This is a genomic window from Haloarcula sp. CBA1122 (assembly GCF_009741785.1).
Taxonomy (GTDB): domain Archaea; phylum Halobacteriota; class Halobacteria; order Halobacteriales; family Haloarculaceae; genus Haloarcula; species Haloarcula hispanica.
In genome coordinates this window covers 1-56,874 of sequence record NZ_WPCB01000001.1, presented here as the reverse complement: position 1 = coordinate 56,874, position 56,874 = coordinate 1, and the positions used below count along the sequence as shown (strand labels likewise).

Annotated in this window: 53 protein-coding genes and 3 pseudogenes (1 of these 56 only partly in view); 37 read left to right on the top strand and 19 right to left on the bottom strand. The window is 61.7% G+C overall.

Features of this window, described 5'->3' with window-relative positions:
• A protein-coding gene (locus tag GJ630_RS00275; RefSeq protein ID WP_014031073.1) for an urea ABC transporter substrate-binding protein crosses the window boundary here: on the bottom strand, window positions 1–231 show its 5' end (the start). Its footprint begins 1,077 nt before the window's first position; only the first 231 of its 1,308 coding nucleotides appear in the window; the start codon lies at window positions 229–231; its stop codon lies beyond the left edge, outside the window.
• Between the two features lie 633 nt (window positions 232–864).
• Between GJ630_RS00275 and GJ630_RS00270 the strand changes: the two genes are divergently transcribed.
• From GJ630_RS00270 to GJ630_RS00240, 7 genes are read left to right on the top strand one after another with little or no spacing between them, the layout of a single operon-like run.
• Window positions 865–1,269, top strand: a complete 405-nt coding sequence (locus GJ630_RS00270; RefSeq protein ID WP_191449101.1) for an urease subunit beta — start codon at window positions 865–867, stop codon at window positions 1,267–1,269.
• Entirely contained in the window at window positions 1,266–2,972 is a 1,707-nt protein-coding gene (gene ureC, locus GJ630_RS00265; RefSeq protein WP_371726650.1) for an urease subunit alpha, read from the top strand. Before GJ630_RS00270 ends, ureC begins: the two co-directional genes overlap by 4 nt.
• The gene (locus GJ630_RS00260; RefSeq protein ID WP_050038355.1) at window positions 2,969–3,382 is read left to right on the top strand and encodes an urease subunit gamma; all 414 of its coding nucleotides are present in this window, start codon (window positions 2,969–2,971) and stop codon (window positions 3,380–3,382) included. Before ureC ends, GJ630_RS00260 begins: the two co-directional genes overlap by 4 nt.
• Window positions 3,379–4,002, top strand: coding sequence for an urease accessory protein UreG (gene ureG, locus GJ630_RS00255; protein WP_050038356.1), 624 nt, complete (start codon window positions 3,379–3,381; stop codon window positions 4,000–4,002). The genes GJ630_RS00260 and ureG overlap by 4 nt, the downstream gene beginning before the upstream one ends.
• Window positions 4,002–4,901: an urease accessory protein UreD gene (locus GJ630_RS00250; protein WP_191449100.1), complete on the top strand. Its 900-nt coding sequence runs from the start codon at window positions 4,002–4,004 to the stop codon at window positions 4,899–4,901. The genes ureG and GJ630_RS00250 overlap by 1 nt, the downstream gene beginning before the upstream one ends.
• Window positions 4,901–5,482 carry an urease accessory protein UreE gene (locus tag GJ630_RS00245; RefSeq protein ID WP_050007601.1) on the top strand — a complete coding sequence of 194 codons (582 nt, stop codon included), beginning with the start codon at window positions 4,901–4,903 and terminating at the stop codon, window positions 5,480–5,482. Before GJ630_RS00250 ends, GJ630_RS00245 begins: the two co-directional genes overlap by 1 nt.
• Complete coding sequence (locus GJ630_RS00240) at window positions 5,479–6,168, top strand: urease accessory protein UreF (protein WP_014031066.1); 690 nt, start codon at window positions 5,479–5,481, stop codon at window positions 6,166–6,168. Before GJ630_RS00245 ends, GJ630_RS00240 begins: the two co-directional genes overlap by 4 nt.
• Window positions 6,169–6,259: 91 nt before the next feature.
• On the opposite strand, the gene GJ630_RS00235 is transcribed toward GJ630_RS00240, so the two are convergent.
• Entirely contained in the window at window positions 6,260–6,820 is a 561-nt protein-coding gene (locus GJ630_RS00235) for a class I SAM-dependent methyltransferase (protein WP_050038358.1), read from the bottom strand.
• Between the two features lies 1 nt (window position 6,821).
• Entirely contained in the window at window positions 6,822–7,262 is a 441-nt protein-coding gene (locus tag GJ630_RS00230; RefSeq protein ID WP_014031064.1) for a DUF302 domain-containing protein, read from the bottom strand.
• A gap of 454 nt (window positions 7,263–7,716) precedes the next feature.
• On the opposite strand from GJ630_RS00230, the gene trxA (GJ630_RS00225) reads away from it, so the two are divergent.
• The 7 genes and pseudogenes from trxA (GJ630_RS00225) (at window position 7,717) to GJ630_RS00195 (ending at window position 12,709) form a co-directional block, all read left to right on the top strand.
• Window positions 7,717–8,130: a thioredoxin gene (trxA, locus tag GJ630_RS00225; RefSeq protein WP_014031063.1), complete on the top strand. Its 414-nt coding sequence runs from the start codon at window positions 7,717–7,719 to the stop codon at window positions 8,128–8,130.
• A 265-nt stretch (window positions 8,131–8,395) separates the two neighbouring features.
• Entirely contained in the window at window positions 8,396–9,646 is a 1,251-nt protein-coding gene (locus tag GJ630_RS00220) for a M20 family metallopeptidase (protein ID WP_191449099.1), read from the top strand.
• Window positions 9,647–9,740: 94 nt separating this feature from the next.
• On the top strand, window positions 9,741–9,959 hold the full coding sequence (locus GJ630_RS00215; protein ID WP_008311830.1) for a DUF2892 domain-containing protein: 219 nt from the start codon (window positions 9,741–9,743) through the stop codon (window positions 9,957–9,959).
• Window positions 9,960–9,961: 2 nt separating this feature from the next.
• Entirely contained in the window at window positions 9,962–10,555 is a 594-nt protein-coding gene (locus GJ630_RS00210; protein ID WP_008311829.1) for a class I SAM-dependent methyltransferase, read from the top strand.
• 147 nt (window positions 10,556–10,702) lie between these two features.
• Window positions 10,703–10,939 (top strand): sulfurtransferase TusA family protein, encoded by a 237-nt coding sequence (locus GJ630_RS00205; RefSeq protein WP_008311828.1) that lies wholly within the window; start codon window positions 10,703–10,705, stop codon window positions 10,937–10,939.
• Entirely contained in the window at window positions 10,936–12,081 is a 1,146-nt protein-coding gene (locus tag GJ630_RS00200; RefSeq protein WP_191449098.1) for an NAD(P)/FAD-dependent oxidoreductase, read from the top strand. Before GJ630_RS00205 ends, GJ630_RS00200 begins: the two co-directional genes overlap by 4 nt.
• A 2-nt stretch (window positions 12,082–12,083) precedes the next feature.
• Window positions 12,084–12,709: pseudogene (locus tag GJ630_RS00195) on the top strand (DUF1641 domain-containing protein).
• Between the two features lie 36 nt (window positions 12,710–12,745).
• On the opposite strand, the gene GJ630_RS00190 reads toward GJ630_RS00195, so the two are convergent.
• Complete coding sequence (locus tag GJ630_RS00190) at window positions 12,746–13,318, bottom strand: DsrE/DsrF/DrsH-like family protein (RefSeq protein ID WP_050038361.1); 573 nt, start codon at window positions 13,316–13,318, stop codon at window positions 12,746–12,748.
• A gap of 2 nt (window positions 13,319–13,320) precedes the next feature.
• Window positions 13,321–13,566, bottom strand: a complete 246-nt coding sequence (locus tag GJ630_RS00185) for a sulfurtransferase TusA family protein (protein WP_014031056.1) — start codon at window positions 13,564–13,566, stop codon at window positions 13,321–13,323.
• A gap of 248 nt (window positions 13,567–13,814) precedes the next feature.
• Between GJ630_RS00185 and GJ630_RS00180 the strand changes: the two are divergent.
• The 8 genes and pseudogenes from GJ630_RS00180 to GJ630_RS00145 all read left to right on the top strand — a co-directional run bounded on the left by GJ630_RS00180 (window position 13,815) and on the right by GJ630_RS00145 (window position 20,193).
• Window positions 13,815–15,055, top strand: a pseudogene (locus tag GJ630_RS00180) (MBL fold metallo-hydrolase).
• 8 nt (window positions 15,056–15,063) lie between these two features.
• Entirely contained in the window at window positions 15,064–15,555 is a 492-nt protein-coding gene (locus GJ630_RS00175; protein ID WP_014031054.1) for a YeeE/YedE family protein, read from the top strand.
• 67 nt (window positions 15,556–15,622) lie between these two features.
• Window positions 15,623–16,084, top strand: a complete 462-nt coding sequence (locus GJ630_RS00170; RefSeq protein ID WP_014031053.1) for a YeeE/YedE family protein — start codon at window positions 15,623–15,625, stop codon at window positions 16,082–16,084.
• Window positions 16,085–16,227: 143 nt separating this feature from the next.
• Entirely contained in the window at window positions 16,228–16,632 is a 405-nt protein-coding gene (locus tag GJ630_RS00165; RefSeq protein ID WP_014031052.1) for a helix-turn-helix domain-containing protein, read from the top strand.
• A gap of 162 nt (window positions 16,633–16,794) precedes the next feature.
• Complete coding sequence (trxA, locus tag GJ630_RS00160; RefSeq protein WP_050007597.1) at window positions 16,795–17,154, top strand: thioredoxin; 360 nt, start codon at window positions 16,795–16,797, stop codon at window positions 17,152–17,154.
• Window positions 17,155–17,295: 141 nt separating this feature from the next.
• Window positions 17,296–17,652 carry a DsrE family protein gene (locus GJ630_RS00155; protein ID WP_191449097.1) on the top strand — a complete coding sequence of 119 codons (357 nt, stop codon included), beginning with the start codon at window positions 17,296–17,298 and terminating at the stop codon, window positions 17,650–17,652.
• 150 nt (window positions 17,653–17,802) lie between these two features.
• Window positions 17,803–18,588 carry a sulfite exporter TauE/SafE family protein gene (locus tag GJ630_RS00150; protein WP_014031049.1) on the top strand — a complete coding sequence of 262 codons (786 nt, stop codon included), beginning with the start codon at window positions 17,803–17,805 and terminating at the stop codon, window positions 18,586–18,588.
• A 180-nt stretch (window positions 18,589–18,768) separates the two neighbouring features.
• On the top strand, window positions 18,769–20,193 hold the full coding sequence (locus tag GJ630_RS00145; RefSeq protein WP_014031048.1) for an FAD-dependent oxidoreductase: 1,425 nt from the start codon (window positions 18,769–18,771) through the stop codon (window positions 20,191–20,193).
• A gap of 162 nt (window positions 20,194–20,355) precedes the next feature.
• Here GJ630_RS00145 and GJ630_RS00140 read toward each other — a convergent pair whose 3' ends face one another.
• The 4 genes from GJ630_RS00140 to GJ630_RS00125 form a co-directional block, all read right to left on the bottom strand.
• Window positions 20,356–22,950 carry a calcium-translocating P-type ATPase, PMCA-type gene (locus tag GJ630_RS00140; protein ID WP_371726710.1) on the bottom strand — a complete coding sequence of 865 codons (2,595 nt, stop codon included), beginning with the start codon at window positions 22,948–22,950 and terminating at the stop codon, window positions 20,356–20,358.
• A 79-nt stretch (window positions 22,951–23,029) separates the two neighbouring features.
• On the bottom strand, window positions 23,030–23,464 hold the full coding sequence (locus GJ630_RS00135) for a pyridoxamine 5'-phosphate oxidase family protein (protein WP_014031046.1): 435 nt from the start codon (window positions 23,462–23,464) through the stop codon (window positions 23,030–23,032).
• A gap of 126 nt (window positions 23,465–23,590) precedes the next feature.
• On the bottom strand, window positions 23,591–24,493 hold the full coding sequence (locus GJ630_RS00130; protein WP_050038366.1) for a universal stress protein: 903 nt from the start codon (window positions 24,491–24,493) through the stop codon (window positions 23,591–23,593).
• Between the two features lie 220 nt (window positions 24,494–24,713).
• Window positions 24,714–25,196 (bottom strand): DUF2267 domain-containing protein, encoded by a 483-nt coding sequence (locus GJ630_RS00125; RefSeq protein ID WP_014031044.1) that lies wholly within the window; start codon window positions 25,194–25,196, stop codon window positions 24,714–24,716.
• A gap of 224 nt (window positions 25,197–25,420) precedes the next feature.
• Between GJ630_RS00125 and GJ630_RS00120 the strand changes: the two genes are divergently transcribed.
• From GJ630_RS00120 to GJ630_RS00100, 5 genes are all read left to right on the top strand, one after another.
• Entirely contained in the window at window positions 25,421–25,900 is a 480-nt protein-coding gene (locus GJ630_RS00120) for a pyridoxamine 5'-phosphate oxidase family protein (protein WP_014031043.1), read from the top strand.
• 170 nt (window positions 25,901–26,070) lie between these two features.
• The gene (locus GJ630_RS00115; protein WP_191449095.1) at window positions 26,071–26,493 is read left to right on the top strand and encodes a universal stress protein; all 423 of its coding nucleotides are present in this window, start codon (window positions 26,071–26,073) and stop codon (window positions 26,491–26,493) included.
• A 187-nt stretch (window positions 26,494–26,680) separates the two neighbouring features.
• Entirely contained in the window at window positions 26,681–26,956 is a 276-nt protein-coding gene (locus tag GJ630_RS00110; RefSeq protein WP_004595131.1) for a hypothetical protein, read from the top strand.
• Between the two features lie 58 nt (window positions 26,957–27,014).
• Entirely contained in the window at window positions 27,015–27,575 is a 561-nt protein-coding gene (locus GJ630_RS00105; RefSeq protein WP_050038368.1) for a nitrous oxide reductase accessory protein NosL, read from the top strand.
• A gap of 70 nt (window positions 27,576–27,645) precedes the next feature.
• A complete protein-coding gene (locus GJ630_RS00100; RefSeq protein ID WP_023842989.1) occupies window positions 27,646–28,173 on the top strand; it encodes a helix-turn-helix domain-containing protein in 528 nt (175 codons plus the stop codon).
• Window positions 28,174–28,175: 2 nt separating this feature from the next.
• Here the strand turns inward: GJ630_RS00100 and GJ630_RS00095 are convergent, their stop codons facing one another.
• Genes GJ630_RS00095 through GJ630_RS00085 form a run of 3 tightly spaced genes read right to left on the bottom strand, consistent with a single transcriptional unit; the run spans window position 28,176 to window position 31,620 of the window.
• A complete protein-coding gene (locus GJ630_RS00095) occupies window positions 28,176–28,988 on the bottom strand; it encodes an ABC transporter permease (RefSeq protein WP_050038370.1) in 813 nt (270 codons plus the stop codon).
• Window positions 28,985–29,710 (bottom strand): ABC transporter ATP-binding protein, encoded by a 726-nt coding sequence (locus GJ630_RS00090; RefSeq protein WP_191449094.1) that lies wholly within the window; start codon window positions 29,708–29,710, stop codon window positions 28,985–28,987. The genes GJ630_RS00095 and GJ630_RS00090 overlap by 4 nt, the downstream gene beginning before the upstream one ends.
• A complete protein-coding gene (locus GJ630_RS00085) occupies window positions 29,707–31,620 on the bottom strand; it encodes a NosD domain-containing protein (RefSeq protein ID WP_064289073.1) in 1,914 nt (637 codons plus the stop codon). The genes GJ630_RS00090 and GJ630_RS00085 overlap by 4 nt, the downstream gene beginning before the upstream one ends.
• Window positions 31,621–31,824: 204 nt before the next feature.
• Between GJ630_RS00085 and fdhF the strand changes: the two are divergent.
• Window positions 31,825–33,875, top strand: a pseudogene (gene fdhF / locus GJ630_RS00080) (formate dehydrogenase subunit alpha).
• A gap of 155 nt (window positions 33,876–34,030) precedes the next feature.
• The gene (locus tag GJ630_RS00075) at window positions 34,031–34,309 is read left to right on the top strand and encodes a hypothetical protein (RefSeq protein ID WP_191449093.1); all 279 of its coding nucleotides are present in this window, start codon (window positions 34,031–34,033) and stop codon (window positions 34,307–34,309) included.
• A gap of 159 nt (window positions 34,310–34,468) precedes the next feature.
• On the opposite strand, the gene GJ630_RS00070 is transcribed toward GJ630_RS00075, so the two are convergent.
• Window positions 34,469–35,854 (bottom strand): permease, encoded by a 1,386-nt coding sequence (locus GJ630_RS00070; RefSeq protein WP_050038375.1) that lies wholly within the window; start codon window positions 35,852–35,854, stop codon window positions 34,469–34,471.
• A gap of 178 nt (window positions 35,855–36,032) precedes the next feature.
• Between GJ630_RS00070 and GJ630_RS00065 the strand changes: the two genes are divergently transcribed.
• Complete coding sequence (locus GJ630_RS00065) at window positions 36,033–36,407, top strand: SHOCT domain-containing protein (protein WP_007188436.1); 375 nt, start codon at window positions 36,033–36,035, stop codon at window positions 36,405–36,407.
• 61 nt (window positions 36,408–36,468) lie between these two features.
• Here GJ630_RS00065 and GJ630_RS00060 read toward each other — a convergent pair whose 3' ends face one another.
• The gene (locus GJ630_RS00060) at window positions 36,469–37,578 is read right to left on the bottom strand and encodes a guanosine monophosphate reductase (protein WP_191449092.1); all 1,110 of its coding nucleotides are present in this window, start codon (window positions 37,576–37,578) and stop codon (window positions 36,469–36,471) included.
• A gap of 160 nt (window positions 37,579–37,738) precedes the next feature.
• Here GJ630_RS00060 and GJ630_RS00055 point away from each other — a divergent pair, with 160 nt between their 5' ends.
• Together GJ630_RS00055 and GJ630_RS00050 are read left to right on the top strand one after the other, a co-directional pair.
• Entirely contained in the window at window positions 37,739–38,983 is a 1,245-nt protein-coding gene (locus tag GJ630_RS00055; protein WP_014031033.1) for an ABC transporter substrate-binding protein, read from the top strand.
• A gap of 1,364 nt (window positions 38,984–40,347) precedes the next feature.
• On the top strand, window positions 40,348–41,064 hold the full coding sequence (locus GJ630_RS00050) for an alpha/beta fold hydrolase (RefSeq protein ID WP_191449091.1): 717 nt from the start codon (window positions 40,348–40,350) through the stop codon (window positions 41,062–41,064).
• 167 nt (window positions 41,065–41,231) lie between these two features.
• On the opposite strand, the gene GJ630_RS19785 is transcribed toward GJ630_RS00050, so the two are convergent.
• On the bottom strand, window positions 41,232–41,966 hold the full coding sequence (locus tag GJ630_RS19785) for a HAMP domain-containing sensor histidine kinase (protein ID WP_252718666.1): 735 nt from the start codon (window positions 41,964–41,966) through the stop codon (window positions 41,232–41,234).
• Window positions 41,963–43,177 (bottom strand): response regulator, encoded by a 1,215-nt coding sequence (locus GJ630_RS19780; RefSeq protein ID WP_252718665.1) that lies wholly within the window; start codon window positions 43,175–43,177, stop codon window positions 41,963–41,965. Before GJ630_RS19780 ends, GJ630_RS19785 begins: the two co-directional genes overlap by 4 nt.
• Window positions 43,178–43,418: 241 nt before the next feature.
• On the opposite strand from GJ630_RS19780, the gene GJ630_RS00040 reads away from it, so the two are divergent.
• The gene (locus GJ630_RS00040) at window positions 43,419–47,318 is read left to right on the top strand and encodes a PAS domain-containing protein (RefSeq protein ID WP_191449090.1); all 3,900 of its coding nucleotides are present in this window, start codon (window positions 43,419–43,421) and stop codon (window positions 47,316–47,318) included.
• 70 nt (window positions 47,319–47,388) lie between these two features.
• Here the strand turns inward: GJ630_RS00040 and gdhB are convergent, their stop codons facing one another.
• From gdhB to GJ630_RS00025, 3 genes are all read right to left on the bottom strand, one after another.
• The gene (gene gdhB, locus GJ630_RS00035; protein WP_014031029.1) at window positions 47,389–48,684 is read right to left on the bottom strand and encodes a glutamate dehydrogenase GdhB; all 1,296 of its coding nucleotides are present in this window, start codon (window positions 48,682–48,684) and stop codon (window positions 47,389–47,391) included.
• Window positions 48,685–48,686: 2 nt separating this feature from the next.
• A complete protein-coding gene (locus GJ630_RS00030; protein WP_014031028.1) occupies window positions 48,687–48,830 on the bottom strand; it encodes a rubrerythrin-like domain-containing protein in 144 nt (47 codons plus the stop codon).
• 126 nt (window positions 48,831–48,956) lie between these two features.
• Window positions 48,957–51,824: a bacterio-opsin activator domain-containing protein gene (locus GJ630_RS00025; RefSeq protein WP_191449089.1), complete on the bottom strand. Its 2,868-nt coding sequence runs from the start codon at window positions 51,822–51,824 to the stop codon at window positions 48,957–48,959.
• Window positions 51,825–52,581: 757 nt separating this feature from the next.
• Between GJ630_RS00025 and GJ630_RS00020 the strand changes: the two genes are divergently transcribed.
• From GJ630_RS00020 to GJ630_RS00005, 4 genes are all read left to right on the top strand, one after another.
• On the top strand, window positions 52,582–53,835 hold the full coding sequence (locus GJ630_RS00020) for a Glu/Leu/Phe/Val dehydrogenase (RefSeq protein ID WP_050038380.1): 1,254 nt from the start codon (window positions 52,582–52,584) through the stop codon (window positions 53,833–53,835).
• 101 nt (window positions 53,836–53,936) lie between these two features.
• Complete coding sequence (locus tag GJ630_RS00015) at window positions 53,937–54,476, top strand: ribbon-helix-helix protein, CopG family (RefSeq protein ID WP_191449088.1); 540 nt, start codon at window positions 53,937–53,939, stop codon at window positions 54,474–54,476.
• A gap of 186 nt (window positions 54,477–54,662) precedes the next feature.
• Window positions 54,663–55,871 carry an Nramp family divalent metal transporter gene (locus GJ630_RS00010; protein WP_129756269.1) on the top strand — a complete coding sequence of 403 codons (1,209 nt, stop codon included), beginning with the start codon at window positions 54,663–54,665 and terminating at the stop codon, window positions 55,869–55,871.
• Window positions 55,872–56,874 (top strand): hydantoinase/oxoprolinase N-terminal domain-containing protein (locus tag GJ630_RS00005; RefSeq protein WP_197427609.1); only part of this gene is annotated, 1,003 nt, incomplete at its 3' end. It abuts the gene before it with no gap.

Below are 56,874 nucleotides of genomic sequence, written 5' to 3'. Positions count from 1 at the left end.
GTTGGCGTTGATTTCCTCGATAGCGAGCATCGACGCCTTTGCTTTCGGGTCGCCAACGAGGGCGAAGTTCCCGGACTGATCCTCGAGGACGCCGATTTTGAGTGTCTCGGCGCTGCTCGCGGTATCGGTCGAAGTTCCACCTTCACCGGCCGAACAGCCGGCGAGGCCAGTGACGAGTGCGGCCCCGCTCGCGCCGAGGAACTGGCGCCGACTGACAGACGGACGACTCATGCTTTCACCACCAGTTTCTGATTGTTGTTGGAGCTATTATACCCACATTCCTTGTTCATATCTCGTCCTTTGTTCGTGATATCCGAACGTTCGTCCATGATTTCGATCACAGTGTTGCCGTCCGGGAGGGGGAAAATAAGGTTTACCACTCTTATCTTATATTGTCCGCCATACAGTCTGGAGAGTATAAGGTCGTCAAAGGATATGACGAATAGGCATCGAAATCACTAGAATTGGCGTGCAAATTTGCATTATTTAGTAATTTTAGCATGTTTCTAGTCAATGCGGCAAAAATAGAAAATAATGGTATTTTTCCGTCGCAGCGGTTTGTCTTGCCGCAGTCGGCGAGTTTTGTGCTCTTGTCCCTCCAAATCGTCCGTCATATTCTCGCCCGCGCTACAGGAGCCACCTATCGTCGGCACTGCCAGCAGACTGGACGTGAGTCGTGTTGGCTTCGGGAAGTAGGACAATTCGATAGTCGAACCCCTTTATGTAGGGCCGAAACTTTAGCATTTAATCCGTTTCTCGATATAGAGGCGTCACTTGCGCAGAGAGCAATCATTTTAGTATGTGTATTCAAAGAGAAGGGCAGATGATAGACAAACAGTCAGAAATACTCGGGGCGGTGGCGCGATGAGTGACGGACTCGTTCCCGGCGAGGTCATCCCGGGTGAAGGGACAGTGACGCTGAACGAAGGCCGGGAAACGACCGAGGTGACCGTCGGGAACACGGGCGACAGACCCTCGCAAGTCGGGTCGCACTTCCACTTCTTCGAGGCTAATGCGGCCCTGGAGTTCGACCGCGAGGCGGCCATGGGAATGCGGCTGAACATCCCCGCCGGGACGGCCGTCCGGTTCGAACCCGGCGACGAGCAAACGGTCGAACTCGTCGAAATCGGCGGGAAGCGACGCGCCTACGGGATGAACGGACTTGTCAACGGGAGCGTCGACGGCGAGACGGGCGACGCGGTCGAACGCATGCGGGCGGCCGGGTTCCGGGAAACCGGGGCCGACGGCGACGAGGAGGGAGCGGAGTGACACGCGACATCGACCGCGAGAACTACGCCGAGCTGTACGGGCCAACGACGGGCGACAAGGTCCGCCTGGGTGACACGGAACTGTTCGCCGAAGTCGAGGACGACCTGCGGACCCACGGCGACGAGGCGGTGTTCGGCGGCGGGAAGACGCTCCGGGACGGGCTGGGAATGGCCCCCGGCGTCACACAGGCGGAGGGCGCGCTCGACTGGGTGCTGACGAACGCGACGATTATCGACCCGATACTCGGTATCGTCGCCGCCGACATCGGAATTCGGAACGGTGAGATCGCCGGCATCGGGAAGGCCGGGAACCCCGACACGATGGACGGCGTCGACATGGTCGTCGGCCCGTCGACGGACGTCTACCCCGCCGAGGGGAAGATTGCCACCGCTGGCGGCCTCGACATCCACATCCACTTCAACTCCGCACAGCTCCACGAACACGCGCTCTCGGGCGGTATCACGACAATGCTCGGTGGCGGGTACGGCGGCGGCGCGACGACGACCACGACCGGCCCAGAGAACGTCAAACGCTTCCTGCAGGCCGCCGAAGCGTGGCCGGTCAACGTTGGCTTCTACGGGAAGGGCAACGCCTCCGACCCCGGCCCGCTCCGCGAGCAGGTCGAGGCCGGTGCCTGCGGGCTGAAACTCCACGAAGACTGGGGGTCGACGCCCGAGACGATCAACACCTGTCTCGAAGTCGCCGAGGACGAGGACGTGCAGGTGTGTATGCACACGGACACGCTGAACGAAGCCGGATTCCTCGAGAACACGTTCGGTGCCGTCGACGGCCGGACCATGCACCTGTTCCACATCGAGGGCGCGGGCGGCGGCCACGCCCCGGACATCATGGAGATGGTCGGCGAGCCGAACATGCTCCCGTCGTCGACGAACCCCTCGATGCCGTACACCGACAACACGTTCGACGAACATCTGGACATGGTGATGGTGTGTCACCACCTCAACCCCGACGTGCCGGAGGACGTGGCCTTCGCCGAATCCCGTGTTCGCGCGGAGACAATCGCCGCCGAGGACGTGCTCCACGACATGGGGGCCATCTCGATGATGACCTCCGACTCCCAGGCGATGGGGCGGATGGCTGAAGTCATCCCCCGGACGTGGCAGACGGCCTCGAAGATGAAATCCCAGCGCGGCCCGCTTCCCGATGACGAGGGGACCGGCGCGGACAACCACCGCATCAAGCGCTACATCGCGAAGTACACCGTCAACCCCGCAATCTCGGCTGGTATCGAGGACCACGTCGGGACGCTCGAACCCGGCAAGCTCGCCGATATCTGCCTGTGGGACCCTGCGTTCTTCGGCGTCAAGCCGGCGATGACGTTCAAGGGCGGCTTCCCGGTCCACTCGGAGATGGGCGAGGCCAACGGGTCGTTGATGACCTGCGAACCGATTCTCCAGCGGGAACGCGCTGGTGCGGTCGGCAAGGCCAAACACGCCCTCTCGCTGTCGTTCGTCTCGCCGGCGGCCGCCGAGGCCGGCATCGGCGACGAGTACGGACTCGACTCCCGTGTCGTTCCAATCGAGGGCGCTCGCACGCCCGGCAAGGACGACATGGTGTACAACAGCTACTGCCCCGACGACATCGAAGTCGACCCCGAGACCTTCGAGGTCCGGGTCGACGGTGACCACGTTACCTGCGAACCGTCTTCCGAACACCCACTCGCACAGCGGTACATGCTATGAAACTCACAGCCAAAGAACAGGAACGACTCACGGTCTTCACCGCCGCAGAGGTCGCGCGACGCCGCAAGGAACGCGGCGTCCCGCTGAACCACCCCGAAGCCGTCGCCTACATCAGCGACTGGTGCATCGAGCGCGGACGGGACGGCCAGTCGGTCGCCGAAATCCGCTCCGGCGCGTCGAAACTGCTCGGCCGCGAGGACGTGATGGACGGCGTCCCGGAGATGATCGACATGATTCAGGTCGAACCCGTTTTCCCTGACGGGACGAAACTGGTCACGGTTCACGACCCGATCCGGTCCGACAGCGTCGGGTCAGCCGACGATGATGTGGAAGAGGCAGAGGCGGCGACTGATGGCGGTCACGGCGTTACAACCGACAGCGGCGACGAACGAACGGACAGGGACGAATGAGCCTCACACACCGCGACGTGGCGACGGTCGGTATCGGCGGCCCGGTCGGCTCCGGAAAGACCTCGCTGCTGACCGCGCTCGTCCCGAAACTGCGCGAACAGGGCCTGGACGTGGGCGTCATCGCCAACGACATCCTCACCCAGGAGGACGCCGACGTCCTGCGCGAACGCTTCGCTGGGGTCGTCCCGGAGGACCTCGTCGCCGGCGTCGAGACCGGGGCGTGCCCACATACGGGCATCCGTGAAGACCCGTCGATGAACCTCCAGCAGATCGACTCGTTCCTGGCTGACCACCCGGAACTTGACCTGGTGCTGGTCGAGAGCGGCGGCGACAACCTCGCGGCGACGTTCAACCCCGAACTCGCCGACTACTCGCTGTACGTCATCTCGGTCGCGGAAGGGGAAGACATCCCTCGAAAGCGCGGGCCGGGAGTGGTCGATTGTGACCTGCTCGTCATCAACAAGACGGACCTCGCGCCCCACGTCGGCGTCGACCTCGACGTGATGGAGCGGGACGCCGACGAGGTCCGGGACGGGCCGGTCGTCTTCACCAACTGTAAGGACGAGACGAACATCGACGAGGTGCTGTCACACGTCCGCGAGGGGGTGCTGTTCGCCTGATGGCCGCCGACGCGCCCCATCCGGCGTTCGAGGTGTATGCGACCGAGGCCGTGCCACAGGCCGCCGTAGGGTCGCCGGGGAAAGACGGCGTGCTCGAACTGACCTTCGAGCGGACGGCCGACGGGACGACCCTGGTCCACGACTACGCGACGGTCCCGTTCCACATCTCGGGGACGCTGGGGCACGACCCCCATCCCGACGCCAACACCGTCTTCGTCCAGTCGCCGACCGGCGGCGTCGCCCAGGGTGACCGCCACGACGTGTCGATAACTGTCGGAGACGAGGCTGTCGCTCACGTCTCGACTCAGAGCTCGACGAAAGTCCAGACGATGACGTGTAACTACGCCGCCGCCGACACGACCCTCAGCGTCGGCGCCGGCGGCCACCTGGATTACGTGCCGGAGCCGACGATACTCCACGCCGATTCAAGATACGTGCAGGAGATGACGGTAGACCTGTCGCCCGGCGCAACCGCCGTCGTCAGTGACGTAGTTGTCCCTGGACGCCTCGCTCGGGGCGAGCGCTTCGACTTCGAGCGATATCTCTCCCGCGTGCGCGGGACCGGGCCTGACGGACTCTTGTTCGAGGACGCAACTCATCTGACGCCGGAAGACAGGGACCCGACAGTACCCGGCGTTCTCGGCGAGTTCACCGTCTACGGGACGACGTTCGTCCTCGCGCCGGACCACGACGAATCCGAACTGAGTGACGCGCTACATGCGGCCGTCACCGACGACGAGGCCCGGGCCGGTGCGACAGCGCTCCCCAACGGGGCCGGCGTCGCGGTCCGTGCTCTGGGCGACCGGGCCGAGACCGTCCAGGCGACGCTCCACGCGGCCTGGGACCACGCCAGACAGGAACTGCTGGACGCGCCCGCGCCGTCCGGGAGGAAGTACTGATGCTGGTCGCAGACACCTATCTCGGTCACCGCGACGACGCGACCGTTGCGGAAGATATCGATACGTCGGACCACGCTACGGTCGTGCTCTCTGACACCGAACGCCAACGCTCGCGAGTCCGCACTGAGACGACAGACGGCTGTGACCTCGGTATCGTGGTCGCCCGCGACCTCGCTGACGGCGACGTGCTGGAAGCTGAAGACGGCACACTCGTCGTCGTCGAACTCGCCGCCATCGAGGCCCTCGTGCTCGATTTCGCCGACAGCGAGGTGTCACCGACCGCGGCGCTGGAACTCGGTCACGCAGTCGGGAACAGACACTGGAACCTCGCGGTCCGCGACCGAGAGACCCTGTTCCCCGTGACCGACTCGAAGGAACGGATGGAGACGACTGTCGCAGAACTGCTGCCCGCAGACGTGCCGACGCGGTACGAACACGTTCCGCCGACAACGTTCGATGATGAAGGGGTTGACCACACGCACCGCGACGGTACCGGCATGCACGACGGCGACGGCCACAGTCACGGCGGCGGCCACGCCCACGACCACGGCGTCCGGACTATCGATGGGGGCGACCAATGAGCGACGCCGCAGCGCTCGAATCGTTCCGGCTCGCGGACTCGTTCCTCCCGGTCGGGACCTACACCGTCTCCTACGGACTGGAACAGTTCATTCAGGACGACCGGGTCGAAGACGCGGCAGACCTCGAAGCGCTCCTGTCGACGTACCTCCGCCAGCAAGTCGGACCCGCCGAACTCGTCGCGCTCCGGGCTGCACACGCCGCCGCAGCCGATGGGAATTTCGAAGCGGTCTGTCGGGCCGACCGGCGGCTTTCGGCCGTGACGCTGGCCGCGGAGTTCCGCGAGAGCGCCCAGCAGTCCGGCGACCGACTGCTCTCGCTTCAGACAGAACTGTGTGAGGAGGCGCTGCTGGACCGCTACGCCGAACGCGTCGACGCCGACGAAGCGCCCGGCAACTACGCCGTGGTGCTCGGCGTTGCGACAGCCCTGGCCGATGTGGCTGTCCGTGACGCCTGCTTGCTGTGCTGTCACGGGTTCGTCACCGGACTGTTGGGGGCAGCCCAGCGCCTCCTCTCGCTCGGCCACACGGACGCCCAGCGAATCCTGGATGACCTACAGCCGGTGATGACGGCCGCAGTCGACGATAGCGCGGATCAGGGGATAGACGAGATGACACCGTTCGCACCGCTGGTGGATGTGCTGGCCGCCGAGCACGAACGTGCGGAGCGGCGGCTGTTCGCCAGTTAACGGCCGACCCACGACGGCGGAATCCCTTGACCCGGAGGGTCCGAGTTGCACTCGGCCAGAGCAGAAATGACGTGACCGGTAGCCAGTTCTGTTATTCGGCACTCGCAACGAGCAGGAACGTCTCCGGTCGCACCGCCTCGAACTCGATTGTGAATCCGTGCTGGCGGAGCGCGTCCGTTGCCTCAGTAGCGGAAAACCGCTCGTCGACGGGCGGGCCGTTGCGACCACTGCCGGAGGCCGCCCAATCGGCGATGGCGAACGTCCCGCCTGAGTTGAGCACCCGTGCGACCTCGTTCAGCGCCCCGTCGCTAGCGAATTCGTGGTACGTCATCGTCGAGAACGCCCCGTCGAGACTGCCGGTATCGAACGGGAGGTCGTCGACCGCACTCGTCACGAGGTCGACGTTGTCAGGGACGCCTTTCTCCCGATAGTAGTCGTGCATCGCTTCCTGGATGTCGACAGCGTACACTGATTCGACGGCCGGTGCGATGTCGTCGGTGTAGAACCCGGTCCCGCTCCCGAGGTCCGTGACCGTCTCGTCACTCTCGGGTGAGAGCGCCCAGTGCAACTCTTCTGCAGAGAGTGAGCGGTACCGTTGCTGGGCGTCTTCGAGTTTGTCGGCCCGGCCGGCGTCGAACGTGTGATACCCCATGTTAGAGGTTCCGGAACGCCTCGTCGACGATTTCGCCGGTGTCGGCGACGATGTCCGCCATCTCCTCGTTGTCGGGAGCCATCCCGACGAGGCGGGCGATTCGCATAATCGAGACGTGATAGACGCGCTGTTGTCCGGGTTCTTCTTCCCAAATGACGACGTTACAGGCCATGAGCGCACCGAGTTTGTTGTCTGTCGCATCGAGAGCGCGGTCAGCGACTTCGGGGTTACAGGCCCCCAACACGTAGTAGGGGTCACGGTCCGCATCGATCTTCTCGTTGAGCATTTCGGAGGGCGAGAACTCGACGGGGACACCGAACCCGGCGTCGGTGAACACGTCTCGGACGTGTTCGATGGCGTCTTCGTGGCTCATTTCGAGCGTCGCCTGTTGTTCGCCGATGTCTTCGGGGTCGATCTGGCTCGGGTCGATTGGGAGTACCATTCGTGTGTTGTATTGTGCCTACAGAGCAAAGTCTCTTCGGATACGGTGTCGAAAGGACGGAGAGAATTTTCGAGTACCGGATCGAGAAGTGGGGTCGCCACTCGTCGATATTGCAACCGTAGCTCGTCGGCGGAGTATGTCTTGTATGTGGTACGTCGGAATCGATGTGGCTATCAAATGGCTAGTAAAGTACGCCATTACCGACCACTTCCACGGGTACTGAGGCAATTCTACCTGTGAACCCCACACGATAGGCCACACCGACTTGTTGTCATATATGAGACTGGCCGGCCCCGGTTACCGTTTGAGAGAACCGACGGCTGTGACGCCGAGGGTGAGAATCGACTGCTGGTCAGATCACACTCTTGACTTTCGTATAGACTCCCGCAGTGCAACCCAGTATTGCAAAGGATGTACAAAACAAATAAGTCGATCCGGTCCGAATGTCGGAGTGATGACTGACGAGCTAGAGGAGATCAGACGACAAAAACTGGACGAGCTTCGTACCCGGGGTGAGTCGGGTAGTACCAACGAATCTGAATCAGGAGACCCCTCTGAGCCGATTACGGTCGATGGAAAAGCCGAGTTGTCCGACACGACTACCGATCACGACGTGGTTCTGGTCGACTTCTACGCCGACTGGTGTGGGCCGTGCCAAATGCTCGAACCCGTCGTCGAAACCGTCGCGGCCGAGACCGCCGCGACAGTGGCGAAAATCGACGTCGACGCGAACCAGGAGCTCGCCGCCGAGTACGGCGTTCGAGGAGTCCCGACGCTGCTTCTGTTTGCCGACGGGGAGCCGGTCGAGCGACTCGTCGGAATGCAGGACGAATCACAACTGCGTGCCGTAATCGAAAAGTACGCGTGATTCGGGCGGTAGCGAGTTTCCCTGAGAGAAACGGAGGCAAATCCCGTCTTACAAGCGTGGGGGACTCGTAGCGGTTCATCTGGACTCCGTTCTGTAGTCGTTTCTCTCCACGGCCGGGCTCCACGTATAATACTACACAGTATTGTAATATCTGCGAAATACTTTTGCGCACACTGATTCTATTATAAGATATGACGTTGGTTTTCACCCACCCAGAAACGGCCTGGACGACAGCAAAGGACGTTAACGGTATATTCGGCCACACATGAGTCCCGCTGTTCCCCTCACCTACGTTCGAGACCGCCGCGAGGAACTGGTCACACTCGCCCTTGACCTCCTGGCGATAGACACGTCGAACCCGCCCGGGGATACGCGTGCGATTGTGACCGAGATCGAGGGATTCCTCGACCCGCTGCCGGTCGACGTCAAGCGGTTCGCAGTCGACCCGGCGAAGCCGAACCTCCTCGTTGGGATTCCCGGTGAGTCGGACCGAACGCTGCTGTACAACGGGCATCTCGATACGGTTCCCTTCGAGGCCGACGCATGGACTCACGCTCCGCTCGGCGAGCGCGTCGAAGACCGCGTGTATGGCCGCGGCGCGACCGATATGAAAGGTGCCGTGGCATCGATGCTGCTTGCCATCCAGGCTTTCGCCGCAACCGACGCTGAACCGCCTGTCACGCTCCTGTTTGCCTTCGTGAGCGACGAGGAAGTGGGCGGTGACGCCGGCCTTCCCGCACTGTTGGAGTCCGGGAAACTCGACGCGGACGCGTGCGTGATCGGCGAACCGACCTGCGAGGCGGGCCGGCATTCCGTCACGGTTGCTGACCGGGGCAGCATCTGGTTGACACTCGAAGCCAGCGGCGAGGGGGCCCACGGTTCCCGGCCGATGCTGGGCATCAACGCGGTCGACCGACTCTACGACGCCGTCGAGACGCTGCGGGACCGCTTTGGTTCTAGACGACTCGATATCGCCCCCGAAGTGGAACCGATCGTCGACGAGTCGGTCGAATACTACGCCCCGTCGCTGGGCGAGGATGTCGCTCATGATCTGTTCCGGTACCCCTCTATCAACCTCGGTGTTCTCGAAGGCGGCGATGCGATAAACAGCGTCCCGCAGTCCGCCCGCGCCGAAATCGATATCCGACTGACCGCCAGGGTGGAGACGCCCGACGTGCTCTCGGAGATCCGGTCCTGTGTCACCGGCTGTGAGGGGATTACGATTACCGATGTCTCCTGGAGCGTCGGGACTGTCGAGGAGTCCGACAGCCCGCTCGTCGAAGCGGTCACGTCGACGGCGGCGGACGTCACAGGTGAACGCGTCTTCCGACGGAGTGCCACGGGCGGCGGCGATGCCAAGACGCTCCGGAACGCGGGCATTCCGACCGTCGAGTTTGCGCTCGGGACCGATACCGTCCACACCCCCGACGAGTACGTCCCGGTCGATGTGCTCGTCGACAATGCAGCCGTCTACACGAGACTGCCGGCAGTGTGGGCGTCACAGACAGCACCGTAGCAGTCCGTTGCGGTGTGATTTTGTCGGCGCGACTGCTCTGGTGGCCGCCGTGCATCGAGTAAGACTTAGGTAGATGTATTGCGTATTTGTGGGTATGGAGAACAATATTGGAGCGACTGATAGACTGACCCGCATCGCTGTTGGCCTCGTGCTGGCAGTTGCTGGACTGGCGACGCTCGGCGGTCTGCTGGGCTTCGGAACGACGGTCGGCGCGGTCGCGACACTGCTTGGTGTCGTCCTCGTCGCGACTGGCCTCGTCCGGATGTGCCTCCTGTACCGACTGCTGGGTATCGACACGTCGGGTTCCCGCTAGGGATGGACCGGTTCCAGAACACCGGCCAGCCCGACTGGGACTGGTGGGGCAAACTCTGGCCGACGCCCGGCGCGACGCTCCGGACACTCGGTGTCGCGTCCGGCGAGTCGGTCGCCGAGGTCGGCTGTGGAAGCGGGTACTTTGCGCTCCCAGCCGCCCGCATCGTCGAGCCCGAGCCGGTGTACGCGCTCGATCTGGATGCGGCCCTCCTCGACGAACTCGAAGATCTCGCCGACCAACAGGAGATCGAGAACGTCGTCCCAATCCACGGCGATGCTCGGAACCTGCCTTCGGCGCTCACTGCCCGCGTCGACACGCTCATGATAGCAAACACGTTGCACGGCGTCGACGACCAGTCCGGCTTTATCCGACAGGCCTTCCGGGCGATTGAGGCTGGCGGGAGCCTACTCGTCGTGAACTGGCACGACCGTCCGCGCGAAACCACGACCGTTGCGGGCGAACCGCGAGGGCCGCCGACGGGGCTTCGGATGCCCTCAGCGGCAACCGAGGATGCGGTGCTCTCGGCGTCGGAGTTCACGCTTGAGCGGCAGGTCGAACTGCCGCCGTACCACTACGCCCTCGTGTTCACCCGATAGAGATAGCGGCGCGCTCCCGGCGGTTCCGTACTCGCCGTACGATCGATACGCTTGCTCCACTGCGCCGGACTCATCTGTTTTCATAATCTTGGAATTTACGCACAATACTAATACAGGTGAACCCCAACTAACTCCTGTGAGACTCCCATGACTGACATCGAACCCGACGAAACCGTCGACGCCCGAGGCGCGGCCTGTCCCGGTCCGCTGATGGACCTCATCGGACAGATCCGAGATGCCGAAGCCGGTGACGTGGTTCGGCTCCTGAGCGACACCGACCAGTCACTCACCGACGTTCCGGAGTGGGCCGAAGAGGCCGGCAACGAACTGCTCGCTATCGAGGAGCTCGACGACCACAACGCGTTCTACGTGGAGAAAGCATGACCGAGCACGTCGTCATCGTCGGTGGTGGGACCGGTGGCACCGTCCTCGCGAACGACCTCGCCGACCGACTGGACGTCGAGCTTGCCGCCGACGACGTCCGAATCACGCTGATCAACGACGGACCTGACCACGTATATAAGCCGGTCTGGCTGTACGTGCCGTTCGGACAACGCGAACCGGCAGACGGTCGGCGACCGCTCGACGAGCTCGTCGACGACGCCGTCGACCTTCGAATCGACCGCGTGACCGCAATCGACACCGAAGCCCAGCGACTGCGGTTCAACGGCACCGCTCCGGCAGTCGACTACGACTACCTCGTGCTGGCGACCGGGTCGACGCTAGAGCCCGAACGGATACCCGGCCTCGCGGACGGTGGGCACGATTACTACAGCGAGTCGGGCTCGACCGCCCTCCGTGACGAACTGCTTGGGTTCACCGAGGGGCACCTCGTGTTGAGCGTCATCGGGTCGCCCCACATGTGCCCGGCGGCACCACTGGAGTTCGTCTTCATGGCCGACGACTGGCTCCGCGAGCGCGGGCTCCGCGACGACGTCGACATCACCTACACATACCCGATCCAGCGCGTCCACGGCAACCCCCATATCGCCGAATGGGCCCGACCGATTATGGACGAACGCGGCATCGAGGTCGAGACGTTCTTCAACGCCGAGGAAGTCGACCCGGATTCGGAGACGCTCACCTCGATGGAGGGGACCGACCTCGACTACGACCTCCTCGTGACGATTCCGCCCCACGGCGGTATCGACCTCATCGAAGAGGCGGGGCTCGGCGACGACGGGTGGGTCGACGTCGACAAGCACACGCTCGAAGCCGAAGCCGTCGAGAACGTCTACGCGCTCGGCGATACCGCCGATACCGGCGTCCCGAACGCTGGGAGCGTCGCCCACTACCAGGCCGGCGTCGTCGGGCAGCGCCTCGCCAGTGAAATCCGCGGCCGTCCGGCAACAGCGACCTACGACGGGAAGACGCTGTGTTTCATCGAAACGGGGATGGACGCGGCGTCGTTCGTCGAGTTCGACTACGAGAACCAGCCGTCGCCGGCGCCGCCCTCGGAGAAACTCCACTGGTCGAAGCTGGCGTACAACGAGTCCTACTGGCTCACCGCACGGGGGTTGCTCTGACCATGTCCGGAGAAGAGGTTTCCGAGCAGACCGACCTCGAAGCGGCAATCCAGCAGAATCCCGAGGCCGTCGCGGAGTTCGTCGAACACCTCGACGCCGTCAACGAGTTGCTGGACGTGCTCTCGCTCGGCGAGAGTGCGCTCTCCGATGAGATGGTGCGTGAGCTCTCGGCCACCGGCTCGACCCTTGCCGAGTCTGCAGACGGGCTTGCGACCGACGAGACCGTCTCCCTGGCCGAGACCGTCGGTGAGAACGGCGATGAGTTGCAGGACGCGCTGGAAACCCTGCTCGCGCTCCAGCGAAGCGGCACGCTCGACGAACTGGCCGAACTCGCCGAAGTCGGCTCGCTGGCGACCGCCGCGCTCGACGACGAGATGGTCACGTCGCTGGCCGGTACCGGTGCCGCGCTCGGCGAAGTCGCACAGACGGCAGCAGACGACGACACCCGCGACGGTATCGAGACGCTACTGGCGGGCCTCGGTGAAGCGGAGCGCGAACCGGCCGAGCCGGTCGGCCCCGTCGGATTGCTTCGCGGGCTACGCGACCCGGACGTCAGTACGGGCTCGGCTACTTGCTGGCGCTTGCCGGCGCAGTCGGCCGTGAGCGCGCCGAGGAAAAGACAGAATAGTTGTCTGCCGCAGCTAGCTGTGCGCGATTGGTCGTTTCAGACAAGAAGTTGGATGTCGGCGTCGGCCATGTCCTGCAGCGCTGTCGCAGCGCCGACACCGGTGGTAACGCCGTCGTAGAAGTCGGCCTCGTCGTAATCCATCAGGTCGATGGTCATCTGGCAGGCCTGGAACTCCACGCCCATGTCGAGACTCGTCTCCAGCAGCTCCTCAATCGTCGCGGTGTCGTTGTTCGCGATGCGCTTTTCCATCATCTTCGTCGTTACGCGGTCCATGCCGGGAATCGCGGCGACCGCGTTCGGCATCGGCATATTCGGATTCCCGACGGAGCTCAGTTTGAGGTTCTTCGAGCGTTCCTCGTGGAGGATGTCTAGCCCCCAGAACGTGTGGAAGACAGTCACCTCGTACCCGAACGCAGCGGCGGTGCTGGCGAGGATGAGCGGGGGGTACGCCATGTCGAGCGTGCCCTTCGTCGCAATGATGCTCATCTTCTTCGTGTCGTCCTCGCTCGTGGCCTCCGCGAGCGCGTCTTCCAGTTCGTCGACGCGGGCGGCCAGCTCCGCACGCGAGGGCGTGTCGTCGGACGCCGCGTCTGGTGTGTCCGTGCTCATCGTTACTCCGTCTTGCGGACGTAGTGCTTGTACACGTCGTCGCCCTCCTCCTGGTCGACGAGTTCGACGCCCTCAGTACCGGCCGCCCAACCGTCGATGTCGCTCATGCTGCCCGGGTCGGTCGCTAGTACTTCGAGGACGTCACCCTCGGCGAGGTCGTCGGTAGCCGACTTCGTCTTCACCACTGGCATGGGACACGATGCACCTTTCACGTCGAGCGTCTCCGCGATATCGAATTCAGCGTTCATTGGTTATTCGCTCCGTTGAGTTGTCTTGGAGCTAACGCACAATACCGCCCGGTCAAGTAAAAGATTGTCGATTCTTGTGAGTTTAGCAAACAACTACTCACCTAATTTCCGGCCTCAAATGCCCTATTATGCTAATTCAGGCCATATTTTATTTACTTGTGGGTCTGTTTGGCCGATAGTATTGTTTAGAATGTGGATTACTATGCAAATGCTTTTGTGCGTCCGCCCGGTAGAAACGAGTGCACAAAATGAACGCTGACGACTTTCCGACGCCAGACGTCGACGTGGAAACGACCGATCCGGAATCGCTCAAAGACCGCATTGACGCTGGTGAAGACGTGACGCTTCTCGACGCGCGTATGCAATCAGACTACGACGAGTGGCGCATCGACGGCGAAAACGTCACCTCGCTCAACATCCCGTACTTCGAGTTCCTTGAGGACGACATCGACGGCGACGTCCTCGCTCAGATCCCCGACGACCACGAAGTGACCGTCCTGTGTGCGAAAGGCGGCGCAAGCGAGTACGTCGCGGGCACGCTCGCAGAACACGGCTACGACGTCAACCATCTCGAAGACGGCATGAACGGGTGGGCGAGCATCTACGAGGCCGTCGAGGTCGAACGCTACGACGGCGCCGGCACACTCCTGCAGTACCAGCGCCCGTCCTCCGGCTGTCTGGCCTATCTCCTTTACGACGACGGCGAAGCGCCATCATCGACCCGCTGCGGGCGTTCACCGACCGGTATCTCGATGACGCCGCTGAACTCGGTGTCGAACTCAAGTATGCACTCGATACGCACATCCACGCCGACCACATCTCCGGCGTTCGCGACCTCGACGCAGAAGGCGTCGAGGGCGTCATTCCAGAGGCCGCCGTCGACCGCGGCGTCACCTACGCCGCGGAGCAAGGCTCCACGGGCCCTGCCTCGCAAGCTCGGCAGGACACCGACGACCTGACGACTGCCGAAGACGGCGACACGTTTCAGGTCGGCGACGCGACTATCGAGACAGTCTCCACGCCCGGCCACACGACCGGGATGACCTCCTATCTCGTCGACGGGAGCCTGCTCGCGACCGGTGACGGGCTCTTCATCGAGAGCGTCGCTCGCCCCGACCTCGAAGAGGGCGACGAGGGCGCGCCCGAAGCCGCGCGTATGCTCTACGAGTCCCTTCAAGAGCGCGTGCTGACCCTGCCCGACGACACGCTGATTGGCGGCGCGCACTTCAGCGACGCGGCCGAACCCGCAGAGGACAGTACATTTACCGCCCCAATCAGTGCGCTCGTCGAAGAGATGGACGCGCTCACCATGGACGAGGACGCGTTCGTCGAGCTCGTCCTCTCGGATATGCCGCCACGGCCGGCCAACTACGAGGAGATCATCGCGACGAACCTCGGGAAGAACGCCGTCGACGACGAGGAAGCGTTCACGCTGGAACTCGGGCCGAATAACTGCGCCGCTAGCCAGGAATCCCTTGCGGGTGACTAACGACGCCAATGGTGATTGAGGCACTCCCACTGCAGGCAACCGCCGAACTGTTTCCGAACGGCATCAGTCGCTACGCCGTCGGTGGCTTGCTGGTGGGGCTTGGGACTGTCGTCATCTACCTCGGAACCGGCATCAGCGCCGGCGCGAGCACGTTTCTGGAGTCGACGCTGTCGTACGTCTCGGACCGGTCCCGGTTCCAGCAGTATGTCAGCTCCCGTGACTGGCGTGTCGTGTTCACGCTCGGCATTATCCTCGGGGCGGCCGTGTACGCGGTCGTCTATCAGGGCGGCGCGTGGACCACGGACGTCCAGCCGTGGCGACTCCTCCTCGGCGGGGTATTCGTCGGTATCGGGACGCGCGTCGGCAAGGGCTGTACGTCAGGCCACGGCGTCTGTGGCGTCGGCTCCGCGTCGAAAACGTCGATAGCCGGCGTCCTGACGTTCCTCGCCGTCGCCATCATCACTGCACAACTGGTTTCGGCACTGGGGGTGAGTCCGTGAGCTGCGAGACACGAGCGGAACGAGAGTCTCGAAGCGAGCGACCGGGAGCGGCCGGAGGGAACGACACATGAGTGACGACCGCCACCCCGCGTTCATGCCGCTGATTCTCGTCGGCGGGCTCATCTTCGGGTTCGGACTCGCGTACAGCCACATGGCGCGCCCGGAAGTCGTTCTGGATTTCCTCCAGTTCGAGGACTTCGGGCTGGTGTTCGTGATGTTCGGCGGCGCTGCCGTGACAGGGGTGGCCTTCGTTCTCGGACCCCGCCTCCTCGGCCGCGCGCCGCTGACCGGCGACACCTTCGAACGGCGTCTGAAGTCCTTCGACCGGAACGTCCTGGTCGGCGGTGCCATCTTCGGCGTCGGGTGGGGACTGTCCGGTATCTGCCCGGGGGCCGCCTACGCGAGCCTCGGTATCGGTAACGTCACCATCCTCTGGGCGCTCGCCGGGATGTTTCTCGGCGCATATCTCCAGGGCTACTGGCGAACCCGGAGCGAGACCAGCGATACAGCCGCGACGGGCGCAGACTAACAGTTCGCAGGCATGTGTGTCGGCTGTGAGGTGAACGGCCTTGACCACCCATCCGAGGGCAGTTTTTGCCGGATCGTGCGTGCATTTGTGCGAACCGTACACAAGTCTTATATCTGGGTAGTAACTACAGAGAGGTGATAACGATGCCAGATTCGATGTCTGAACAGCTCCGTCGAGATATGCAGTGCGAAGGACTGCTGGAGTGTTTCCACGGGCTCAAAGAACTCGACAAGGAGTGCTTTCGGGCGCTCGTCGAGGCCGAGGAACCACTGACCGTCGACGAACTCGCCGAGGCAGTCGACCGCGAGCGCTCGACCGCGTATCGCGCCGTCCAGCGACTCCTCCAGACGGGCTTTATCGAGAAAGACCAGATCAACTACGACCAGGGCGGCTACTACCACGTCTACTCGCCGACGGATCCGTCCCAGATAGCAGACGAGATGCAGCGCATGCTCAACGACTGGTACGCGAAGATGGGCCAACTGATTCAGGAGTTCGAGAACAAGTACGAACAGTCCGAGTCCTCGGCCCCGACTGTCGAAAGCTAACGCCGCCGTCTTCTCTCTATTACACGCTGTCGCTCACGAGCCGAGCCGATTTCTGCGCCTGCACGAATAGACATCCCGCTACCATTGGCTTGCGAAGAGTATTTCATAGTATTGTATATTTTGTGCAAACTCTTATTTGTCGCTGCCGCGTACAGTCTATTGATGGCAACTGATACTGCATCCGACGCCGAGACGACCGCGACGGACGAACCGCTTCACATCGACGGAACGGACCATCTCGACGATGTCGTCGACAAGCACGACGTCGTCCTCACGGACTTCTATGCCGACTGGTGTGGCCCGTGCCAGATGCTCGAACCGACCGTCGAGACGCTGGCCGCAGAGACCGGCGCGACCGTCGCCAAAGTCGATGTCGACGCCAACCAGCAACTCGCACAGTCCTACGGCGTCCGTGGCGTTCCAACACTCATCCTGTTCGCCGATGGGGAGCAGGTAGAAGAAGTCGTCGGCCTCGAAGGCGAAGAAGCGCTCCGAGCGCTCATCGAATCCCACACGGAATAAGGCCATATCTGTAGACGACATCCTGTATATCGACGTATTCACTGCCCGATTGGCACTAGTTGATAAACACTTGGTGCGAGTTCAGCGCCGTCGCACGCACCCACTCATAATATATTAGCGAGAGCGCTATTACGCCACGTAATGACGAAAGCAGCCGTCATCATCCTCGCAGGGACAGAGGGACACGAGAATCTCGGCCGACTCGCAAACGGCCTCGAAGCAGCAACGGAGTTCGCGGAAAACGACGAGGACGACCTCGAACTCATCTTCGACGGGGCCGGAACACAGTGGATTCCGGAACTCGAAGACGAGGACAGCGACTACCATGAACTGTACCAGACCGTCAAAGAGGATACGGCCGTCTGTGACTACTGTTCCGGTGCATTCGGCGTCGAAGACGCCGTCGCCGACTCCGGACTCATCACGCTGGACGAGCACGACGGCCACCCGAGCATTCGCTCGCTCGTCGACGACGACTACGAAGTTATCACGTTCTGATCCCGACAGCGGGGCGGCCACGTTCGACCCCACTGTAGTGAAACACGACGCGGCTTTATCCAGGGCCGTGTGATTACTTCACAAGAACCACTGCCCAGCCCGAAGTCGGTTACGGGCCGCTGTGGGCGTCGCACAGGACCCTGATACCATATGATTCTGCCAGTCTCGTGGACGATGGTCGTGATAGTGACGGCTATCGTCCTCGTCGCCGGGGCGACAAACGGGCTTGCTGGCTTCGGCTTCGCCGTCGTCGGGACGATGGCGCTTGCGACGGTCATCGACCCGGCGACAGCCGTCGTGTTCATGATTCTCCCCATTCTCGCGGTGAACGTTTCACTGGTTCGGGACCTCTCACGGCGTGAACTGCGTACCTGTAGCCAGCGGTTCGGACCGCTTATCGCTGCGGCGCTTGTCGGGACTGTTGTCGGGATGGCTGTACTCGACAGGCTCCCGGAAGCGCCGCTCCGTGTCGGACTCGGCCTGCTGACCCTGGGGTTTGTGGCGACCGCCCAGCAGCGGGTGCCGCTTCCCGGATGGGTGTCAGTGGGCAACAGCGACCTCGGGAAGACACCGCTTGCGATGGTCGGCATCGGCGGCGTTTCGGGGGCGCTGTTCGGCGGCACGAACGTCGGCGTCCAGCTCGTCGCGTATCTCCGGAGTTTCGACCTCTCGCACAGCGTGTTCGTCGGCGTCGTCGCGCTGGTGTTTCTGGGACTCAGCGTCACGCGGGTCGCTTTTGCCGGCGTCTTCGGGCTCTATCCCAACGCGGTTGTCGCTGGAACGTCCGTTCTCGCAGCCGTGCCGGCCGTTGCCGGTGTCGCAGTCGGGAAGCGGCTCAGAACCGCTGTCAGTGACCGGGTCCGTCGAGCCGCCGTGCTAGCCTTACTATCGATTATCGGCTTCAGACTGGTCGCCAGTGGCCTTGGAGTCGTGTGAAAGTTGGCTCAGCATGTCCTCAACCACGTTCAGCCGTAGATGGTGGTGACGGTCGACCTTGGAGAGGGGACAGACCGACTGGCTGGTTCGAATCCGTCCCGAACACAATCGCTTCCAGTAGCCCACGCAGTTACCCGAACCTCACGCAATCATTAGTACCGCAGCGATACGAGGGTCTGTATGACGGACCCGTTCGTAGTCATCGGTGGCGACGCGGCCGGACTGAGCGCCGCGAGCAAGTTCACCCGAGAGGCACCGGACCGTGACGTGATCGTCTTCGAGAAAGGCGAGTGGGTATCCTATGCCCACTGCGGGACGCCGTATTACGTGAAGGGGACCGTCGAGCGGCTGACGGACCTTCTCTCGCTGTCGCCCGAGCAGGCGTCTGAGCGCGGTATCGACCTCCGCCGGAACCACGAAGTCGTCGGCGTCGACACCGACGCAGAAACGGTCACCGTCGCACAAGACGGCGAGACGTTCAGCCAGCCATACGGCGACCTGCTGGTCGCGACGGGCGCACACGCGGTGACCGGGCCGATACCGGGGGCGGAACTCGACGGCGCGTTCACGATGCACGGGCTCGATTCGGCCGCCGCGGTCCGCGCTGCGCTGTCCGAACCCGGCGACTCTACCGTCGACACGAGCATCGAGTACGTCGATACAGCACTCGTCGAGAAGTACGCCGACTGGGAGCCACCGGAGCGAGTCGCTATCGTCGGCGGCGGCTACGTCGGCGTGGAAATGGCCGAAGCGTTCCGGGCCCACGATGTCGAAACGCACCTCTTCCAGCGGTCAGGCCACCTCCTGCCGCCGTTCGGGGAAGCAGTGGGCGAGCGCGTTGCCGATCACCTCCGGGAACAGGGCGTGACACTGCATCTGAACACCGCCGTCGAGGAACTCGTCGGCGACGAAGGCGGGCGCGTCGCGTCGGTTGTACACGGCGACGGCAATACCGATGTGGACCTCGCGCTTGTCGGTATCGGCATCAAGCCGAACACCGCCCTCGTCGAAGACACACCGGTCGAACTCGGGGCCTCCGGTGCGATAGCGGTCGACGAGTACGGTGCGACGAGCGTTGACGGCGTCTACGCCGCCGGAGACTGCGCCGAGGACACCCACGCCGTTACCGGCGAGCCCGACTGGGTCCCGCTCGGACTGACCGCAAACCGGGCCGGTCGCGGGATCGGACAGACTGTGGCGGGCGACCCGTCGCCCGTCGGCGACATCGCCGGAACGGCCGTCGTCAAAGCGTTCGACCTCGAATGCGGTCGCGTCGGCCTCCTCGACCACGAACAGGCCAGCGCCGCCGGCTTCGACCCGGTGTCGAAGACAGTCACGGCTGGTTCTCGGTCGGGGTACTACCCCGGCGGCGACGATACCGACGTGACGCTCGTCGCCGACCGGGAGAGCGGTCGCCTGCTGGGCGGCGCAATCGTCGGGGCAGACCGGGCGGCGATACGTATCGACACGCTTGCGACGGCCATCGAGGCGGACATGACCATCGACGAGCTCGAACGACTGGACCTGGCGTACGCACCGCCGTTCAGCCCCGTCTGGGACCCGGTGCTGGTCGCCGCCAAAGTGCTCAACGGACAACTGGATTGAGAGCGGTACGGTAGACGGCTTTTCGAGAGGAGCGGCCCAACGATAGCCAATCACTCCGGGGCAAAGGGCCGCCCGGTCACCGTCTGCAGGCGCACGCCTGGCGGAATCGGCAACGAGATGTGGAAACCCAGACCGAACGGCCGGTGCTACCGGATCGGAGCGTCACAGGCGTTTCACACCGCTGGCGACAGCGAGGTACAGTGGCAGGGCGAGTAAGAGGACGCCACCGATCAGCCCCCAGTCGGTGAGTCCGAGCGGGACCGTCCCGAAGTAGACGTTGAGAGGGGTGTATAGCACAGCGAGTTGCAGGAGTATCGACCCGCCTACTGCGGACGCCAGCCACCGATTCGACAGCGTCGGTGTCTCGCGGAGCCAGCGGATCACGTACAGTTTCTCGAATTCGAGGAACACGAACCCGGTGAATATCATCGTCATCGCGTACGGCGTGACTGCGGGTGCGCCGGCAAGCGTGACCAGTAGCAGGCCGAGCATCACAGTTGTCGAGATGACGCCTGTACCCCCGATAAGCGCGAGCATATCGTGGTCGACGATGCCGCGATCCGGGTCTCTGGGCGGTCGCTGCATCACGTCATCGCTTTTGGGGTCGGCCCCGAGCGCAAGCGCTGGCAGACCATCGGTCAGTAGATTGATCCACAGCAACTGGACCGCCGGCAGGACGAGGTAGCCAAACAGTGAGGCGATAAAGACGATGGCGACTTCGGCCACGTTGGCACTCAGCAGGTAACCGACGAACTTCCAGACGTTGTCGAAGATCGCCCGCCCGCGCTCGATCGCCCGTTCAATCGTCGCGTAGTTATCATCCAGCAGGATAACGTCGCTGGCCTGTTTGGCCACGTCAGTTCCGCGGACGCCCATCGCGACGCCGATGTCGGCGTTTTTCAGCGCCGGTGCGTCGTTGACCCCGTCGCCCGTCATTGCGACGGTGTGGCCGTTCGCCTGTAACGCCTGCAGGATCCGGACCTTGTGCTCCGGAGACGTGCGTGCGAACACGTCGACTGTCTCGACGCGGTCTCGGAGCGCTTCTTCGGAGCATTCCTCGACGTCGCGGCCTTCCATCACGCGCTGCCCCAGGCCGAGTTCTCCGGCGATGGCCGCGGCGGTCCGGACGTTGTCGCCGGTTACCATCTTCACGGCCACGCCTGCACGCTCGGTCGCCGCAATCGCGTCGGCGACCTCCTCGCGGGCCGGGTCGATCATGCCGACCAACCCGGCGAAGATCAGGTCGGCACTGACATCGTCGGCCTCGCCAGTGGTGTCGTTCCGTTCTACCACGGAGGTATCTTCCGTGTACGCCACTGCGAGCACCCTGAGCGCGTCGTCAGCGAACGCACCGACCTGCTCTCTGATCTGCTCGGCTCTGTCGGGCGTCAGGTCCGCCGGGCCGGTATCGGTGAGGACGCGAGAGCACTTCGAGAGGATTACTTCGGGTGCGCCTTTTACGTAGACCGTGTCGTCGTGGACAGTACCCATCCACTTGCGCTCGGATGAGAACGGGATCTCATCCGTTCTGGGATGCTCTTCGCGGAGGCGTTCCACATCGATTCCGCACTCGTCAGCCGCCATGACGATGGCCTGCTCCGTCGGGTCCCCCGCTTCGAGCGTCGCATCGCTACACAGTGTCCCGGCGCGGAGCACCGTGGCAACGCGGTCCGGCAGGGGTTCCCCCTCTATTTCGTCACTGTCGACGACAGCGTCGTTGACCCAGATCCGACTGACTGACATTCGCCCCTCGGTCAGCGTCCCGGTCTTGTCGGTGCAGATGACATCGACGGAGCCCAGCGCCTCGACGGCGGGCAAGCGCCGCACGAGAGCGTTCTCGTCGGCCATTTTCCGGACACCGAGGGCCAGCGTTAGCGTCACAACCGCTGGCAGTCCCTCGGGGACCGCGGCCACAGCGAGTGAAATCGCGGTGAGTGCCGCCTGTACCAGTTCGGTCCCCCGGAAGACGAGGAGTGGAACCACGAGGGCAGCAAGTACCATCACGCCGACGCCGAGCGTCCGGCCCAGCGTGTCGAGTTCAGTCTGTAGCGGTGTGTCAGTTTCCTCCGTTCCTGCGAGTTGGCGGGCGATGGCTCCGACCTCAGTGTCCATCCCAGTCGCCGTGAGGACGGCAGCGCCCGAGCCGCGCGTGACGTTCGTTCCCTTGTACACCATCGGTTCTCGCTCCGCGAGCGGCGCGTCGGCGTCGACCGGGTCGGTTCCCTTCGAGACCGGCGTACTCTCTCCAGTGAGCGCCGCTTCGTCGACCTCCAGAGACCGACAGTCGATCAGTCGACCGTCGGCCGGAACGACGTCGCCACTTTCCAGTTCGATAACGTCGCCCGGAACGAGTTCGGTCGCGTCGACCTCGACGGACTGCCCATCGCGTCTGACTGTCGCGGTTGGGGCGGTCAGTTCCCGCAAGGATTCGAGCGTCCCCTCTGCGCGGTAGTCCTGGACGAAGCCGAACAGGCCGTTCCCGACCACGATCACGGCTATCAGGACTGCGTCGACAGCGTGTCCCGCCCACACGGACAGTATCGCGGCCGCAACGAGAACCCAGATAAGGGCGCTGTCGAACTGGGCGATAGCGATGTCGAGTGGTGTCCGTTTGCTCCCCTGCGTGATCTCGTTCTCGCCGTGTCTGTCACGCCGCGTTCGGGCTTCCGACGCCGACAGCCCATCAGACTCGCTGTCGAGCCCCGAAATGACGTCGCAGTCGGTTGTGTGTGGGCGGCTTCGGACATGGAGGGTGATCTGCCGCTATGTTGATATGAGTTCCCTTATCCAGTACAGTGGTTCTTCTTCGAGTCGGTACTGCGGAGAACCGTCCGCCCTAGGATTCGGTCCGTCCGGTTAGCTCATTCGGTACGAGGCGGTAGAATTCGAAGTCAACCTCGCGGAGGGGGCGTTCGAAGATGTCGACCATGGGCATATCGACGTGTTCCAGTCCTTCCAGTGTTTCCGTCTCGATTCCCTCCCGTTCGACGTCTTCGAGCCGACCGTTCGCGACCACGCTTTGCCATCCCGAATCCGTCTCGTCATAAGTCACGAACGTCGCCGCGCGGTCGTCGAGTTCGCCCTTCGACCGCTCTACACCGACCGCTAGCCGGAAGTAAAATGTGGTGGTGGGCGCGTCGTACCCGTACGAAACCGGGACTGAATGCGGGGGCGCGTCGCCGGCGGCGAGCGAAAGGATGCCCGTCCCCCCGTTGTCCAGAAACGCGTCCCGTTCCTCGTCCGTCATCGTAACCGGGTTGTCCGCAGCCATAGGTAGTGTCACGACAGGAACAGTAATAAGTGCATGGTCGTGTCGGTCTGACTGCCGCCTCGCCGGGGACACGACGGGCCCCGCACGCAGTCGGACGCTGACAGACAGGAAGACGCGTGCCTGTCTTCAGGCTTCGTCACCGCGCTGGTCTCGGGCGTTGACTGCGAGGACAGGCATATCGGCGTGTCTGATGATCCGTTCTGTCGTACTTCCCACGAGGAACCGATTGAGACCGGTCCGACCGGCCGTCCCCATGGCGATCAGATCGATGTCGTTCTCGTCAGCGTACTCAAGGATATCTGCCGCCGGGAATCCACTGACGACTCGTGTGACAGTTTCCACTCCGGATTCGCGTGCCCGTGCCGCAATCCGCTCTGTCACTTTCTCCCCTTGCGACTCCAGGGACTCGATCAGGTCTTTCGGTAGCGTGTATTCGGAGCCGGTTGCGATATTGCTGAGATTGACGACGTTCAGGGCATGAACGCGGGCATCGAACTGCGCCGCAATCTCGCATGCGGGCTCGATTGCGGCCGCTGCGGGCGCGCTTCCATCCGTCGGGACAAGGATATCGTCGTAGGGAGCGGTGTCGCGACTCCGGTCGGTTGCGCGCACGGTGAGAACAGGGACGTCAGCCTGCCGAACGACGCTCTCTGTCACGCTCCCGGCGAGATATCGCCCGACGCCTGTGCGGCCGTGCGTTCCCATCGCAATCAGGTCCACATCGTGGTCGTCGCGGTATGCGCAAATCTCGTCAACTGGATCTCCCTTGCGGATAGTCGTCTGTATCGCTCCGGCGGCGTCCACCGCGTCCGTGATAGCCGCGACTGTGTCTTCGGCGTCGGCCGTCATGCGGTCGAGTGTCTCGTCTTCGAGATCGTCGCCGCTGAACGGCCCGCCTGCTGTTCGCGTATCGATGACAGCGATGACGTGCAGGCTCGCGCCGAATGCACGAGCCAGCGCTGCCCCGTGCTCGGCGGCCCGGGTCGCGTGTTCGCTGCCGTCAGTCGGGACCAGTATTGAATCGAACATTGCTGTGTTTACGAATTGTTGCTGTCAGTAAATAAACTGTAGTCGCGATTCTCACACTATTAGAAATCCGGCGGTTGAGATCGGCGTCTCGAATAGTTAGACTGCGTTGCCAGCAGTCCTCGCCGGTACACCCCCAAAGTATGAGGGGAGGGCGTAACAATCGTACAGTTATTACCAGATTATGTCAAGGCATATTCGTTTGAAAACGACATGAGAGCTGCTACTGATTGTCCCACTGAGGGGCTTCAGCAGACTTTTGTGGACCACCACCGGTTTGCGCCTCTTCCGCCTCGCCCCAGCCACCGGCATCGACTATGCTGAAGAGTTCGCGCCAGTTTTCTTCGTCCGCACTTTCGGGGAGTTGGCCGCGGAGGTCCTGAAAATCGGCGGCCGGGACCGCCGTATGCATCAGGTCAACAACGACGCGTGCGTGGTACGCTGCGTCCGACGGTTCAACGCCTTCTATTTCGGCGACACGGTCGACGAACTCCGTCCAGTCAAACCGCTGCCCGTGGTCGCGGACGGCGCCGGTCATATACCACTTGATTTCCATCGGGAGGGAGGCAGCGAAGTCCGCGGCGTTCTCCGCGGGTATGCGCTGTCCCAGGGGTAGCAGTGTCGCGCGGGTCGCCCGAACGGCCTCACCAGTACCGGGTAGTTCAAGCCTGTGCTGTATCTCGCCGGTGAACTCATCGAAGTCCATGTACTCTTGTTGGCAGTGCAACAATATAGCGTCCGGTGGGACTTCTCACTGGCTGAAAACCAGCAGGCATACGTACTACCGTCCGACGAGTATCGGTCGATTTCATAGATATAACAGTATCTGTGCCGTATTGTGAACAGCCACACCCTCTGAGAAGTCCGCTCTACTTTTTTTTAGCGTGGGGTTGCATTCGTGATACGTAACTGGATGATCAGACGCGACCTATGACACTCGACCAATTAGAAGAGTACGGACTCGAACAGATGGACGACGAAGCGATTCGGGAATTCCTCGCCACACACTCGACCGGAGTCTTGGGGCTGCCGACGACAGACGTCCCGTACCTGCTACCACTATCGTACGGCTTTGACGACGGAGCCTGCCTCTATTTCACCTACCTCCTCGGCGAATCGAGCCGGAAAGCGGAACTGACTGAGCGAGCCGGCCGTGGCCGGTTTCTCGTCTACGACATCGACACCGCGTTCGAGTGGCAGAGCGTGATGCTCGCCGGCGATATCAGCAGTGTGCCTGAGGACGACTGGTCGGATATCACGGCGATGACACAGAACGCCTGGCGACCCAACACGCTCCAGACTGCCACCACCTCCGGCGGAGTCGCACTCTACGAGTTCGAGATAACGGATCTTGCCGGGATCCGACAGACCGGACTGGCACCCGACTTCCGGGAGAACATCGAACCGTGATTGCCACCGACTTTGGACGGGAATGACGTTTTAGCCGTTGTAAATACGATACGCGACACCTCCAAAAATCGAACGGATCGATATGTGGACGGGTACCCAATACAACAATAGATTATTAGCTTTTGATAATGGTCAGCGGATTGAAATAGGAAGCGGTGCATTCTTTTAGTATGTACGACACGATTGTGGTCGCGACCGACGGCAGTGCTGACGCGAACCGCGCAGCGACACACGCGCTCGAACAGGCCGAGCAACACGGTGCCGAGCTTCACGCCGTCTTTGTTGTCGATACGGACCGACACGCCGAGCCAGCCCTCAGTAGTATGGAACTGGAGACCATCGAAATCGAGGAATGGGGGAACGATGAACTCGCAGAGGTCGCCGAGAGAGGTGACGCGCTCGGCGTTGAGGTCACCACTCGCTGCTGTCACGGGAAACCGTACGTGGAGATCATCAGCTATGCCGACGAGGTCGACGCCGACCTGATCGTGCTCGGATACCACGGCCATTCTCACACGAAAACTGGCCAAATCGGCAGTGTGACCGACCGAGTCGTCCAGAACGCGGGACGACCGGTACTGGTGGCTACCTGAGAGAGTTACACAGAGACCATTTCAAACGGGCATACACCGGCGGAGCTGTCTCAGAGCACTCACCTCGGCGTAAGAGTCGGGCACAGCTACGACTGCGACCGAAACCGATTCCAGTGTCACCGTCTGATCTATGATCTGAGCGATGCTCCAACCGACGGCTGACTGGATTAGTCCCGGTCAATCCGCAATGTTAATCGCCGTGCTGGGACTCGCTACGCTTGGAACGCTGGCGCTGTTTTTCGTCGCGGCGGCCAGTACACACCGACGCCGGTCGCGGCCGTACGTTCTGTTGACTGTCGCTATCGGGTTGCTGGTCCTTCGGTCCGTGGTCGGCATCGGGACTGTCCTCGGGGCTGTCCCGATGGTAGTACATCACCTCACCGAACACGGGTTCGACTTCCTCATCGCGCTGCTGGTGCTGAGTGCGATCTACTCGGTCGCGCCGCCGAGCGTCCCCGACTGACCGGCGTTTCGACGGTCGCACCACGAACCATTTGGTGTCGTCTAGTGTACTATCTAGTATGTCTGACTATGCACCAGCGCTGACACGCCGGCACTTCATCGTCGGGACCGCGACAGTCGTGTCGCTCTCGGGGTGTCTGGGGACCAGTGAAGAGCTGGAACCGGTCGCCATCGAGAGCGGACAGAACTGTGACCAGTGTGGGATGGTCATCGACCAGCACCCGGGTCCAGTCGGCCAAACGTACTATCAGGACAACACGCCCGAGGGGCACGACCCACCAGCACGGTTCTGCAGTACGACCTGCACGTATCGGCATCGGTTCGCCAAAGAACAGTCGGGGTGGACGCCTGCGGAGACGTTCCTGACCGACTACAGTACAACCGACTACGATGTTCGGACTGATGGGGGCAAGACCATCATCTCCCGGCACTTGGAGTCAGAGGCGTTCGCTTCGACTGAAGAGCTCACAGTCGTCGCAAATTCGGAGATAGAGGGGGCAATGGGACCCGCTATCGTCCCGTTCAGCGACAGCACGGACGCCGAGTCGTTCGCCGAGGAGTACGGCGGCCAGACCCTCCCTGCCGAGGACATAACGCGAGAACTGGTGGGCGGGATGTAGGCGAGTTCCCGCGCAGTGAGAACGTCCGATACCCTGTTGTCCCGGAGGCTGGAAAGCCGTACTGAAGACTATGTCCACGGTTACTGAGCAAGTGCGTTCCCACGTCGAGTCCAAACCGGGGGTCCATTTCAACGCGCTTGCGGCAGATCTCGATATCGCGACTGGGCAGGCACAGTATCACCTGCGGAAACTGCGTCGTGCCGGCGACGTGGTTGCCGAGGAAATCCAGGGCAAGACGCACTATTACAGCCGGGAGTACGACCCCTGGGAGCGACGTGTGCTCGCGTTTGCCCGGCGCGAGACTGCGCGCACGATTCTCCTGCATCTGCTTGAAGCGGAGTCCCTGTCGGCAGACGAACTGACCGACCGGCTGGGAGTCGCCCGGAGTACGGTCTCCTGGCACGTTTCGGCACTGGCCGACGCGGGGATACTCGAAAAGTCGTACGGCGAACGGGGGCGTGTCGTCGTGGCCCTGGCCGACCCGGACGAGACGCGGCGGCTGCTCGCTGCAGTCCGTCCATCGCTCACGGACCGTCTCATCGACCGGTTCACGCGGCTGGTCGACGGCGGACTCGCGGCCGCAACGGACGACGGCTGAAATCAGGCCGCATCCGTCGCAAGCATCGCCCCCACGAACGTGAGTCCCCACCAGAATAGGAGCGAGAGGGCGGCGACCCACGTCGGGACGAACGCTGACCGGCCCGGAACAGCGACGTACAGGACCTGATCGAACACGAGTCCGCGATACGCACCCGCCGGAGTCATGGAGAGCGCGCCGCCGAGTGTGCCCGTCGTGACGCCGGTGTCGAGCGCTGCAAACACCGCGAGGTCACTGCCGACGGTGAGGACAAGCAGCCCGGCGAGTGCGAGCACGAGTGCTCGGCCCCGGCTTCGGGCGAGCGCCGACAACAGGAACGCGATAGTCAAGGACGTGAGCGCGTACAGGACCGTCAGTGCGATGAATCGGATGAACAGGAACGGGGAATCGACACCGCGGTGGCTCGCAAACACCGTCGTCTCCGGTCCTGCAGTCGTCGCTACGTTGATGCCCAGCGCCAGCAACGGGACGACAACAATAGTGATCAACAGCAGGGCACGGCCCGCGTACACCCCGCCGACGTACGACCACGTCGAAAGCGGGTAGGTGTCAAGTATGTCGAGTTCTCCCCGGACGGCGGGGTCGGCGATGGCGCGATAGCCGACAGCGAAGGCAAGCGTCGGTACGAGGACTTCGACGGCAACGAGTGTATCAACGACGGTGGGAACGTAGCCGCCGGCGGGGCCGCCACCGGCATGAGCGAGCCCGAACAGGACAATCCCCGTGACCAGCCCGAGCGCAAGATAGGTGCGTGTCCTGACCGCACTGCGGACTTCCCGCACGAAAACGGTCCAGAACCGGTTGCCCTCCGTCATGCCTGCTCTCCCTCCGGTGCAGCGATAGTGGCTCGGTCCTGTTCCAGAAGCGCTGTGAACGTCTCGTGGAGCGGCCCGCCGGTCTGTTCCCGAAGCGATTCTACCGACCCAGTCCGCACGAGACGGCCGGATTCAAGCACTACCAGCTTGTCGGCTGTCTCCTCGACGAGCGGCAGTTCGTGCGAGCAAAGAACCACGGCACGACCGGCGTCGGCAATCGACTCGATGATGTCGAATATCAGTCGGCTCATTGCCGGGTCGAGACCGCTTGCCGGTTCGTCGAGCATCACGATGGGTGGGTCACCGGCCAGTGCCTGTGCGATTCCCAGGAGGCGCGTCATCCCCCCGGAGAGCCCGGACACGGGACGGCCGGCCACTTCTTCGAGGCCGACACGTTCCAGGAGCCGGTCCGGGTCGTCGTCGACGAGGTCCGCGTAGAACGCGGCGGTCTCCCGGACGCTAAAGCCCGGCCGGAAGGTCGGCCGCTGGGGCAGGTAGCCCAACTGTCGTTCGGCCTCCGGCCCGCTGTACGAGACGGTGCCGCTGGTCGGTCGCTCGACGCCCAGAAGCACGCGCAGGAGCGTCGATTTCCCGGACCCGTTCGGGCCGATGAACCCAGTCACGGCGTCGGACGGCACGTCGAGTGACACCTCCGAGACGGCTGTGACATCGCCGTACTTCTTCGTGACCTCGTCCGCCGTGAGGTACGTCTCCCCGGTCATGCTGCCTCCTCCATCGAGGTCTCGTTTCGAAGATGCCTGACGGCCCCGGGGTTAGCAGGGTCTGTCAGGGGTGCCCTGTCGACGATGCTTCCCCGGCGAAAGCCGGGCGTGGTGCCGCGGAGCGCCCGGAGCCCCCGGACACTCGGTGCCGCCCTGAGGACGACCGCAGCGTCGGTCTGGTGGAGACGGCGGTCGACAGAATCGGTGGGCGAGTAGGACTGGGCCAACACCGGGCCAGTCCCGCCAGTGAGATCGTACGCGCCGCTCCAGTAGTTCCCCCTGCCGTCGTGCGTGTACACGCGCAGCGGCCCCGGTCCCGAGACGGCGTGGCGGTCGTTGGCGATGAAATCGTTCTCGGTGACGATGTTCGACGGGACGACCGTCGATGCTCGCACGCCGATGTCGTTCCCGTAGAGCACGTTGTGCTCGTACAGGGACCGGTCGGCGTTTGTCGACATCGCCTGGTCGGTGTCGACTACCACGTTGTGCGCGATATAGCTCCGGGACCCAGCTAACATGACGCCACTGCCGGAGTGGCGCACGTCGTTGCCGACGATGGCGTTGGCCACAGGGTTCGTCATGACGACGACGCCAGCGTACTCCTGTCCCCGGGCGACGTTGTCCGCAACGAGCGACCGGGAGGTGTACATCAGGTGGACGCCGAAGCGATTGTCCCTGAACGTGTTGTTCCGGACAGCGGTCCCGTCGGCCCGGTGGAGGTAGACGCCGTCACGCCCGCCGTTGAACACCGAGTCCTGCACGACAATCGGGCCGTGCATCCCGATAACGCCCATGAACCCGTCTTGCCAGTCTGCCGTCCCGTTGACCGTGACATTCTCGACAACCGCACCGGGTGTCCGCCGCAGAACGACGCCGCTTGCGGGCGTCTCGGCGCTGAGGTTCGCGACGTACAGTCCGGACGCGTTGCGACCGGTAACGGCGGCGTCGCTGTTGCCGTAGGCGGTCGTCACGGTTGCGTCCCAGGCGCTATCGCTGGCGTTCGTCGGATCACCGACCGTCGTGTTTCCGACACCGACGATGTCGAACCCGGTGACACCGACCCGGTCGGCAGTCACGGTCACGACGGTGCCGCTCCCACCCCCGTCGAGCGTCGCTCCGGGGCCGCTGAGGGTGAGTGGCTTGTCTATCGTCACCTGCTCGTCGTAGGTCCCTGCCGGGACGACGACCGTCGTGTTCGGCGGGGCCGCATCGACGGCCGCCTGAACCGTCGGAGCGTCAGTTCCAACTTCGACCGAGACAGGCCGGTTTCGGCGTTCTCGCGCCGCCTGCACAGTGGCATCGGCATTGCTTCGGCGCGGGCCGACCTGCTTTCGGACCGCCGCCGCTTGCTTGAGGTCGAACGAACGAGTCTTGAGCGTCTCCCAGTCGATAATTCGTCCGCCGCACGTCTCCGCGAACGCCGCAGCGTCGTCCCGGTCGGCGAAGGGAACCACCGCCGGACCGGACGGCACCCTCGCTGGCCCGTCGACGACGTAGTGGGCCTGATTGGCCTCGACCCAGTCCGGCGGTGTGGCGGTCCGGAGAGAGCCGTCATCGCCACACCTGACCGGCCGGTCACTGTAGTCGGAAACGTACACCACGAGTGGATACCCGAACTGCTGCTCGTGTCCCGGCTCCGTGAGCGCTGTCACAGCCTGACTGAGGCCGACGTAGCCGACGACGTAGCGGTACTGCGAGTAGAAGACTTGCGCGCGCGGGACGCTGATACTCCGATTCCGGGCAATCTGTTCGTCGGCCGCCGTAACACCGCGTTGCACGGTGTTGTCGAACGCCACCGGTTCGGGGCGGGCGCTGGTGGTGTCGACGGCAAACGACGCAGCGAAAACCAGTGTACTGAGAACTACCGCGAGTAGCGCGAAGATTTGCACAGTCGTCAGGGCTGGTCGCATCTACTGATACTACGATCGACATCCCATTACAGTATGTGGTGTGGCTCTCGAAACTGGCGGCGCACCCGCAAGCACGGTCAGCCGCGACAGCCCGAAAACAGGTCTGGCACTGTTCCAAAAGTGAAGTTATTGACACACTAATAAACTCGCACAGGTTTTACCGGTCGGCTACTTGTATCTGCGTTCCGTTTGTTCGAAAGAGTAATGAGTGACAGTCAGGATCAAAACCCCCGGGCCGAGCAGACAGTCTGTCCGTACTGTGGCGTCGGCTGTACGATAGAATATGCAGGCAACGGGAAGGCGACCGGCACAGCGGGGCCAGTGAACACGAAAGGAGAGATCTGTCCCAAGGGCGGAGCCGCGTTCGACGTAGTCGAACACGAGGACCGGCTGACCGAGCCACTGGTCCGGGAGAGCGGTCGTTTCGTCACCGCACCCTGGGAAACCGCCCTATCTCGCGTGGCCAACCGACTCGGGAAAATCATCGACCAGCACGGGCCAGACGCAGTCGAATTCTTCGCCTCGTCGAACTGCACGAACGAGGAGAACTACGTCTTTCAAAAGATTGCGCGGATGCTCGGCACCAACAACGTCGACAACTGTGCTCGCCTCTGTCATTCGTCGACGGTCGCCGCGATGAGCGAGCGCCTCGGTGCCGGGGCGATGACGAACACGCTCGATGACCTCGCCGAAACCGACTGCCTGCTCGTCACCGGGGCGAATCCGGCCGAACAGCACCCTGTCATTTTCCGTTCGTACTTTCTGCCGGGAATTCGAAACGGGGCCACGCTCATCCATATCGACCCGCGCGAGACGGACACGACCGATGCCGCCGACATCCACCTCGATGTCCGTCCCGGATACGACATCCAACTCCTCAATTCGATGGCGAAAGTCGTCGTTGAGGAGGGACTCGTCGACGAGTCGTTCATCGAGGATCGAACGACCGGCTATACAGATCTGACAGCACATCTCGACGACGCCGACATCGAATCGGGTGCCGACGCAGCCGGTGTTGCCCCGGAAACCGTCCGGGAAGCCGCCAGAGCGTACGCCGAAGCCGACAGGGCGGCGATTGTCACCGGGATGGGGATGAGCCAGCACACGTCCGGGACCGACAACGTGCACGCGCTGTTGAATCTCGCGCTGCTGACCGGCAACGTCGGACGTCCGGGCACCGGCGTGAACCCGCTCCGCGGCCAGAACAACGTCCAGGGAGCCGGCGACGTCGGCGCGCTTCCCAACGTGCTCCCCGGATACGAGCCCGTTACTGATGCGGATGCACGACAGCGGCTCGCCGACGAATGGGGCGTCGAGCCGCCGAACGAACCCGGCCTGACGGAGACCACTGCGACACACCAGTTCGGTGACGCCGTCAAGGCTGCGGTCGTGTTCGGCGAGAACCCAGCCGTCACGGAACCGAACGCCAGTTCTGTCAGGGCCGGCTTCGGTGAACTCGATTTCTGCGTCGTCATAGACCTCTTCGAAACGGCGACCGTCGACCACGCAGACGTCGTGCTTCCGGGGAGCAGTTGGGCGGAGAAAGCGGGGACCGTGACTAACACGGACCGGCGAGTGATGCGGATGCGACCGAACGCTGACCTGCCCGGGAACGCCCGCCGTGACCTCGATATCCTCACGGACCTCGGCCGGCGGCTGGTCGGCCAGTCGGATGCGTTCGACTACGACGGCCCGGAAGCGGTGTTCGAGGAGCTAACGCGGGTCAATCCGCTGTACGCCGGCATGAGTTACGACGCATCGGCGATGGCTACCAGCGGTGGCCGTTCCCGGCGGACGCCGATTCCGGTACCGACGTGCTCCATACGGAGACGTTCGCCTCGGGCGAGCAAACGGCACCGCTACGCCCGGTCTCGCCGACACCGCCGGCCGATGCCGTCGCCGAGGAGCAACTCGTTCTCACGACGGGGCGTGCGCTCCAGCACTTCAACAGCGGCGCGCTCACCCGCCGGTCGGAGACACTTATGCGAATGCGCGGAGAGGACGTGCTCGAAATCCATCCGGACGACGCTGCCGCTCGCGGTATCGAGGACGGCGATACTGTCGTCGTCGAGAACGGCCGGGGCAGCGTGACAGTGTCGGCGGCTGTGACGGCGGCCATCCGGCCCGGGGTCGTGTTCTGTACGTTCCACTATCTGGACCCGCTCGCAAACGCCCTGACCGGCGATGCTCTCGACCCCGTCGCCGAGATTCCCGAGTACAAGCACTCGGCGGTGACGGTGCGAAAGGCAGGGTAGTGGCACCAGTGAGAGACTGCTCGTACAGGTGGCCAATTCAAGCGGCTTGCGGAGCGTAGTCGACGCGCTCTAGTCACCAATAAAACAGTTTCTACGTTTCTCAATGCAGTGGATTAGTCGCAATAGTAATTCCTGTCCGACGCGTAGGTAAACGTATGTTAGATAGTCGAAACAGCCGCAAACTCAGTGCAGCAGTCGTACTTCTCCAAGGCGTCGTGACTGCGCTCTTCCCGCAGATAAGTGTCAAATTTATTAAAGCCATGATCGGGAAGAACTTCGACAATGCGGCCGAGTTGCAGGTGAAGCCAGCGTATCGCCGGCAGTTGCGCGCGGTTGGCGTTGGTATGGTCGCCGCAGCCGGTACGGATCTCCTGTTGCAGAGTGCTGGAGAGACAGACGACGACCTCCCCGCAGCTGACGGGGGCGACGAGTAACACGGTCAACAATACGGTTAAATCTGGGTAGTCGCGGTCCTAAAGACAGCAATTCAAATCCGCCACACAGCCAGGCCTCGCAACTTCTGTCTAAAGGTACTGCTGTGTACACACTGGCCGTCGCCGAAGCAGGTGTTGGCGGCTGTGACGAAACAGCCGTCAGTGGTCGTGTCCCTCCATCACCATCGGGTGTCCGGTGGCGTACGCGCCCGGGTTCGAATCGAAGGCGTCTCTGCAGGTCTGTGAGCAGAAATAATACGTCGTCCCCTCGTGGGACGCGCTCGATCCCGCCTCGTCGGTCCGCATCCCACACACCGGGTCGCGGTACTGCCCGGGCGCACCGAGGCCGCGGCGGTACACGTACAGGAGAAACCCAGAGAGCGCGAAGGCGATGAGGTTAAGGTAGAACGTGTAGTTGAGCTGGAAGTACGTCTGCTCGGTCGCCGTCTCCCCGCCGGCCAGATCCGGGACGATGCCGAAGGCGTCGAACAGCAGTTCCATGAGGAAGCCGGTGAACGCCATCGTCACGAAGAAGACACAAAGGATGTACAGCATGACCTTCCAGCCGTAGTACTTCCGGTAGACGTTCAACACGGGGATCGTGATGAGGTCGGCGTAGACGAACGCGATGACGCCGGCGAAGCTGATGCCGCCGCCCCAGAGTGCGACGGCGAAGGGGACGTTACCCATACTGCCGACGAAGCTGACGACGGCGATGGCGACGCCCATGATCGCGTTCTCGGCGGTTACGAGCAGGCCATCACCCTGGACGAACAGCGTGTTCCACACCCACTGCGGGACGAAGACGATGACGAACCCGGAGACGAGAAAGCCCGCGATGACGTCCTTCCAGATCATCGACCACTCCTTGCGGTACTGGTTCCCGATCTTGTACCAGCCGCCCCAGGACAGCAACTCCTCGCGCCACCCGCCGCGACTGGACGTCGTCTGCAGGTAGGTCTCCATACAGCCCTCCGAGCAGAACTGCAGCGTCTCCCCGCCGTCGGTCGTGAGTGTGTACTCGTCTGTGCCCTCCATCCCGCATGTGGGGTCCTCAGTTGCGCCCGACGCTCGGTCACGCTCGTTGAGCGTCGTACGCACTTCGTCGAACAGGGTCTCGGGGAGTGTGAAGTGGACGATGACGGCCATGACAGCGATGAGGATGAGGCCGCCGAGGAGTTCGGCGACGAGGAACTCCCAGCCCAGCAGAATCAGTATCATCAACCCGAGTTCGACGATGAGGTTCGTCGACGCGAACATGAACGCCAGGAAGTTCACCGCGTGAGCACCTTTCTTGAACAACCCCTTCCCGATGGCGACGGCCCCGAAACTGCACCCACTGCTCGCTGCCCCGAACGCGGTCGCTTTGGTGAGGCCGGTCAGATCACCGTCGCCCAGCACGTCTGCCATTCGCTCTTTCGAGACGTAGACCTGAACGAGACTCGTAATCGTGAGGCCCATGATGATCGCCCACGCGGCTGTCCAGAGGAATCCGACACCGATACGGAGGGCTTCAACCACCCCGTCGATCATCGTGGCCTGCATAACGGTACTATCGTAGGGGTCGTCTTTTGCAGTTTCCCTTAAGATATCGTGCCCTATAGCCGGCTTCAGCTGTGGAAACAAGAATATAGGGGTTCGATTCACATGAATCTAAGGCGCAACCGCATTGAACTATGACCACGTACGTAACAGTAGAGGCGGACCCACGGAGTGAACATATATGCCTGAAACTACGGACGACACACGGCTGGTCACGATCCTGCTCCTCATCATTGGTGCCTTCGTCATCGTTCCGATGGTCTTCATGGGCTTCGGGATGATGGGGTTCGGGCCGATGATGGGCGGTATGTGGGGCAGTGGAATGTGGGGCGGCGGAACGATGCCGGGCTGGATGTTCGTCGTCGGAATCGTGATGCGACTCCTGTTCCTAGCCGCCATTATCGGCGGTGGTTACCTCGTTTACAGGGCCGTAGTCGGCAGTGAGAATGACTCGGACCAAGCGTTCGAAGAACTCAAGCTCGCCTACGCCCGCGGAGAGCTGACTGACGAGGAATACGAACAGCGACGGGCGACACTCGAACGCGATACGGAGTGATTTACCGTCTCTTTTTGATGCCCTCGATAGGCAGCTAGCCTGTCCAGTCGTTGCTATCAGTTCAGTCGTCACTGTCGACAGTTGCTTCGGTGCCGGCGTCGCGGACCTGTGTGGCTTCACTCTCCACGTTGACGCCTTCCCAGTCGTGGTCCGTGTGGAACCCCTCGCGTTCTTTCGCGCTCTGGGCGACACGGATGAACTCCGCCTTGTCGCGGGCCGCAGCGATGGTGTGCCCGCCACAGTAGGAGAGCCCGGAACGGATGCCGGCACAGAACTCCTCGGCCACGGCAGCCACAGAGCCTTTGTACGGGGTCAGTGCTTCGACTCCTTCGTCGGCGCTGACGTTGTTCTGTTTGTCATCACGGTCCTCGGCCGCGGCGGTGGTCGCCATCCCTCGTGATCGCTTGTACCGCGTGCCATCGACTTCGACGACTGCACCGGGGGCCTCCTCCGTACCGGCAAAGAGGCTCCCGAGCATCACGGTGTCTGCCCCAGCCATCAGGGCTTTCACCGCATCACCGGACGTGCGAATGCCGCCATCCGCGCAGATAGTGACGTCCAGATCCTCGGCGGCTGTAGCACAGTCATCGACAGCGGTCAGCTGGGGGACGCCGGCACCCGCCACTTTCCGGGTGGTGCAGTGCGACCCCGGCCCGATACCGACTTTGACACAGTCGGCCCCGGCGGCGGCGAGGTCTTCGACACCTGCGGGCGTCGCGACGTTGCCGGCGATGATGTCGGTGTCGGGGAATTCGTCGGCGAGGGTTTCGACGGCATTGAGCGTCCGGTCCAGGTGTCCGTGGGCCACGTCGACGACGAGCGCATCGACACCGGCCGCAATCACGGAAGCGCTCCGTGCGACGTAATCTTCGTTGATGCCGACGGCCGCACCGACCTGTTCGTCCGCTGCTTTCACCTGCTTTACTTGCTCGGCCTGTTCTTCGGGCGTAAGGAACCGGTGCATCACCCCGAACCCGCCCGAACGCGCGAGTTCGATTGCCAGGTCTGCCTCCGTGACGGTATCCATCGCGGCGGAGACGAGCGGCGTGTCTAGCTCAACAGCGGGAGTAAGCGGCGTCGAAAGGTCGATGTCACTCCGACTGTCGACCGGTGACCGCTTCGGGACGAGAAGAACGTCGCCGTAACTCAATCCAGTGCGTAAGTCGTTCATACCCCGCTAATCGAGCCCCTCCTAGCACAAAAGCAACTCGGATTAGAGATGCCCCACCGGGTGCGCGGCCACGACTCGTTCCGCGTGGCTCGGTTGCCATTATTTTTAGGCTGGGCTAAAAATCGAAGGTTATTTGTTACTTTAGGCTGGGCTAAAATCCATGGCGAAGACAGATCCGGACGAAACGTGGTCGACACGGAGGGAGTGCGTAAAGTACGGGACCACGCTGCTGACCGCTGGCTCGCTCGCGGGTTGTTCTGGGGCTTCGAGTGAGGCCACCGAGTCAGGGGAAACCAAGGCAGGACCCGACCGGTCTTTTTCAGGGACGATGGCACCGGTCGGCGAACTCAGACTCGAGTCGAACCCGGAGACTATCGTCGGCGGGTGGGGATTCGAGGAGGACATCCTGACTGCACTGGGGGAGGCCGACAAACTCATCGCCGCCGAAGGCAACCAGTTCTGGTTTACCGGGTTTTACGACCAGCTTCCCGGCGTAGACGTGCCCGACCCCGAGTCACTGGAGTTGGTCCGGACAGACGACTGGTCGCTCCGAACGGAGATGCTCTACGAACTCGACCCGGACCTGTTCGCTACTGACCCGAACCGGTTCATTTCGTACTACGGTGCTGACGAGGGCGATATCTCCGAAATTACCGATTCGATTGGGCCGTTCTTTGGGAACGCCAGCCGCCGCAAGCGCGGCGACGACTGGCCCACATGGCCCAGTGGTGAGTCCTATCCCTACTACGATATCCCCGAATTCGTCAGCAGGTACGGGGCACTGCTCGGAAAGCCCGAGACAGCCGCTGCTATCAACACTCTCTACGAGCAGGCGCTACAGGAAATGCGGTCCCGGGTTCCACCGGAGTCCGACCGTCCGAGCGTCGGATTGCTCAACGCACAGATAAACCCCGACAACGAGGGGTTCTTCCGTGCCTACAACCCCAGAACCGAGATCGACAAGGCGTACGGGAAAAAACAGTACAGAGATCTCGGCGTTGTCGACGCGTTCGAGGGCGAGTACGGTGGCCAGTCCGGGATTCAGGTCGACTACGAGGCGCTACTCGACATCGATCCCGACGTGCTGGTGTTCCACTTCGGCGTCAATTACCGCGACTGGAACGGCGAGGATGCGCTGAGAAAGACGGTCGAGGGGATGCGTGATAGCTCGCTGGGGCAGGAACTCACCGCCGTTCAGGAGGACGAACTGTACGTCGGCGGGTCAGCCTATCAGGGCCCGATCATCAATCTCTTCCAGACGGAGATGCTTGGAAAACAGCTCTATCCCGACGAGTTCGGGGAGTGGCCGGGCGAGATCACCGCTGGCGAGCTCCCGGCCATTCCCGAGGACGAACAGCTGTTTGACCGCGATGAACTCGCCGACATCCTCGCCGAATCGAGCTGAGGTGCCGACTCACAGTGACGGAGTAACGTGTTGTACCGTTGCCGTCGGTGCTCAAAAACAGTGATCGAGGTACGCAACTGACGAGCGGGACGTTCCTGTTGAAGCTGTCACCACCTGCTCAGCGGTGCTGAAACGGTGCGCTGACTGACGCGGCACACGCTTCTGCGAGAAGTTACTTACCATCGGTAGCGGCCACGACAGAGACAGCAGTTTCACGCTTTCGTAAGCAAGTACGGCCAAACAGGTTTTGGGCTCCTGCGGGAAAGCGGACGGCGGGTGGCAATGGGCACCTTGTGTGCCACCCACTGCAGTCAGAGGCACGGTGGGTTCTGGACCCGTGGGGTGGGGCGAGTGGCTCAAAGTAGGAAAGGCCCAAAACGGGGATCAGAACCCATGTCGGTGTAATGCGCCGTTTGTGATATTTTTTGTGGTAACTCCTAACATAGTGGAAATTCCACGGAATACAGTCGTCAACGGGACGCACAACTCAGTCAATCACACGAAAGAATGGTACGTTGCTATGGGGGTGGGAGAAATGGGGTGCAACGTACCATCGGAAGTCGTCGATTTCGACGACGGATTCCAGCCCGAAGCAATCGTGTGGGCGAATCCAACGCGATTGGACAGGGCCCAGAACCCACCTAGCACCGATACGAGTGTATATAAAACGTTTGTGAAATCCCCACGCCGTCTGTTGGTTTTTATCGCAAGCCACTCATTTTTCACTAACTATTCAACCACGCGCGAGACACATCTGCGTTCCAGCAGCAAAGGAATGGTGGGCAGCCGGGGGGAGTGGCGTGCAACGGCACCATTTGGAGTCGTCAACCACGACGACGGGTTCTGGACCCGGACCGTTTGACGAACGTGATCGGATTCAATGGGGGAGCGGATGCGGGGACCAGAACCCTATCGAATGGAACGGACTTGGTATGAAAAATCGTTGTGACGTTTTATCCCATTTCATTAGCTCTGCGATGACTGAGCTTCCGCAATCGCGGCATCAAGAGGTGGACGATACTCCCACACAGCCAGGGAGGAGCCGTTACAATCACCGAAGCGACCGCCGGTTGCTGGCTGTAGCGTTGCGGAGGACCACGGCACTGGCCGTGTTAGCGGAGATCACACGACGGAAACTACCCACTGCCCATGTGTCGTGGGGTCAAGTACAGATCGGACCCGACAGGTAACCCACTGCTAGTCGGGCTGGCATTCGTACTGTCGGCTGTAAGTCTGTGAAGCATTTCGCCACCTCGGGGTGGCGAATATCTTGAAATAGTTACAATCGACAGTATCAGCTAAGCTCCGGATCATTCCGCTTTGCTACAACGGACTATATCACCTCTGCAATCCTACCGAGAGACATGGAACAACAGTTCGTTCTCGTCCCCGGAGCATGGCTCGGTGGATGGTGCTGGAAGTACCTTCACCCACTGCTCCGTGAGGAGGGACACGAAGTATATACACCGACACTCACTGGCCTTGGTGAGCGAGAACACCTTTCACACTGTGAGGTCGACTTAGAAAGACATATTACGGACATTGTAAATGTCCTCGAATACAACGACCTCACAGATGTTGTCCTCCTCGGGCATAGCTATGCGGGCCTTGTTGTGACGGGAGTGGCAGAGCGAGTTCCCGAGCGGCTCAAACACATGGTCTACTTGGATGCGCTGATTCCAATGAACGACGATCCGGTTTCAGCAGCTGAATTCTATCCACTGGACGAGTGGAAAACGATGGAGGCAGCGGCCGAAGATCATGCTGGCGGCTGGCCTCTCCCAGATGACCATTCGGGCTGGGTGGGTATCTCGGACGAGGACACAGAGTGGATGCGAGAAAAAGCCGTCCCGCATCCACTGGATACGTTCAGACAGCAAGTGAACGTCGGTACCCCCAACGTATCGTTACCCACCAGCTATATACTTTGTACCCAGAGCGGGATGGACGGCTCCACCCTCGATATGATTCGGCAGTTGTGTGAGCAACGGGAGTGGCAACTCGGTGAACTGGACACGGGTCATTGGCCGATGGTGTCGATACCCCAGCAACTGTCTCATCAGCTTCTTGAGGTTCATTAGCGAGCAAAGAGGCCCACATATGTTCCTGTGTAAGGTAAGGGTAGATTCGTATCAGCATCGCATGGCAAAGAAATGAGGAATCGTACCCACCCTGGCCGAGCCAAGAAATCTCGTCGAGGCGGGTACTCCAAACTGCAAGGAGACCGGTGCCGATGCGAAACAGTGGGTCATTCGATGATTTCGAGGCCAGTAATCTCAAATCGTGTCCCACCCATCGAGCTCTCGGTTACGCGAATATCCCAGCCATGTGCGTCAGCGACTCGTTTGACGATATTGAGGCCCAGACCAGTCCCCGATTCGGAAGTCGAGTAGCCAGCCTCAAACACCTTTTCGCGGTCCTCGACGGGGATTCCAGGGCCGTCGTCTTCGATGTAGAATCCGTTGGTGTCATCGAAGATACCGCCGACAACGACAGTGACATCCAGCCCAGCGTGATCGATCGTATTCCTGAACAGGTTTTCCAGCAGATGCCGGAATTGGTCGGTATCCGCTTTTATCAGTGGCTGGGTATCGGCCTCGCAATCGCAGTGCAGTTCGGCTTCATCTGCAGGATCGGATACAAGTTTCCACGCCGCCTCGGCAGCGACTTCGATCGCAACAGGTTCCAGTGACCCGATTTCCCGTTGCTCCCGCGCTAGCCAGAGGAGGTCCTCCACAATGCGTTCCATCCGTTCAGTCGCTGTCTCGATCACAGCAAGGTGATCGCTCGAATGCGTTTCCTGAACGAGAGCCAGCCGACCTCGGATGACGTTTAGCGGGTTCCGAAGGTCGTGGCTGACAGTAGCGGCAAACTGCTCTAGCTGTTCTTTTTGATCCTGCAGTTCCCGTTCACGCTTTGTCCGTTCGGATATATTTCGACCGGTGCCGACAAGCCCTATCAGGTTACCGTCCTGATCAGTCAAGCGTCACCGGTGAACTCGTGGGGAATACGCTTCCCCGCTCCGGTAAGGAACTCCGCTTCGATGGTCGAGTGGCCCGTTGTGAGCGCCTCCTCAATCGCCTCGGAGACTCCCTCTCGTTCTTCTTCCGGAAAAAGACTGAGTGCGTCGAGATCAGAGATCTCCTCGTCGGCGTACCCCGCCAGCCTTTCGAATTGTTCGTTACAGCGCTGGACGTTGCCTTCGGAATCGAGCACGTAGAATATGTCGGCAAGCGAATCGAGCGCCTGATCGATAAATGTCCGCTCTGCACGCAGTTCGTCTCGGATCTTCAGCGAGTGCATGGCGTGTGAGATGCTATCCCCGAGTTCGTCGAGTAACTCCTGTTCGTCCTCACTAAAGGCAAACGAACGGGACGAATAGACGCACAAGAGACCGTACAGAGTGCTATTGTATTCCAGCGGAACCGCAGCGGTGCTTCGATAGCCGCGGTCGAGTGCCTCCTCTCGCCAGACCTCGAACGCCGGGTCATCTTGAATATTCTGTGACGTCGCAATACGTCGTTCTCGAACGGCCGTGCCCGCGGGACCTCGTCCGGTCGGGGAGTCGTCCGCAGTGACAACGATAGTATCGAGGTACTCGTCCTCGACGCCGGCCCAGGCCTGTGGCTCGATTCGGTCTGTGTCAGGCTCCTGCTCGCCGATCCATGCGAACAGGTAGGGCTCAGAGTCGCTAATGATCTCACAGACACGAGTTTTGATCTCCGAGAGCGAACTCGCCCGGATGAGCGCCTGGTCGATACTGCTTACGAGGTCGCGAACCCGTTCAAGTTCAGCAGCGCGCTGATTGGTGCGGTATTGTTCGACGGCGTTTTCGACACGGTTTGCGAGGAGTTCGTATCGTTCCATGCCGTGCCCTTTCCGCAGATAATCGGTTGCACCGGCGGCGATGGCGTCGCTAGCGACCGCTTCGCTCCCCTCACCGGTAAAAAGAATAAACGGGAGATCAGGGTACTCCTCACGGACGGTTTTGAGGAGTTCAATACCGTCTTTCCCGGGCATTCGGTAGTCGCTGATAAGACAGTCAACGCGAGTTGTAGCAAGGCAGTCGAGCGCTTCAGTAGCACTTGCTGCAGTTATAACATTGAGTTTACTGGATTGCTGTTCGAGTATTCCGGTTGCTACATCTAGAAAATCCGGTTCGTCATCGACATGCAGCACAGCAATACTCGACATCTCTGGCACAATATCGGATCTACCTAATTTCGGTTCATAAAGTTGCGGACCCAAATCTCAGAATATATACTCCGATACCGGCGGTGCCTGATTTGTGGTACCCGATGAACGAATAGGTGGCATCTGTGCCATCTAAAATCTGATTGGATCTGCATCAGAAAGCCGGCTGTATCGTACTCGGGATATCACAGATAAGAACTGGTGCGCTCGATTCTTAAAAGCACGCTGCGTAGGTGTGATAATGACTTATACAGGTGGTGAGACGTCCGATTGTATTCACGTTCTGTATGTAAACGACGATAGTGACTTTGCTGAGTTGGCGGAGACGAAACTCGTGAATATCTCATCGGGCTTTGAAGTCACAGCTGTCGGGGCTGTGGAGGCTGCGCTCGACTTGCTTGTAACTTCGACTGTCGATTGTGTAGTCACGTCGTACTCGCTGCCGGACGGGACGGGAATTGATCTCTTAGATCGGCTCCAAGCTGAACAATACGAAATACCGACAATACTATTCACTGGCCGGGGAAGCGAGCGAATCGCGAGCGAGGCAACGCAGGCGGGCGTCTCCGATTACATTCCGCTCCATGCGGGCGAGAACAGTTTCGAGTTGCTCGGGCGCCGCATACAGACGCTCGTCGAGGCCGCTCGCAAACAAGCGGTCGCCGAACGACTGTCCGACCGCTTCCAGCGAACGCTGGAACGGGCAACTGACGGGATCTACGCCGTCAACGACGAGTGGCGTATCGAATACATAAACGAGAAGATGGCCAGACGTGTCGACCGCAATCCCGACGATATCATCGGTGCCAGTATCTGGGAAGAATTCCCCTCGATAGTTGGGACGGAACTCGAAGACAAATACCGAACCGCGATGGAGACCGGGGAACCGGTGTCGTTCGAACAGTACCTTGGCGAGCCGTTCGATTATTGGGTCGAAGTGCGAGTGTTCCCGGACGATGACGGTCTCACCATTTTTTCACGCGAAACTACAGCCGAGCGGGAGCGAGAGCTGGAACTGGAGCGCAGTGAGACGATCCTCGAAAACATCCACGACGCCGTGTTCGTCCTCGACGATGAAGGGACGATCGAATTCGCGAATGCGGCTTCGAAACGGCTGATCGCCGGGGACCAGTCAACGCAGATCGCAGGGCAGCAGTTGGAGACAGTTGTGGGCAACCGTATTTCTACGTCTGATACAGAGCAGTTTACATCTGCGGTCCGTTCGACGCTCAATGACATAGAAGGCGACGGAGGCGTCACGGGATTGTACGACGCGGACCTGCAACTCGATATCACGGCCGAGGGCGATAAACGGACGTTTGATGTTCGAGTGACACCGTTTCAGAGCAACAAGAGCAATCAAGCGCTCGTCGTTGCTCGGGACATCACGGAACAAAGCGACGTCAAGCGACAGTTGGAGCGCGAGCGTGACGCGCTCCGGGAACTCCAGACTGTCATGGCAAAGAGTGATGTCTCGGCCGAGACACGGCTTCAGGAACTGCTTGAGCTGGGGTGTCGAATGCTCGATCTCGAGATCGGAATCGTCTCACGCGTTCAGGGCGACGATTACACGGTCAAGGCGGTGCACGCACCGGAGTCCGAAATCGAATCCGGTGATCAGTTCGATCTCGAATCGACGTACTGCGAGGCAGTTATCGGGACAGACTCCGTCTGTTCGTTCGCAGACGCAGTTGCCGATGGGAGAGAAACCCACCCGGCATATCGTGAGTTCGAGTTAGAGTCGTACATCGGCGTGCCACTCGTCGTCGACGGGACCCGGTACGGGACGGTCAATTTTTCGAGTCCGACGACGCGAGTCGATTCCTTTGGAGCGCTAGAGCGAACGTTCGTGAAACTACTCTCAGAGGTCGTGAGTGCCGAGATATCGCGGGGGCGGGACCACGCCGACCTCCAGCGCCAGGAGTTCCTGTTCGAACGCGTGCAGGACATCGCAGACATCGGCGTCTGGGAGTACTTCCCGTCGACTGGGGCCCTCGACTGGTCTGACGGGGTCCGCCGGATTCACGGTGTTGACGACGATTACGACCCGGTGCTCGACGACGCGATCGAGTTCTACCATCCTGACGACAGGGAGACGATTACGACTGCCGTCGAGCGGGCAATTGCGGACCGAGAACCGTACGATCTCGATCTCCGAATCGTCCGGACTGGCGGTGACGTGCGCGATGTTCGGGCGTGGGGGGAACGCGTCGACGAGCCGCAGGATGACGAGCCAGTGATTCGGGGCGTATTTCAGGATATCACCGAGCGAAAAGCCGAGGAGCGCGCACACCGAGAGCTCGCCGAGGAGTACGAGGCACTGCTCGACACCTCCGGTGACGCCATCTTCATGCTCGATGTCGATACAGCCGGTGACGAGCTAGCGTTCGAGTTTGCTCGGCTCAGTCCCGGCTACGAGTCACAGACCGGACTCACTACCGACGAAGTTCGTGGCCAGACGCCACGGGAAGTATTCGGTGCCGAGCGTGGTGCTGAGCTCGCAGCGAACTACACTCGCTGTGTCGAACAGCGTGCGCCAATCTCGTATCAGGAAGAGTTGGACATCGCTCCCGACGCACGGTTCTGGGACACTAGCCTTGCGCCAGTTATGTTGGGTGACGAAATCGTCCGGATCGTCGGCATCGCCCGCAACGTAACTGAACAGGTCGAGCGGGAACGCGAACTCGAAACGACGAACCAGCGACTCGAATCACTCATCGAGGCGACGCCACTCACCGTCATGGAAATCGACACGGACGGAACCGTCATCCGCTGGAACGACGGGGCCGAGAACATGTTCGGCTGGTCTCGGGAGGAGGTGCTCGGCGAGTTCAATCCGATGGTCCCGGACGAGCAGCAGGCTGAATTCGAATCCCACCGCCAGCGCGCACTGAGCGGCGAGCCGATTCGCGGCAAGGAGATACGGCGGGAAACGAAAGGTGGTGAGGTACTGGATCTACTTCTGTCGGTTGCCCCAATCACTGCACCGGATGGGGAAATAACGAGCATACTGGCCGTTCTGGAGGATATCACTGACCAGAAGCAGTTAGAGTCGAAGCTCCGATCACTGCAGGCGACTGCGCAGCGGCTCAGCGGCGCACAGTCGAGTGCCGAAATCGGCGACATCGCTGTCGAGGCTGCCGTCGATATTCTCGGGTTCGAGCTCACCGGGATCTGGGAGTCTGCCAACCAAGCCGACGAGCTCGTCCCGCTGACGGCGAGTGCGGCCACGAGAGAACTGCTCGGTGAGCTCCCGCGGCTGGAGTCCGGAGAGGCGCTTGCGTGGGAGGCGTTCGAGGCGTCGGAGTTGCGTAAATACGACGATCTCCAGTCCGAAGTAACACTCGGCAAGGCCGACGCACAACTCAGGAGCGGCCTGTTCGTTCCTCTGGGCGAGTTTGGGCTTATCGGCGTCGGAACGACACAGGAACAGACGTTCTCTGATACAGACGTGGACCTGTTCCAGATACTGGGTGCGACTGTCGAGGCGGCATTCACACGCGCAAGCCGGGAAACCGAACTGCAGCGGCAAAACGAGCGGCTCGACGAATTTGCCAGTGTCGTCGCCCACGACCTCCGGAACCCGCTGTCCATCGCCATCGGGTTTCTCGACATCGTCGAGGAGACGGGCGACCTCAGTTACCTAGAGCGGATCGAGGCGGCACACGACCGCATGGAGCAGTTGATCGACGACCTCCTGACGCTGGCACGCGGTGAGACCACAATCACGGATACGAAACAAATCGATCTCAAGACCGTGACGACGGAGGCGTGGGGGTACGTCGACACCGCTGACGCAACGCTGACAGTTGCTGAGGCGGTCCCGACAGTGGCTGGTGACGCCGGCCGGTTGACGCAACTGTTCGAGAACCTCTTCAGGAACGCTATCGAGCATGGTGGGGACGCCGTCACCGTAACCGTCGGGCAACTAGACAGCCCTGACGGGTTCTACGTCGCGGACGACGGCGACGGGATTCCGCCGGCAAAGCGTGAGGAAGTACTGGAACACGGCGTGACGTCTACCAAAGGAGGGACTGGCTTCGGACTTTCAATCGTGGCGGACATCGCCAAAGCGCACGGCTGGACCGTCCGTGTGACGGAGAGCACTGCTGGTGGGGCACAGTTCGAGTTCCGCTACTGAGGGAAGCGGTGGTCGCGGTTTCTCGGCATCGACAGTGGTGGAACCCGTAATGGAACCGACAGAACCAGTGCTACGGCCAGAGCCCACGCGCTTCGTGGGCCTCCGCGATACGGGACAGGGCAACGATGTACGCCGCATCGCGCCACGTAATGTCGCGGTTTTCGAACTCCGTCCGGACGGCGTCCCAGGCCGCCCGCATCTCTTCGTCGAGTTCGTCGTTCACGCGCTCGAGTGACCACGACCGACGGTTGATGTCCTGTAGCCACTCGAAGTAGCTCACCGTGACGCCACCGGCGTTCGCCAGGATATCCGGAATCACCATGACATCTCGGTCAGCGAGGATGGAGTCAGCGGTGGACGTGGTCGGGCCGTTTGCCCCTTCCACGACGAAATCCGCGGCGATGTCGTCCGCGTTGGCCTCGGTGATGACGTTCCCGAGTGCAGCCGGGATGAGGACGTCGACGTCCAGCGTCAGCAGCTCGTCGTTCGAAATCACGGTGTCGGCGTACTCGGTGACCGCCTCCGGTTCCTCGTCGTGTGATGGCACTGTCGCCGTATCGATACCGGCGGGGTCGTACATTGCCCCGTTCACGTCGCTGATCGCGACGACAGTCGCGCCCTGTTCGTCGAGCAACCGTGCGGCATTCGCACCGACACTGCCGTAGCCCTGTACTGCGACCGTGGTCTCTGACAGCGGCTGGTCGTAGTACTCACAGACCAACTGTGTGATAATCGCCACGCTCCGACCGGGCGCGTCCTCGCGTCCCTTGCTCCCACCGACAATCGGCGGCTTTCCGGTGACGACACCCGGAATCGTCTCGCCTTCTTGCATGGAGTAGGCGTCCATCAGCCAGGCCATCGTCTGTGGGTCCGTTCCCATGTCCGGGGCGGGAATGTCCAGGTTCGGGCCGATGACTTTGCGGAGTTCCTGTGCGAACCTACGGGTGAGCCGTTCTTTCTCGTCTCGGCTCAACGTTTTCGGGTTGACGGCGATACCCCCTTTGGCGCCGCCGAATGGGAGGTCCATCACCGCGCATTTCCAGGTCATCCAGATCCCGAGTCCGACGCATTCGTCCCTCGTCACGTCAGGGTGATAGCGAAGCCCGCCCTTGTACGGCCCCCTGACGCTATCGTGCTGGGCTCGATACCCGGTGAACACTTCGACTGTGCCATCGTCCCGCTCAATCGGAACGGTGACTTCGTGGACGTTTCGCGGGTGGTTCAGTCGCTCGACGATGTTCGGGTCGATATCGAGGTGGTCCGCGGCTCGGTGGAGTTGTAGACGGGCTGTTTCCAGCGCTGATTCGGGCTCGGACGGCGTCGACGAGTCTTCCGAAGGAGAAGCGGGGCTCAGTTCCGATCCCATCGTTATTCCAACGGTGTCAGTCGGTTGCGCATTTCACCGCCACAGTCCTGACAATTCTCCGGTTGGCTCTCTGCAGTGATGACTTTGCCACACGCAAAGCACTCGTACGGTGTCGCCTCGTCGTGGTCTTGCTCTACATCTCTCATGTGTATTCACGAGTGACGGTGTCCGACCGCCAGTACTCGATTAAGGAATAGAAGGATATCAAAGGAATATTCAGAGGTTAAACAAAGAAGCAGGAGTTGATTGGGTTGTTTATTATTGAACCCCGTTCACGACTCCAGACCCGAGACACTCCGGTCTTCGAACAGTGTGGTGAACAGCTTCCGCTGGACAGTCCGGACGTGCTGGTAGAACGCCGGCGGAGAGATTTCGAGCATCGTCGCGATGTCCTCGCCGGACTTCGTGCGCGGTGACTCGAAATAGCCACTGTAGTAGGCGGTCTGAATCACTTCGAGCTGGCGCTCCGTGAGGTCCGTGAGGAACTCCGAACTCCGGTCCTGCTCGATACCCCGTTCGAGCGTCTCCTTGCGCTTGAGTTCGACGCCGGAGAACGTGCTATCGACCAACTGTGCGATGTTTCGAACGTCGACGCTCTGTGGCACATCGACGACGAGTGTCGTCCCGTCCGGGTCTGCGGTCGCTTCCCGGAAGATAGCGCCGTGGTCGGCCAGTTCTAAGGCGAGGAACGGCTGTGACAACTCCAGCCGCAGGACGCCGCTCTCGGTGTCGTCGTCACTGATCTGTGTCACGTCGTCAATCGACGTCATGTCCGCCGCAGCCGCCGCGACCGTTTGCACGTCAGCGTCTTCGACCGTGACGAACACGCTGTTACCAGCCGGCGCGTGCTGGATGCCGCCCTCGTAGGAGAGGGTACACCCCGCCGACCGGGCGAGTCTCGACAGGAGGAATCGCTCGTCATCGATGTCGAACTCGACGCGGGTCACTGACGTCGTGAGCAGCGCGTGTTTCCGTTCGATAGCACTGAGCGCCGAGGCGATTGTCTCGCCGAGTTCGCGCAACACTGTGCGCGTTGTCTCGTCGAACGCGTCTTTCGTGTCCGCGTAGATGGTGAGGATGCCGTGCCTGAGATCGTTGTACACCAGCGGGATGCTCAGCACCGAGAGGAAGTCACGCGTGAGCGCGTCCGACCGCCACGGCGCGTTCCGGAGGTCAGCGGCGACGTTGGGGATCATCGTCACCTCGCCGGTCGCAGCCGTCCGGCCGGCGGGCTCGGTCTCGGAGTCCGCGACGGTGATTGGCTGACTGTCGAGATACCCCTGTTCGTTGCCTGCCCACGCCCGCGTTTCGACGTTGGTACCGCCCGGATCGACGCTCCCGATCCACGCGAACTTGAATCGGTCCGTGTCAGTCAGCCGTTCGCAGACGGTGTGGTTGATCTCTTCCTGTGTTTCGGCGCTGACGATCGTCTGGTCGATCTCCCGAATCGTGTTGTTGATGTGATTCAGGGCGGTCAGTTGCTCGTTTTGCCGCTGGAGTTCGCGGTCCTGTTCCCGGAGCTGAGACTCTCGGACGACCCGGTCGAGGGCAGCCTCGGCGGTCGCTGCGAGCAGGTCGGTGAGTTCCTGTGTGACGTCGTCGAACACCCCGACGGCTGGCGAGCCGCTGACGAACACGCCGTGGTTGCCCAGCGGAATGAACATGACGCTCCGGAGGTCGGTCGCCCGGTTTTCCAGTCGGTCCGACGTGTGGACGTCGTCGAACACGAGTGTCTCGTCGTTGACGAAGCTGTGGCTCGGAAGCGTGTCGTCGTTCGTGCGGACGGCCGGCAGCGGCCCGTGGTGGTCGGTCATCGCCTGTGACTGTGTGACAGGCTGGAGTTCGTTCGTCTCGACGTCGTGCAGGTAGATGGCACTCGCGGAGACGTCGAACACACTGAGCACGTCGTCGACGATGTGGTGGGCGATCTCCTGATCGGTCTCCGTGTAGAGGAACTTCCGTGCGGTTTCCTGCAGCGTCGCCAGCGCTTCCTCGCGCTGTTTCCGTTTCGTGATGTCCCGGCAGCTGTACAGCAGTGTCCCGCCCTGAATCTCGACTTCGCGGACGTTGACCAGCAGCGTGTGCTCGTGGCCCGCTTTGTCGGTGACGGTACACTCGATGTTCTTGAGAACGCCCTTCTCGGCGAGTTCAGCACGGTCGAACAGGTCCTCGCCGAGGAGCGTGTCGATCGTTTCCTGCTCGCGGATCTCGTCGTCGGTGTAGCCGAAGATGAAGTGGACGTTCGGGCAGACGTAGGTGTACTCACCGTCCTCGTTCGTCATGAGGACGGTGTCGGTCATGTTGCTGAGCGTGACCCGGTGGAGTTCCTCGGACTGGCGGAGGTCACGGTCGAGAGTGACCTGCTCCGTGATGTCTATCCCTTCGATCACGATCGAGGTGACGTCGCCGAAGTCGTTCTCGACCGGCCGAACCGAAAGCTCGATAACGCGGTCCGTGGCCGTGGTCGGCCGGTGAACGACCGCGTTCCCGAACTGCCCGTCGCGTGCGGCCTCCACGAGCTGCCGGATATCGCGTTCGGTCGCCGCGGACTGTGCCCACCACGGCAGCGTCCAGAACAGGTCACCAATGACCGCGTCCACGTCCTCGTCGATCATCGCCCGTCCCGTCTGATTCACACGGGCGAGCGAGCCATCCGGGTCGAGGACCCAGGTGGCCGTCTGTGTGTCGTGAAAGACGGCGTCGAACTGCCGCGCCCGTTCGCGCTGTGTGATCGCTCGCCGAGCGGACTGGAGCGCGTTCCCGGTTCGCTGGATCAACTCGTCTATCCGCAGGCCCTCCGGCCCTGTGAGGGGAACGTAGTCGGAAACGCCGGCCTGGATTGCCTCGCTCGCCAGGGCCTCGCTGCCGTCCGTGGTTCCGAGGACAACCGGGAGATCCGGAGCCGAATCCCGGAGCTGTCGGACCAGATCAGTGCCACTCCCGTCGTCGAGTGTCTCGCCCGTGACGAGACAGTCGACCGAGCGCTGCCGAACCGTATCCAGAGCGTCCGATGGCGTCCCAGCGGTGAGAATAGTGGCCTCGGTGCTCGCGCTGAGAGCGTCTGAGAACCGCTCGGTCCAATTCGCCGAACCGACGACGAGAACCTGGGCCGTGTGGAGTGGACTCCCGGCGTCGCTCATCTGATTCTCCCAGGCACAGAGCTATCACTGAGACCACTGGCGCTATGCGTAGACGCTCGTTCGAGTTGTCGCCACCCGTCGGGAACGGGATGTTTCGGTTGCCGTGTTCTGTATGGAGGGTTCAATAGTAAACACCTGGTGTCTGGAGGACTTCGTTGCTAAACAATTTAGTATTTGCTCATTCCCGCGGTCGTTCCGATAGAGTGCCATCGGTCGACGGCCGGTACTCGGGGAGACACATGACGGACATCACACAGACGCCGACACGGTCGGTCCCTGCCCGTCGTCCGGGCAGTCGCGAGCCAATAGCTCCCGCCGATTCAGCTCAGCTATGATGGACGTACAACGTCGCTTGACGGAGAAGAGAGCTATCAGGCGCGTCGAAGCGCCGACGTCGATGCCAGTGTTCCGTTCCGTGACGCGGGTCTGGCACTTCCCAAGCGGAGACGTCCTGCTCGAACGTGCCGAACGTCGTGACTGTCTGATCCCTGATGTCGACCGGGTCAACGTTCCAGTACGTGGAACGGAACAGGTTGCGGACGCTGTGGCACTCGATACGAACACCGCTGTTCGGGTGACGGACAATACAGGAAACGTAGTTGTGTCAGAATTTGATAAGAATGTGAAGATAGGATAAGTGATTCGGAGCCAAGCGCGGTTGTAAGCCCCTCTTTTAGTGTTTACTATATCGAGTGATATAGTAATTTTCCTGGTAGAAATAGATAGCTTTTGGTATCTCGATGAATCCCGTGGATATATGTCTGATGTAAATCCGTACCAGAGTCTACGGACACAGATAGATGCAGCAGCACAATATTTAGACATTTCAGAGGGACAGCTGGAACGGCTGAAAACTCCCGAGCGGATACTGGAGACGAACCTGTCTGTCGAGATGGACGACGGGTCGGTCGAGGTGTTCCGTGCGTACCGGTCACAGTTCAACGGTGACCGCGGCCCATACAAGGGCGGAATCCGCTATCACCCGCAGGTAGACCGGGACGAGGTCAAGGCGCTCTCCGGCTGGATGGTCTACAAGACGGCGACGGGCGATATCCCGCTCGGCGGCGGGAAAGGCGGCATCGTCATCGACCCGAGTGACTATTCCGAGAGCGAACTCGAACGGGTCACGCGCTCGTTCGCGAAGGAACTGACGCCGCTGATTGGGGCCGACCGCGACGTGCCCGCACCCGACGTCAACACGGGCCAGCGCGAGATGAACTGGATCAAGGACACCTACGAGACACTCGAAAACACGACCGAACCCGGCGTCATCACCGGGAAGGACCTCGCAAGCGGTGGCAGCGAAGGCCGCGTCGAAGCGACCGGGCGTTCGACGGTCGTCGCAGCGCGTGAAGCCTTCGAGTATCTCGACAAGGACCTCGAAGGCGCGACGGTCGCAGTCCAGGGCTACGGGAACGCCGGCTGGATCGCGGCGAAACTCATTCACCAGATGGGTGCCAACGTCGTCGCCGTGTCCGATTCGAGCGGGGCTATCTACAGCGAAGCGTCGTTCGACCCCGTCGCAGTCAAGGACTACAAACGCGAAACCGGGAGCGTCGTCGGATATCCGGACGCAGCGGAGGAACTCACGAACGAGGAACTGCTCACGCTTGATGTCGACTTGTTGATCCCGGCCGCACTCGAGAACGCCATCGACGAGTCCCTGGCACAGGACATCTCCGCCGACGTCATCTCTGAGGCCGCAAACGGCCCGATTACCCCCGCAGCGGACGACGTTCTCAGCGACCGCGAGACGCTGGTCATTCCGGATATCCTCGCGAACGCAGGCGGCGTCATCGTGTCGTACTTCGAGTGGGTCCAGAACCGACAGCGCTTCTACTGGTCCGAAGAGCGCGTGAACGAGGAACTGGACTCGATTATCGTCGACCAGTTCGGGAACCTCGTCGACGCCTACGAGGAGCGGAACCTCCCGTCGCTCCGAACCGCCGCGTACGTCGTCGCACTCCAGCGGGTCATGAACGCTGGCGAGCAGCGCGGCACCTGGCCATAGGCGAGTCCCAGACCACGGTCAGTCGCGCATCGCTGCCATGTTTGAGAGTCCTCTGTCACCAAACGACACGATATTAAGGCCGTCCAGCGACGAGGGGCACTATGCCAACCGACCGCGTCACCGTCTCTCTCGACGAGGAGACCAAGGAGACGTTAGAGGATCTGACCGACCGAACTGGGGAAAGTCAAAGCCAACTGATCCGCGAGGCAATCGCGTTCTACGCGGCGAACTTCGACTCGGCGCACGCGAGCGACAGCGACCACCTCCAGACGTACTACGAGATGCTCTCGACGGGCGAACATGTGCTTCTGGATATCGACTTGCTGCACGCACTCCTGAGCCAGTTTAGTGATCCAGCACAACGTGACGAGGGGGTTCTCGAAATGATCGATCAGGTAGCCCAATACCACGCACAGGAGTACGCCGAGCGGTTCGATTCACTCGAAGACGTTCTCGAATGGCTCTCGCTGTGTGGGTTCCTGACCGTTCGACGGGACGAAAGAGGGAGTTTCCACGTTGTTTTCCCATCCGAGTCGGTGCGATGGTTGATGATCCGGTTCATCCGCGGTAGCATCACCGACCTCCCGTTCGAAATCGAAATCGAAGAGAGCGTTTCGAAGGTGCTGTTGCGAGAACGCTAGCAGTGAATACCCCCGCCCGGGACGCAAACCGACTCGAATCCGGAGATAGGGTATTTCGTACTCGTTCACACATCTGGTGACACGTACACAGTGTTCATACGACCGATGTGCCGACTACACACAGGTCTTAACAATGTTTTTTATTACCTGCTGGGACCGTGACAGTGGCTATCAAAACTAACAATCATGAGCATTACAAAACGACTCAAAGCCGTCGGTCCAGGAGCGATGGTCGCGGCCGCGTTCATCGGCCCAGGCACGGTCACGACTGCGAGCGTCACCGGGGCGGAGTTCGGCTATGCGCTCCTGTGGACAATGGTCTTCTCGATTGGGGCAACGATCGTTCTCCAGGAGATGAGCGCGCGACTGGGCCTTGTCTCGGGCGAAGGACTTGGTGAAGCACTTCGAGAGCGGTTCGACAATCAGATCGTCGAGTACGTAAGTATATTCCTCGTTGTCGGCGCGATCGGCATCGGGACCGCCGCCTACGAGGCCGGGAACATCCTCGGCGGTGCCGCAGGGCTCGCAACGATCACGGGTATCGACTCCACGGTGTGGGGCGTCGTGATGGGGCTCGTCGCCGGACTCCTGCTCTACACTGGGCGCTACAAGCTGATCGAGAAAGCGCTCATTGGGCTGGTCGCCGTGATGGCGTTTTCATTCGTGGCGTCGGCGATCCTCATCGGTCCCGATCCCGGTTCGATTGCGATGGGGTTCATCCCCGGTATCCCCTCGGGGTCGCTGTACCTCATCACCGGCCTCATCGGCACGACCATCGTCGGGTACAACCTGTTCCTGCACGCGAGTAACGTCCAGGAGCGGTGGAGCGGTCCCGAGGATATCGGCCACTCGCGTATCGACACGGTGCTGTCTATCGTCGCAGGCGGCGTCATCACGATTACGATCATGGTGACCGCGGCTGCAGCGTTCGAGCCCGGAACGCAGATCAGCGATATCGGCCGGATGGCCGAACAGCTCCGACCCATTGCGGGTCCGTACGCGGAACTGTTCTTCAGCATCGGCATATTCGCCGCCGGGTTCACGAGCGCGACGACGGCACCGCTTGCAGGCGCGTGGGCGACCACAGGTGCATTAGGCTGGGATTCAGACATGCAGAGCACACAGTTCCGTGCTGTCTGGGGCACCATCCTCGGCGTCGGAGTTCTCTCGGTGTTGCTGGGTGGCAGCCCCGTCCAGATCATCGTGTTCGCACAGGTGGTCAACGGAATTTTATTGCCGATCGTGGCGATATTCCTGATATACGCGATGAACCAGCGGGACCTCCTCGGCGAGTACACGAACGGGTCGATAGCGAACGCCCTCGGTGCTATCGTGACGCTCATCGTCGTGTGGCTCGGGGTTCGGACGCTGCTCAGTGTCGCGGGGGTACTGTAGATGGGAGATCGGAGAATCGGTGTCGACGTCGGTGGAACCTTCACCGACGTGACGCTGTCGCTCGACGGCACGCTCGTAACTGCGAAAGTCCCGAGCACCGAAGACCAGAGCGAGGGCGTAATCGCCGGGATCGAGAAGGCCTGCGAAGCGGCCGACATCGACCCGGAGAGCGTGACCGAGTTCTCTCACGCGATGACCGTCTCGGTCAACGCACTCCTCGAAGAGGACGGCGCAAAGACCGCGCTCGTCACGACCGACGGGTTCCGGGACGTGCTGGAAATCGGCCGCCAGGATCGCCCGTCGCTGTATGACCTGTCCGCGGAAAAGCCGACACCGCTGGTTCCCAGACGCCGACGCTTCGAAGTGTCCGAACGGACGACCACCGACGGTATCGAAGAGCCCGTCGACGAGGCCGAAGTCCGGGCAATCGCCGCGCAGTTACGCGATCTGGATGTCGAATCCGTCGCCGTCTCGCTCTTGCACGCGTACGCGCACCCTGAAAACGAACAGCACGTCGCAGACATCCTGCGGGACGAACTCGACGTTCCCGTCTCGGCTTCCCACGAAGTCCTCGCCGAGTTCCGCGAGTACGAACGAACCTCGACGACGGCCGTCGACGCGTACGTACGGCCGGCGATTGACCACTACGTCAGTCACCTCACCGACCGGGCCCGAGAGCTCGGGGTTCCACAGCCCCGTATCATGCAAGCCAACGGCGGCATCACCGACGCCGATACCGTCAGGCGGAACGCTGTGACGACGGTTCTCTCGGGCCCTGCCGCCGGCGTCGTGGGGGCAGGGTCGATGGCGGCCGACGAACAGGACGGGCTGGTCACGTTCGACATGGGCGGGACCTCTAGCGACGTGAGTCTCGTCCGCGACGGCGAGGCCGAACGGACCACGGAGGGCGTCATCAACGAGCGGCCGATCAAGACGCCGATGGTCGATGTCGAAACAGTCGGAGCCGGCGGCGGGTCCATCGCCTGGGTCGACGCCGGGGGGG

What these genes read in the sequence shown, in the direction of transcription:
- GJ630_RS00220 (WP_191449099.1), top strand. Translation starts at nt 8,396, where the DNA reads ATGAGTCCCGCTGTTCCCCTCACCTACGTTCGAGACCGCCGCGAGGAA.
- GJ630_RS00125 (WP_014031044.1), bottom strand. Translation starts at nt 25,196, where the DNA reads ATGGACTTCGATGAGTTCACCGGCGAGATACAGCACAGGCTTGAACTA.
- GJ630_RS00155 (WP_191449097.1), top strand. Translation starts at nt 17,296, where the DNA reads ATGACGAAAGCAGCCGTCATCATCCTCGCAGGGACAGAGGGACACGAG.
- GJ630_RS00030 (WP_014031028.1), bottom strand. Translation starts at nt 48,830, where the DNA reads ATGAGAGATGTAGAGCAAGACCACGACGAGGCGACACCGTACGAGTGC.
- GJ630_RS00010 (WP_129756269.1), top strand. Translation starts at nt 54,663, where the DNA reads ATGAGCATTACAAAACGACTCAAAGCCGTCGGTCCAGGAGCGATGGTC.
- GJ630_RS00110 (WP_004595131.1), top strand. Translation starts at nt 26,681, where the DNA reads ATGTTAATCGCCGTGCTGGGACTCGCTACGCTTGGAACGCTGGCGCTG.
- GJ630_RS00115 (WP_191449095.1), top strand. Translation starts at nt 26,071, where the DNA reads ATGTACGACACGATTGTGGTCGCGACCGACGGCAGTGCTGACGCGAAC.
- trxA (WP_014031063.1), top strand. Translation starts at nt 7,717, where the DNA reads ATGACTGACGAGCTAGAGGAGATCAGACGACAAAAACTGGACGAGCTT.
- GJ630_RS00200 (WP_191449098.1), top strand. Translation starts at nt 10,936, where the DNA reads ATGACCGAGCACGTCGTCATCGTCGGTGGTGGGACCGGTGGCACCGTC.
- GJ630_RS00020 (WP_050038380.1), top strand. Translation starts at nt 52,582, where the DNA reads ATGTCTGATGTAAATCCGTACCAGAGTCTACGGACACAGATAGATGCA.
- GJ630_RS00185 (WP_014031056.1), bottom strand. Translation starts at nt 13,566, where the DNA reads ATGAACGCTGAATTCGATATCGCGGAGACGCTCGACGTGAAAGGTGCA.
- GJ630_RS00150 (WP_014031049.1), top strand. Translation starts at nt 17,803, where the DNA reads ATGATTCTGCCAGTCTCGTGGACGATGGTCGTGATAGTGACGGCTATC.
- GJ630_RS00240 (WP_014031066.1), top strand. Translation starts at nt 5,479, where the DNA reads ATGAGCGACGCCGCAGCGCTCGAATCGTTCCGGCTCGCGGACTCGTTC.
- GJ630_RS00090 (WP_191449094.1), bottom strand. Translation starts at nt 29,710, where the DNA reads ATGACCGGGGAGACGTACCTCACGGCGGACGAGGTCACGAAGAAGTAC.
- GJ630_RS00190 (WP_050038361.1), bottom strand. Translation starts at nt 13,318, where the DNA reads ATGAGCACGGACACACCAGACGCGGCGTCCGACGACACGCCCTCGCGT.
- GJ630_RS00205 (WP_008311828.1), top strand. Translation starts at nt 10,703, where the DNA reads ATGACTGACATCGAACCCGACGAAACCGTCGACGCCCGAGGCGCGGCC.
- GJ630_RS00100 (WP_023842989.1), top strand. Translation starts at nt 27,646, where the DNA reads ATGTCCACGGTTACTGAGCAAGTGCGTTCCCACGTCGAGTCCAAACCG.
- GJ630_RS00015 (WP_191449088.1), top strand. Translation starts at nt 53,937, where the DNA reads ATGCCAACCGACCGCGTCACCGTCTCTCTCGACGAGGAGACCAAGGAG.
- GJ630_RS00165 (WP_014031052.1), top strand. Translation starts at nt 16,228, where the DNA reads ATGCCAGATTCGATGTCTGAACAGCTCCGTCGAGATATGCAGTGCGAA.
- GJ630_RS00120 (WP_014031043.1), top strand. Translation starts at nt 25,421, where the DNA reads ATGACACTCGACCAATTAGAAGAGTACGGACTCGAACAGATGGACGAC.
- GJ630_RS00175 (WP_014031054.1), top strand. Translation starts at nt 15,064, where the DNA reads ATGGTGATTGAGGCACTCCCACTGCAGGCAACCGCCGAACTGTTTCCG.
- GJ630_RS00025 (WP_191449089.1), bottom strand. Translation starts at nt 51,824, where the DNA reads ATGAGCGACGCCGGGAGTCCACTCCACACGGCCCAGGTTCTCGTCGTC.
- GJ630_RS00145 (WP_014031048.1), top strand. Translation starts at nt 18,769, where the DNA reads ATGACGGACCCGTTCGTAGTCATCGGTGGCGACGCGGCCGGACTGAGC.
- GJ630_RS00050 (WP_191449091.1), top strand. Translation starts at nt 40,348, where the DNA reads ATGGAACAACAGTTCGTTCTCGTCCCCGGAGCATGGCTCGGTGGATGG.
- GJ630_RS00260 (WP_050038355.1), top strand. Translation starts at nt 2,969, where the DNA reads ATGAAACTCACAGCCAAAGAACAGGAACGACTCACGGTCTTCACCGCC.
- GJ630_RS00130 (WP_050038366.1), bottom strand. Translation starts at nt 24,493, where the DNA reads ATGTTCGATTCAATACTGGTCCCGACTGACGGCAGCGAACACGCGACC.
- GJ630_RS00085 (WP_064289073.1), bottom strand. Translation starts at nt 31,620, where the DNA reads ATGCGACCAGCCCTGACGACTGTGCAAATCTTCGCGCTACTCGCGGTA.
- GJ630_RS00065 (WP_007188436.1), top strand. Translation starts at nt 36,033, where the DNA reads ATGCCTGAAACTACGGACGACACACGGCTGGTCACGATCCTGCTCCTC.
- GJ630_RS00235 (WP_050038358.1), bottom strand. Translation starts at nt 6,820, where the DNA reads ATGGGGTATCACACGTTCGACGCCGGCCGGGCCGACAAACTCGAAGAC.
- GJ630_RS00095 (WP_050038370.1), bottom strand. Translation starts at nt 28,988, where the DNA reads ATGACGGAGGGCAACCGGTTCTGGACCGTTTTCGTGCGGGAAGTCCGC.
- GJ630_RS00055 (WP_014031033.1), top strand. Translation starts at nt 37,739, where the DNA reads ATGGCGAAGACAGATCCGGACGAAACGTGGTCGACACGGAGGGAGTGC.
- trxA (WP_050007597.1), top strand. Translation starts at nt 16,795, where the DNA reads ATGGCAACTGATACTGCATCCGACGCCGAGACGACCGCGACGGACGAA.
- ureG (WP_050038356.1), top strand. Translation starts at nt 3,379, where the DNA reads ATGAGCCTCACACACCGCGACGTGGCGACGGTCGGTATCGGCGGCCCG.
- GJ630_RS00210 (WP_008311829.1), top strand. Translation starts at nt 9,962, where the DNA reads ATGGACCGGTTCCAGAACACCGGCCAGCCCGACTGGGACTGGTGGGGC.
- GJ630_RS00070 (WP_050038375.1), bottom strand. Translation starts at nt 35,854, where the DNA reads ATGCAGGCCACGATGATCGACGGGGTGGTTGAAGCCCTCCGTATCGGT.
- GJ630_RS00170 (WP_014031053.1), top strand. Translation starts at nt 15,623, where the DNA reads ATGAGTGACGACCGCCACCCCGCGTTCATGCCGCTGATTCTCGTCGGC.
- GJ630_RS19780 (WP_252718665.1), bottom strand. Translation starts at nt 43,177, where the DNA reads ATGTCGAGTATTGCTGTGCTGCATGTCGATGACGAACCGGATTTTCTA.
- GJ630_RS00135 (WP_014031046.1), bottom strand. Translation starts at nt 23,464, where the DNA reads ATGGCTGCGGACAACCCGGTTACGATGACGGACGAGGAACGGGACGCG.
- GJ630_RS00250 (WP_191449100.1), top strand. Translation starts at nt 4,002, where the DNA reads ATGGCCGCCGACGCGCCCCATCCGGCGTTCGAGGTGTATGCGACCGAG.
- GJ630_RS00075 (WP_191449093.1), top strand. Translation starts at nt 34,031, where the DNA reads ATGTTAGATAGTCGAAACAGCCGCAAACTCAGTGCAGCAGTCGTACTT.
- GJ630_RS00215 (WP_008311830.1), top strand. Translation starts at nt 9,741, where the DNA reads ATGGAGAACAATATTGGAGCGACTGATAGACTGACCCGCATCGCTGTT.
- gdhB (WP_014031029.1), bottom strand. Translation starts at nt 48,684, where the DNA reads ATGGGATCGGAACTGAGCCCCGCTTCTCCTTCGGAAGACTCGTCGACG.
- GJ630_RS00040 (WP_191449090.1), top strand. Translation starts at nt 43,419, where the DNA reads ATGACTTATACAGGTGGTGAGACGTCCGATTGTATTCACGTTCTGTAT.
- GJ630_RS00270 (WP_191449101.1), top strand. Translation starts at nt 865, where the DNA reads ATGAGTGACGGACTCGTTCCCGGCGAGGTCATCCCGGGTGAAGGGACA.
- GJ630_RS00245 (WP_050007601.1), top strand. Translation starts at nt 4,901, where the DNA reads ATGCTGGTCGCAGACACCTATCTCGGTCACCGCGACGACGCGACCGTT.
- GJ630_RS00230 (WP_014031064.1), bottom strand. Translation starts at nt 7,262, where the DNA reads ATGGTACTCCCAATCGACCCGAGCCAGATCGACCCCGAAGACATCGGC.
- GJ630_RS00060 (WP_191449092.1), bottom strand. Translation starts at nt 37,578, where the DNA reads ATGAACGACTTACGCACTGGATTGAGTTACGGCGACGTTCTTCTCGTC.
- GJ630_RS00105 (WP_050038368.1), top strand. Translation starts at nt 27,015, where the DNA reads ATGTCTGACTATGCACCAGCGCTGACACGCCGGCACTTCATCGTCGGG.